This window comes from Paenibacillus sp. HWE-109 (assembly GCF_022163125.1).
Lineage (GTDB): Bacteria > Bacillota > Bacilli > Paenibacillales > NBRC-103111 > Paenibacillus_E.
The window spans coordinates 5,706,129-5,763,799 of the sequence record NZ_CP091881.1 but is presented as its reverse complement, the minus strand read 5'-3'; the positions used below and the strand labels follow the sequence as shown (position 1 = coordinate 5,763,799).

At 49.1% G+C, this 57,671-nt stretch carries 42 protein-coding genes and 2 riboswitches (2 of these 44 cut by a window edge); of the genes, 31 read left to right on the top strand and 11 right to left on the bottom strand.

Annotated elements, in window-relative coordinates:
• The 3 genes from LOZ80_RS24515 to LOZ80_RS24505 all read left to right on the top strand — a co-directional run.
• On the top strand, positions 1-632 hold the 3' portion of the coding sequence (locus tag LOZ80_RS24515; RefSeq protein WP_238167137.1) for a helix-turn-helix transcriptional regulator. 343 nt of this gene lie to the left of the window's left edge; 632 of the gene's 975 nt are visible here — the last part of the coding sequence; its start codon lies beyond the left edge, outside the window; it ends in the stop codon at positions 630-632.
• 61 nt (positions 633-693) lie between these two features.
• Positions 694-1,101, top strand: coding sequence for a VOC family protein (locus tag LOZ80_RS24510; protein WP_238167136.1), 408 nt, complete (start codon positions 694-696; stop codon positions 1,099-1,101).
• Positions 1,094-1,603 carry a DinB family protein gene (locus LOZ80_RS24505; protein ID WP_238167135.1) on the top strand — a complete coding sequence of 170 codons (510 nt, stop codon included), beginning with the start codon at positions 1,094-1,096 and terminating at the stop codon, positions 1,601-1,603. The genes LOZ80_RS24510 and LOZ80_RS24505 overlap by 8 nt, the downstream gene beginning before the upstream one ends.
• 64 nt (positions 1,604-1,667) lie before the next feature.
• Here LOZ80_RS24505 and LOZ80_RS24500 read toward each other — a convergent pair whose 3' ends face one another.
• From LOZ80_RS24500 to gcvT, 8 genes are all read right to left on the bottom strand, one after another.
• The gene (locus tag LOZ80_RS24500) at positions 1,668-6,725 is read right to left on the bottom strand and encodes an OmpL47-type beta-barrel domain-containing protein (RefSeq protein ID WP_238167134.1); all 5,058 of its coding nucleotides are present in this window, start codon (positions 6,723-6,725) and stop codon (positions 1,668-1,670) included.
• A 56-nt stretch (positions 6,726-6,781) separates the two neighbouring features.
• The gene (locus tag LOZ80_RS24495) at positions 6,782-8,455 is read right to left on the bottom strand and encodes an extracellular solute-binding protein (protein WP_238167133.1); all 1,674 of its coding nucleotides are present in this window, start codon (positions 8,453-8,455) and stop codon (positions 6,782-6,784) included.
• Between the two features lie 28 nt (positions 8,456-8,483).
• A complete protein-coding gene (locus LOZ80_RS24490; RefSeq protein ID WP_238167132.1) occupies positions 8,484-9,359 on the bottom strand; it encodes a carbohydrate ABC transporter permease in 876 nt (291 codons plus the stop codon).
• 19 nt (positions 9,360-9,378) lie between these two features.
• Positions 9,379-10,299, bottom strand: a complete 921-nt coding sequence (locus LOZ80_RS24485) for an ABC transporter permease (RefSeq protein ID WP_238167131.1) — start codon at positions 10,297-10,299, stop codon at positions 9,379-9,381.
• Between the two features lie 503 nt (positions 10,300-10,802).
• Positions 10,803-13,046 (bottom strand): helix-turn-helix domain-containing protein, encoded by a 2,244-nt coding sequence (locus tag LOZ80_RS24480; protein ID WP_238167130.1) that lies wholly within the window; start codon positions 13,044-13,046, stop codon positions 10,803-10,805.
• Between the two features lie 167 nt (positions 13,047-13,213).
• Entirely contained in the window at positions 13,214-14,695 is a 1,482-nt protein-coding gene (gene gcvPB / locus LOZ80_RS24475) for an aminomethyl-transferring glycine dehydrogenase subunit GcvPB (protein WP_283214699.1), read from the bottom strand.
• Positions 14,692-16,050 (bottom strand): aminomethyl-transferring glycine dehydrogenase subunit GcvPA, encoded by a 1,359-nt coding sequence (gene gcvPA, locus LOZ80_RS24470; protein ID WP_238167129.1) that lies wholly within the window; start codon positions 16,048-16,050, stop codon positions 14,692-14,694. The genes gcvPB and gcvPA overlap by 4 nt, the downstream gene beginning before the upstream one ends.
• 36 nt (positions 16,051-16,086) lie before the next feature.
• Positions 16,087-17,178, bottom strand: a complete 1,092-nt coding sequence (gcvT, locus tag LOZ80_RS24465; RefSeq protein WP_238167128.1) for a glycine cleavage system aminomethyltransferase GcvT — start codon at positions 17,176-17,178, stop codon at positions 16,087-16,089.
• 111 nt (positions 17,179-17,289) lie between these two features.
• Positions 17,290-17,395, bottom strand: a riboswitch (glycine riboswitch).
• 3 nt (positions 17,396-17,398) lie between these two features.
• A riboswitch (glycine riboswitch) is annotated at positions 17,399-17,495 on the bottom strand.
• Between the two features lie 153 nt (positions 17,496-17,648).
• On the opposite strand from gcvT, the gene gcvH reads away from it, so the two are divergent.
• From gcvH to LOZ80_RS24440, 5 genes are all read left to right on the top strand, one after another.
• Complete coding sequence (gene gcvH / locus LOZ80_RS24460; protein WP_189016543.1) at positions 17,649-18,038, top strand: glycine cleavage system protein GcvH; 390 nt, start codon at positions 17,649-17,651, stop codon at positions 18,036-18,038.
• A gap of 245 nt (positions 18,039-18,283) precedes the next feature.
• Positions 18,284-20,206 (top strand): serine hydrolase domain-containing protein, encoded by a 1,923-nt coding sequence (locus tag LOZ80_RS24455; protein ID WP_238167127.1) that lies wholly within the window; start codon positions 18,284-18,286, stop codon positions 20,204-20,206.
• A gap of 57 nt (positions 20,207-20,263) precedes the next feature.
• Entirely contained in the window at positions 20,264-20,938 is a 675-nt protein-coding gene (locus LOZ80_RS24450) for a response regulator transcription factor (RefSeq protein ID WP_238167126.1), read from the top strand.
• Positions 20,935-22,290 (top strand): sensor histidine kinase, encoded by a 1,356-nt coding sequence (locus tag LOZ80_RS24445; RefSeq protein ID WP_238167125.1) that lies wholly within the window; start codon positions 20,935-20,937, stop codon positions 22,288-22,290. The genes LOZ80_RS24450 and LOZ80_RS24445 overlap by 4 nt, the downstream gene beginning before the upstream one ends.
• A gap of 15 nt (positions 22,291-22,305) precedes the next feature.
• Complete coding sequence (locus LOZ80_RS24440) at positions 22,306-23,493, top strand: DUF418 domain-containing protein (RefSeq protein WP_238167124.1); 1,188 nt, start codon at positions 22,306-22,308, stop codon at positions 23,491-23,493.
• A 474-nt stretch (positions 23,494-23,967) separates the two neighbouring features.
• On the opposite strand, the gene LOZ80_RS24435 is transcribed toward LOZ80_RS24440, so the two are convergent.
• On the bottom strand, positions 23,968-24,222 hold the full coding sequence (locus LOZ80_RS24435; protein ID WP_238167123.1) for a hypothetical protein: 255 nt from the start codon (positions 24,220-24,222) through the stop codon (positions 23,968-23,970).
• 627 nt (positions 24,223-24,849) lie between these two features.
• Between LOZ80_RS24435 and LOZ80_RS24430 the strand changes: the two genes are divergently transcribed.
• Positions 24,850-25,521, top strand: coding sequence for a DUF2238 domain-containing protein (locus LOZ80_RS24430; protein WP_238167122.1), 672 nt, complete (start codon positions 24,850-24,852; stop codon positions 25,519-25,521).
• Here LOZ80_RS24430 and LOZ80_RS24425 read toward each other — a convergent pair.
• The gene (locus LOZ80_RS24425) at positions 25,518-26,651 is read right to left on the bottom strand and encodes a PepSY-associated TM helix domain-containing protein (protein ID WP_238167121.1); all 1,134 of its coding nucleotides are present in this window, start codon (positions 26,649-26,651) and stop codon (positions 25,518-25,520) included. The two genes, LOZ80_RS24430 and LOZ80_RS24425, sit on opposite strands and share 4 nt — an antisense overlap.
• 363 nt (positions 26,652-27,014) lie before the next feature.
• Between LOZ80_RS24425 and LOZ80_RS24420 the strand changes: the two genes are divergently transcribed.
• Together LOZ80_RS24420 and LOZ80_RS24415 are read left to right on the top strand one after the other, a co-directional pair.
• On the top strand, positions 27,015-29,180 hold the full coding sequence (locus LOZ80_RS24420) for a CBM96 family carbohydrate-binding protein (protein WP_238167120.1): 2,166 nt from the start codon (positions 27,015-27,017) through the stop codon (positions 29,178-29,180).
• An 88-nt stretch (positions 29,181-29,268) separates the two neighbouring features.
• Positions 29,269-30,219: a peptidyl-prolyl cis-trans isomerase gene (locus LOZ80_RS24415; protein WP_238167119.1), complete on the top strand. Its 951-nt coding sequence runs from the start codon at positions 29,269-29,271 to the stop codon at positions 30,217-30,219.
• Here the strand turns inward: LOZ80_RS24415 and LOZ80_RS24410 are convergent.
• Complete coding sequence (locus tag LOZ80_RS24410) at positions 30,206-30,943, bottom strand: spermidine synthase (RefSeq protein ID WP_238167118.1); 738 nt, start codon at positions 30,941-30,943, stop codon at positions 30,206-30,208. The genes LOZ80_RS24415 and LOZ80_RS24410 overlap by 14 nt on opposite strands.
• A gap of 236 nt (positions 30,944-31,179) precedes the next feature.
• On the opposite strand from LOZ80_RS24410, the gene LOZ80_RS24405 reads away from it, so the two are divergent.
• The 20 genes from LOZ80_RS24405 to cysK form a co-directional block, all read left to right on the top strand.
• Complete coding sequence (locus LOZ80_RS24405; protein ID WP_238167117.1) at positions 31,180-33,000, top strand: sensor histidine kinase; 1,821 nt, start codon at positions 31,180-31,182, stop codon at positions 32,998-33,000.
• A complete protein-coding gene (locus tag LOZ80_RS24400; RefSeq protein ID WP_238167116.1) occupies positions 32,984-34,609 on the top strand; it encodes a response regulator in 1,626 nt (541 codons plus the stop codon). Before LOZ80_RS24405 ends, LOZ80_RS24400 begins: the two co-directional genes overlap by 17 nt.
• A gap of 175 nt (positions 34,610-34,784) precedes the next feature.
• Positions 34,785-36,179, top strand: coding sequence for an ABC transporter substrate-binding protein (locus tag LOZ80_RS24395; protein ID WP_238167115.1), 1,395 nt, complete (start codon positions 34,785-34,787; stop codon positions 36,177-36,179).
• An 84-nt stretch (positions 36,180-36,263) separates the two neighbouring features.
• On the top strand, positions 36,264-37,160 hold the full coding sequence (locus LOZ80_RS24390; RefSeq protein ID WP_238167114.1) for a carbohydrate ABC transporter permease: 897 nt from the start codon (positions 36,264-36,266) through the stop codon (positions 37,158-37,160).
• Positions 37,161-37,176: 16 nt separating this feature from the next.
• Positions 37,177-38,070, top strand: a complete 894-nt coding sequence (locus LOZ80_RS24385) for a carbohydrate ABC transporter permease (RefSeq protein WP_238167113.1) — start codon at positions 37,177-37,179, stop codon at positions 38,068-38,070.
• Between the two features lie 15 nt (positions 38,071-38,085).
• The gene (locus LOZ80_RS24380; protein ID WP_238167112.1) at positions 38,086-40,203 is read left to right on the top strand and encodes a heparinase II/III domain-containing protein; all 2,118 of its coding nucleotides are present in this window, start codon (positions 38,086-38,088) and stop codon (positions 40,201-40,203) included.
• Positions 40,204-40,243: 40 nt separating this feature from the next.
• A complete protein-coding gene (locus LOZ80_RS24375; RefSeq protein WP_238167111.1) occupies positions 40,244-42,784 on the top strand; it encodes a hypothetical protein in 2,541 nt (846 codons plus the stop codon).
• Positions 42,785-42,962: 178 nt separating this feature from the next.
• On the top strand, positions 42,963-43,190 hold the full coding sequence (locus tag LOZ80_RS24370) for an SGNH/GDSL hydrolase family protein (RefSeq protein ID WP_238167110.1): 228 nt from the start codon (positions 42,963-42,965) through the stop codon (positions 43,188-43,190).
• 537 nt (positions 43,191-43,727) lie between these two features.
• Positions 43,728-45,062 (top strand): redoxin domain-containing protein, encoded by a 1,335-nt coding sequence (locus tag LOZ80_RS24365; protein ID WP_238167109.1) that lies wholly within the window; start codon positions 43,728-43,730, stop codon positions 45,060-45,062.
• Between the two features lie 211 nt (positions 45,063-45,273).
• The gene (sdaAB, locus tag LOZ80_RS24360; protein ID WP_238167108.1) at positions 45,274-45,951 is read left to right on the top strand and encodes an L-serine ammonia-lyase, iron-sulfur-dependent subunit beta; all 678 of its coding nucleotides are present in this window, start codon (positions 45,274-45,276) and stop codon (positions 45,949-45,951) included.
• A complete protein-coding gene (sdaAA, locus tag LOZ80_RS24355; protein ID WP_238167107.1) occupies positions 45,952-46,836 on the top strand; it encodes an L-serine ammonia-lyase, iron-sulfur-dependent, subunit alpha in 885 nt (294 codons plus the stop codon).
• 345 nt (positions 46,837-47,181) lie between these two features.
• Positions 47,182-47,949 (top strand): C40 family peptidase, encoded by a 768-nt coding sequence (locus LOZ80_RS24350; protein WP_238167106.1) that lies wholly within the window; start codon positions 47,182-47,184, stop codon positions 47,947-47,949.
• A gap of 386 nt (positions 47,950-48,335) precedes the next feature.
• Positions 48,336-50,378, top strand: a complete 2,043-nt coding sequence (locus LOZ80_RS24345; protein WP_238173105.1) for a molybdopterin-containing oxidoreductase family protein — start codon at positions 48,336-48,338, stop codon at positions 50,376-50,378.
• A 271-nt stretch (positions 50,379-50,649) separates the two neighbouring features.
• On the top strand, positions 50,650-51,606 hold the full coding sequence (locus LOZ80_RS24340; RefSeq protein ID WP_238167105.1) for an ABC transporter permease: 957 nt from the start codon (positions 50,650-50,652) through the stop codon (positions 51,604-51,606).
• A 12-nt stretch (positions 51,607-51,618) separates the two neighbouring features.
• A complete protein-coding gene (locus LOZ80_RS24335; RefSeq protein ID WP_238167104.1) occupies positions 51,619-52,548 on the top strand; it encodes an ABC transporter permease in 930 nt (309 codons plus the stop codon).
• Positions 52,549-52,553: 5 nt separating this feature from the next.
• Entirely contained in the window at positions 52,554-53,558 is a 1,005-nt protein-coding gene (locus tag LOZ80_RS24330; protein ID WP_238167103.1) for an ABC transporter ATP-binding protein, read from the top strand.
• Positions 53,533-54,498 (top strand): ABC transporter ATP-binding protein, encoded by a 966-nt coding sequence (locus tag LOZ80_RS24325; RefSeq protein WP_238167102.1) that lies wholly within the window; start codon positions 53,533-53,535, stop codon positions 54,496-54,498. Before LOZ80_RS24330 ends, LOZ80_RS24325 begins: the two co-directional genes overlap by 26 nt.
• A gap of 37 nt (positions 54,499-54,535) precedes the next feature.
• Positions 54,536-56,269, top strand: coding sequence for an ABC transporter substrate-binding protein (locus LOZ80_RS24320; RefSeq protein ID WP_238167101.1), 1,734 nt, complete (start codon positions 54,536-54,538; stop codon positions 56,267-56,269).
• A gap of 36 nt (positions 56,270-56,305) precedes the next feature.
• A complete protein-coding gene (locus LOZ80_RS24315; RefSeq protein WP_238167100.1) occupies positions 56,306-57,637 on the top strand; it encodes an LLM class flavin-dependent oxidoreductase in 1,332 nt (443 codons plus the stop codon).
• A 19-nt stretch (positions 57,638-57,656) separates the two neighbouring features.
• Positions 57,657-57,671: the beginning of a cysteine synthase A gene (cysK, locus tag LOZ80_RS24310; RefSeq protein ID WP_238167099.1), read on the top strand. 981 nt of this gene lie beyond the right edge of the window; 15 of the gene's 996 nt are visible here — the first part of the coding sequence; it begins with the start codon at positions 57,657-57,659; its stop codon lies beyond the right edge, outside the window.

Sequence of the window (57,671 nt, the reverse complement as noted above, 5' to 3'; positions counted from 1 at the left end):
TTCGTCAGATCCACCTGCATGAACAAGGATTGGATGTCATTCACCCTCAAGCGGATGCTTCGCAAGCCCATCTTTTACAGGACGTAGAGGTTGCTGTAGCTAAGAGTCAAACAATTCTTATGCATTACCAGAAAGGGTATGGCACTGTCACTGAGTCTCGCGATCTGGATCCCTATGGAATTGTTAGTTGGAAAAGCAAATGGTACGTGGTTGGTCATTGCCATCTTCGCAGCACGATTCGCAGCTTTCGCATCGATCGTATTCGCTTGTTGGAGACAACGGATCGATCATTTGAGCGGCCTGCCGATTTCTCTGCGCGCAAATTTCTTCTTTCCGGTGTAATGCCAGATACGGAGAAACCGGATGAGATGATCTCTGTCAAAATAACGGGGAAGGAACAAGCCTTGGATGACTTGTGCGGTCATTGGTTTCTAGTTCATACACTCGTAGAACGAACGCAGTTTGAGGCGCATTTTCGCATGGAGGAGCGTTCTATCAAATTACATTTCCCTTATTTCCTTCTGACTTATGGAGGCACACTCCAAATCAAGGAACCGCAGTTGCTCAAAAGATTAATGATTGAGGTAACCAGAAATTTACATCAATTTTATGCGGCAGCTGAACTTGACTGACCATTTCTGTCAGTGAAGATGTTCTACAATGGGTTTAAGAGAAGCCCAAGGAGGAAATACAATGAATTTATTGCAAGTTCGCATTTTGGTGGAAGATTTTCAGAAGAGTGTTGCTTTCTATAGAGATCAATTGGAACTCAAGGTCGATTGGTATGAAGAATCAATGGAGTATGCCCTGTTTCACACGGGTGCTGCTCGCGTAGAACTGTTGTCACGCAAAGCAATGAGTCAGTCACTAGGAGAAGTGTTGGAGTCCAGCAACCCGTATGCCACGAACTTTTTACTGAATATTGAAGTAGAAGATCTAGATGCTACCTATGCGCGGCTGCGTGCAAAAGACGTTCAATTTGTGAAAGAACCTCATTATAATGCGCAATGGAAGGGGCAATTTGCGTACTTCCGAGATTTGGATGGCACGTTGATCGAGCTGTATCAAGCTGCCAAGACAGAGGATGGAGTTAATGTCTAATTCAACTGTGAAGAGCTACGAATACCATGCATGGGCAAATGGGCGGGTTTTTGCGCGATTAGCGGAGCTGTCGGAGGAGACTCTGCATCAGGAGCTAAAGGATGTGTTTCCTAGCCTTTATGCAGGACTGGTACATATTTATCAGATAGATATGGTTTGGCTCGCAGCCATGCAAGGACGCAGTTATGAAGAAGCCAGAGAATTGCGAGCTAAGGTCCAAGAAAAGACGACGGGGAAAAGTATTAAGGAGCTAGAAGCTTTGTTTGTGGAGCTTGCTGAGTCCTATCGAAATTTTTTGAATGAAGATGGTGTTCTCCAGTTGGTAAGGGATCTTCCCCATCCGACTTTAGGGGTTCTGCAAGCCAGCATCAGTGAGTTAATTCAGCATGTGGTGAATCATGGCACGTATCACCGCGGCAATATCACGTCCATGCTGCGCCAGCTTGGGCACGCGGGTGTTCCAACTGATTACGTGTTTTACTTGTATGAGGTGAATAAATAGAGAGATGAGGCTGCCCGCAAGGTTGATAACCTTGCGGGCAGCCTCATTTGTTTATAGGGCAAGCTTATTTGTGCGCGTTTATTTTTTGCTGCAGCTGCTGGATGGCATTTCGCAGCACATTGGCAGAGGCATCATCAAGCAATTTGCCATCCTGCACCCATACTTCGAAGATTTTCGGGTCTTTGAGTTGATTTTGATTCAGCAGCTTCTGGAGCTGCGTGACTTTATTTTGCAAGCTGTTGTAAGTGTCTTGATGTTGGAAATAACCGAGTTGCCATAATAATCGCAGCAAATCATCCAGATGATCCAGATCCATGATGACTTTAATGACAAAGGTACGAACGATCTGGTTGCCGGCTAGATCCGTTGCTGTGACTTCAAGCGTATGCTGACCTAACCAGAGGCTGAGCGGCGGGAGGTTCAGATTCGTCGGAACAACGGCGCCGTCTAATTTGACGATGGTTGAAGCTACACCGCTTAATGGATCAGAAACAATGAGATTTGGCACAATCGGATCAGTCAGATAGACAGTGAGCGGGCCGCTCATAGTAAGGAGAGGCGGCTCGGGATCATAACGAACTTGAACAGAGTGCGGGATCTCTTGATTGCCAGCAGCATCCACACTGTAATAATTGACGGTGTTCACTCCATAAGTGGCGATAGTGACGGAATTTCCAACCGCCGGGAGGCCGCCGTTTAAACTGTAAAACGTGTTCTGCACACCGCTTAGCGCATCATAGACGGCAAATGTAACGGTTTGCGGTGTTCGCTGCCATCCGCTTGCTGCGGATGAGGTTGTCGCGGGTGCCGTTTTATCAATGCCAATCAGAAGCACTTTGGGTTCTTCTTCATTGTTCAGCATATCGATGGAGCGATATTCGAGCTGATGGACGCCTTCTGAACTTAAAGTAATCGGTTGAGCCGTTGTTACAGTCTGCCAAATTCCTCCTGCGGTTCGGTAGTCTGTCTGTTTGATCCCAACCCCGGCTGTCGGATGCACTGCGGTGAAGACCACATGCACATCCTGTTTGTTGAATGTACCTGCCCCGGTGAGTCCGTCTGCTGTCGCAGTGGTGACGGGAGGTGCAACGCTGCGTTTCTTCACTTCGAAGGCAATCTCTTTGGTATTGTTGGTGCGGTCCATTTCTGCGAATCGGCCGATGTCGTTAATATTAACGCTCAATTGGTAAATGGCTTCCCCATTGGGTACTTCCCAGTACCCGTTTTCCCCGCCTGCATTCGTATAAAGCGTCGCTGTACCGCCCACAGGAATCGATAGATTGTAAGTATCTGTGTATCCGAACGAGCCCCCGTTCAAGCCGAATAAGGCCCCGGTGATTTTGCCGGCGGGTGTCGGAAGGAGACCGACATTCTTCACGGTGACGAAGAAGCGAACACCTTGTTGTCCCGCATAAGGCGCATCAGGGTCTGTTCCGAGTCCCGTCACGATCAGATCTGGCCCTGGTGTGAACGGCTGACGCTCGAGGCTCAGAAATTCGAAGGAACGATGAAGAACCCGCCCGTCCTTAACGACCACCTTGATGATATGATTCGCAAGCGGCATGCCTGTTCGTTCGAATACGACCTTCTTAGCACCTTGCGTGTTCGCGGTGGTTAGGTCCACGGTGTCCACCAGCATATCGTCGATGTAGACATCAGCCTTGCCAAGTGTGGATTCGATATCGGAATACCAGCGGACTCCTGTGCCTTTAAAACCTAACGCCACGTAGTCACCGGGTGTTGAGGATTCATGGAGATCTGCTCCACTTGCCCCAGCGGCGAAGCTGGCAGAAGAGTAGTACATGTTGGTGCTGGTATGCGCGACATTCGTCCATAGCGGCTGCGGCGTTTCGTCAATGGTGCCTTCCCTAAGCTCGAACCAGTCGAAGTAAGCGAACACGTTGTCACTGCTTTTGACGACGGACATAACGAGATTGGCGATGTCAGCCGGCATCATCACGTTATATTCAACCGTCGTATACACGTTCGGTTCCGTGCCTGGAAGTTCGAGCACGCGATGCTGCGCATTGTTGATGACCAGGTTCACCTTCTTATTGCCGGCAGCACTGTACTTGATTTTCAGTACATAATTCGTGTTGGCTTTGACTGCAGGTTTCAGCCAGTTCAAACGCCCCTGAGTGTAGTACATGCCGACGAAAGTGCCATGATTGGTTACGCCTTCCAGCTCTGTAAGCTCCGACTCTGCATGCATGGCGCCTCCGGTCACCGTAGTAAATGGCGAGGTGGGGAGCGTCAAGGAAGAGAGGGAGACGGGATCACTCGGCTGGGATTCATTGCCCGAATTATCATAAGCAATAAGCGTATATTGGTGGCTGCTCTCCGGCCTTACATCCTGGTGCGTGTAGCGCGTGATTGCTTTAGGCAGCTTAGCAAGCAGGCTGCCATGATCGTATAGCGCATAGCCAGCAACTTCTTGATTGTCTGAGGCTGGCTGCCAGCTCAATTTGATCGTCTTGTAGGACACGGCCCGTGCGTCCAAAACAGGCTTGCTGGGAGCAATGTGCTCCTGCGGGGTCAAGATATATTGCACGGCTTCGCCAGGTTGCAGTGTCTCCGACAATTGCGCGCCGGACGTTCCGTCGACGGTTACAGCACGGTGTGCAGAGGCATAGGTGTTCCCGCCGCCAAAGCGTTCGCCTGCGTACGGAACAGGACTGGGCAGCGTTACGTTAACGTTCATTGTGACCGGTGTCGTCTCAAAGTTAACGAAATTCAACAGAATTTTATCGGACTTTGCACCGGTTTGGCTTACCCCGAGCGCGGATGTGTCGACGGCGCGGAAATAGGCTCTTTTCCCGGCAAGCTCGTTCTGATTCGTATACACATAAGGCAGCGGTTTGCCATGTGTACTGTAAGCCAGCGCTAAGCGGCGGAAGATGTTCAGCCTCGTTTCACCCGGGTCGCTGGGGTTGATCCAGGCTGCCGCATCGTCGGCGGATTTCATTTCGATATCCTCCTGCAGCAAGCTGTACTCGCGGAAGTAAGCGGCATGCTGCATAATGTAATCCAGATAGCCAATGGTGCTGCGAGTCTCCCTGTCGAAGACAGCAGCAAAGCGGTGATCGAACGTATCGTAGCGATTGTTGTCGGTATGGAAATCGTTGGCGCCAGTCTCGCTCATCATCATAGGCTTAGCGAATCCGTCTCCCTGATACTCGGGGTAGGTTTTGAGCGTTTCGACAGCGACGCTGCCATTGCCAATGGTGATGCCGCTTAAGTTATAGCTATGACCGTTGGAGAAGTCGGCATAGTCTTCAATTTGTCTGCGATAAGCGGGGTTACGCTCCCAGCCATCGGGAATCCCTTTGGAAGGCCAATAAGCCCATCCGGGTGAAACCGCTTTCAACCAAGGGTTTAACAAAGGTTTCTGAGCATGGACGTACTGGGCGAGTGCAAGATCGGCTGCGAAAGCATTGTCGAAGACACCTGGTTCATTATCCAGTTCCAAGTACTCGAACAAATCGCCATTATCCGCAATTAGATTATTGTAATAATCTTTCACCTTCTGCGGCACGACACCCGTCGCAAGTTCGGGATCTTTGATATACGTACCGAAAGGCAGCAGAACAGGCGATAAATTCAAATCACGCAAAGCGGTCAACCATTCCCGGGAAAACTGGCCGGAACGAATGACGTTCCCGCTGTAAGCGAGTCCGAGCCATTTGGTTACATCCATCGTTTGCAAATCCCGGTCCTTGAGCACATGAGACACAAGGGCAGTGCCCAAGCGGATATAACGACCGTGAATGGGTTCGACGGCCTCGGTGTCTAGCGCCTCCAATTTGGCGTAATCCCATTCAAACCATTGGAATTCATCTCCTCCTGTACCCGCATACAAACCGCGATCCATGGATAGTTTCAGCTCATTGGCACCTGTCCGCAGCATTTCTTTGGGAATATAAAGCTCATACGTTTCTTTGAATTTCTTCGTCGTATTGCCGCCGCTTAAGCCCACAATTTGGATCAAGCCAGCCATCGTATCATTGGAGAAAACGGCCAACTGCGGTACGGAAACATAAGCATCCAAACTTCTGAAGCTGAATTGCACGCCATGCTCAGGAATGGCGTCGAGCTGATAAGAGATCATCATGGTGCCGTTGGAGCTGAGTTTCAGCCCTTTGGGAACGGTATGCCAATCGGTGCGAGCAGCCCAATCCGCTGGCAGGTTGAATGTTTCAACGGATGATGCGGAGAAATTCGCAAACTCGCTGGATGACTGATTATCCAGTCCAATGCGCCAAAGCAGGGTCTTCGTCTGAGGAGGCTGCTGTGGTTGGGTCATTGTGTAGAGTGCAGGGGAAGAAAGGGTTTTGCCGGCTGGTTCGGCTGACGTTTCTTTCAATCTCACTTGGATTTGTCCTGCTGTATAGTTCAGGTTATCCAGTTGAATCGGATTCATCGTTGCAGTTTGCCAAGTGCGCCCGCGATCCTTGCTGTATTCATAGTCCGCAGCGTCTTCATAGCTTGGTACAAATGTCCAACCGAACGTATTGGCGGTATCGTCCTGAACAGGGTTTGTAGGTGCGTCTGGTATGACAAAAGGGGTAAGGTATGTGCCGGGGATAACCTGCCTTGCGATGCCGGGACCTTGCCAGGCGACAGCCAAGTTGTCGTTAGAGGTATTTTCTTTATGCAGGGCCTCGATGTAATAGCGTTTGCCTGCAGTAAGGGTAACGATGACGGATTTCTGAGTGGGCGCCTTTTCCCATTCTCTTGGTTTGGCATAAATCGTGTTATAGGCGATTTTCTCTTTGTGTGAAGGATCGCCGTCGGGACTGAGCCAAAGTTCAGAGCTGTCGTCGGCGGCGATCCAGAATGTGTACCCCCCGCTGACGGGTGGCGTCAGAAAGCCGTAAATGCGGGAGCCGTAAAGATCTCCCACATTGTTCGGCGTCTCCAAAGAAGAGAGCACTCTAGACCCTGTGGGAGGCGTGTTCAATGGAATCTGTTCAACTTTCCCTCCGGGAACGTTATTCCAATAGTCTTGTGTAATCCCAGGTGAAGCTGCATAAGCATGAGGCTGATAGCAGGGAAGCAATGAGAGAATGATCGCCATCAGAAGGACTGCAACAAAGCACGTCTTCATGTATCGGGATCTCATAATGACCTCCATAAGAGAATATCAATACGATTCCCTAATCCCTATCCGGGGTTCTGCTATTTTAGTTCTTTTTGTGACTGTTCAGCAAACTTGTAGAGATCATCGATGCTGAAGGTATTCGCTTTATTTTTCTCATACCACGCAGCGTAATAATCATCGACTTGTTTGCCGCCTGCTTTGTCCCACACCTCCTTGGCATCTTTGATGGCTTGCTCGGCCGTGTAGTTTTTGCCGCCTACTAGAGCTTTCAACCAGATATCGCCTTTGTCGATACTGTTTGATTTCGTTGTGGTCTTCACGATGGCTTGCAAATCGTCTGGAAGCACAGGGAGGAAGTCAGCACCGAGAGAAGGAACAGGACGATCTTTGCTAATGTAAATATCTTTGGATTTCAGGTTGATATCCAGCAGTTCTTTTTGTGTAGGTACTTCAGGACGCAGGTTGACCAAGTACACTTCCGCACATTTGCCCAGCAGCAAATCGGATCTCATCATGTTCAAATCATCCGTGTAGAGCTCTTTCTTATTTTTCTCGGTATCGATAGGCTGCGGACATCCATTGGACCCTACTTTGGAGTGTACGCCGTCAATTCCGTTTTTCAGCAAAGTAGCGTTCTTAGGTTCGACCATCCAGTCGATGTATTGCATGATCGCTTTGGGATCTTTGGCTTTCGCGTTAACGACACCGACCATTTGGACAGGAGTGGCGATAATTGGGGAGAATTGCCCGAACTGGCTTTTCGGCAACGCGATTGGGATGACTTTGGCATCGGGATTATTTTTCTTAAACGTCTCATAATTAGGAATTGTAAACCACGCACTATCGATAGCGAAAATACCTAATTTGCCATTCATGAAATCCTGTATGCCCTTCTGTCCGTTTTTATCTGTGAGAAAATCTTTATCGACCAAGCCATCGTCAAACAATCGCTTCTGGAATTCCACAGACGCTTGAAGCCGTTCCCAATCGTGCACGAACTTATCGTTCTGCACAGCCCAGTCGATGGAACGACCGAAGATATGGCTGATGACGGAGAAGCCGACACCGCTGAGATTGATCCCGAATGTATCTTTTTTACCGTTGCCGTCAGGATCCTGATTCACGAATGCTTGAGCTACCTTATATAATTCCTCCGTCGTTGTCGGCACAGGCAGGTTCAGCTTCTGCAGCCAATCTTCGCGGATCAGCAGCCGATGATGTGGAGCAACGACATTCAAACGTCCGATCTCATAGAGTTTGCCATCTTCTTTCGTGCCAATTTTGCGCAGCAGCGGGTATTTCTCCAAAATTGACTTATAGGTTGTGCTGTATTTAGCGATCATGTCATCAATTGGCATTATCAGCTTCTGAGAATACCAGCTATTCCGATAGTTGGCATCATACTCGAGAATCAAATCGGGAGCAGTGCCGGATGCCAGGAGAGCATTGAATTTAGGGAATGATTCCCAGCGGGGGACAGGCGTGTACTTGACATCGACAGGACCGTTTTGATTAATCCAATCGATCCAGCGGTTTTTATCCCAATTGCCTTCCTCGGGCGCTACGTTGCCGCGGTCATAAACGGATACATTGATCGCTCCACGCTTGGCAGCTTCCGTAGGTTTCGGAGCATTTGGGCTGGCCGAAGCGCCTGGATCGGTTTGTTTTGGCGTTGTGCAGCCAGCAAGCAAAGTAAGACAAGCTAGGGAAATAAACAAGGTATTACGTTGATTTTTGGTCATTCTGGACATGGTGGGACCCCCTTCAATGCATGCGTTGTTAACCTTTAATGGCGCCGATCATAACCCCTTTGACAAAATACTTCTGCAAGAAAGGGTAGATCAGCAGCATGGGAACAATTAAAACGATGACCCCTGCCGATTTGATGGATTCCGGTGTCATTTGCTGCAGATCATCCTGTTTGATGGCATTCAGCTCCTGAAGCACGGATTGACTGGCAACCATCTGCTGGATCATCACAGCCAGATTCATTCGTGTGCTGTCATTTAGAAACATAAGTACGTGTAGAAATGAGTTCCAGTAACCGACCCCATAGAACAAAGTTAAAGTGGCTATCACGGGCATCGATAAAGGCAAAATAATCGTGGCGAGCAGTTTCCATTCCCCGCATCCGTCCAGTCGCGCAGCCTCTTCCAACTCCTCAGGCACATTCATAATAAAGGTGCGCAGCACGAGCATATTAAAGGCGCTGATTAGACCTGGCATCCAGATCGCCCCGTAGGTATTGAGCAAGCCTAAACTTTTCACGATCAGGAAAAGCGGGATCAGCGGTGTGCCGAAGAGCATCGTGAAGACAATGAACAGTGTGAAAAAGCGGCGCGCGTAGAAAAACTTTTTGGCCAGCGGATAAGCTGCCAGGATGGTAAATACCATGCTCAGCACAACACCAACAACGGTAATAATGACACTATTGCGAAAAGCTTTGACCAAATTCGTGCCGTCATACAACGCTTTGTAGGCTTCCCACGTCCAGCCCTTTGGCCATAAGGTGACTTGCCCCGATACAATAGCCTGATAGCTGCTGAGCGACAGGGAAACAATATGAAGGAGCGGCAGGACACAACTTAAAGCGACGAGCCCCAGGAAGATATAATTGACGATATAAAAGATTTTTTCATCCCATGTTGGTTTCATGAGGAGAGAGGCTCCTTTCTTACCACAGCCCTTGATCGAATTTTCTGGCTAGCTGGTTCGAAAGGACGACAAGAAAGAAACCAACCAGAGATTCGAATAAGCCGACGGCTGTCGTTAAACTAAACTGGCCGCCTTGGACCCCGACAATGAAGATGTACGTGCTGATCACACTGGAGATGTCAGAGACAGCCGCGTTTTGCAGCGTGTACACATGATCGAAGCCGACTTCCATGACATTGCCCATGCCTAGGATGAGCATCAGCACAATCGTGCTGCGGATGCCTGGCAAGGTTATATGCCACATCTGCCGCCACTTGGATGCGCCGTCTATGCTGGCTGCTTCGTACAGATGCGAATCGATAGATGCCAGGGCTGCCAGATAGATGATGGCTCCCCAACCGGCTTCTTTCCATATGCCAGAACCGAGGAAGATGGCCAGCCAACTATGTTCTTGATACAAGAAAGCGATGGAGTGCCCCGTCCACAGCTCCAGCAATTTGTTCACGATGCCGGATTGTTGAGAGAAGATGGTGACGACAATCCCTCCGATGATAACCCAGGAGAAGAAGTGAGGGAGGTAGATCAAAGTCTGAACCATACGTTTGAAGCGGATTGCCCTGAGTTCATTGAGCAAGACCGCAATCAGGATGGGAAACGGAAAGCCGACAACAATGCTGAGGAGGCTTAGCGTAAACGTATTGCGGATGATGGTGAGGGTCTGAGGCTGGGTAAACAAGACCTTGAAGTGCTTTAAGCCAACCCAGGGGCTGCCCCAGATGCCTTCCATCAAATTGTAGTTCTTAAAGGCGATGATATTCCCCGCTATCGGGAAGTACTTGAAAATAATAAAGTACAAAAGAACGGGGACAAACATGATAAGCAGCGGAATATTTTGCTGGAAGCGACGACGGGGCGAAGAAGAGTTGGCTTTGGATATCATTGGTTTCACCTCCTTGGGCTGTAACATGAAGCCATCTGTTGTTCCTGTCGTCGATGGAATCAATGTAACCCAGCGGGAAGCTGCTCTCAATATACAAGATTCAGTGCATAAACTCTTTTAATAAACCCGCGCCGCATAAGGGATTGGGGGATTTTCGGAGCTGAGCAATGAGCAATAATTAACGATAAGCTTTTCTTGGAATATAAGAATTTATATGTTCTGGAGTGAATGAGCAGTTGCCCGGGCTGCTCGCGCGGAGGGAACTACAGTGCGCTATTCTAGCAAAAAGCGTGATTATTGTGAGGTTGAGGGAACTACAGTCCGCTATTTTGCTGTTTTCTGGGAAATTCAGCTCTTTTGGTGGAAATAAGACCCTATAGTTCCGCTATTGCCCTAGCAACCCTGCTATTTGCCAAAATAGCGACCTCTAGTTCCCTTAACAGATTTTGTCGCTACTTAGAGGCTGATCTCTCAGGGCGGCAAAGCCGTTTTTCTCAGAAGTGTCACTCATCTCTGCGATATTCGCCGGGCGTCATGCCGGTATATTTTTTGAAAGCGCGAATAAAGGAGATCGCATGTGTGTAGCCAACCTGAATACCGATGTCCTGAACGGAGATCCGGCTGACCTCCAACAGTTTTTTGGCATGCTCCATGCGAATTTTGATGAGGTGATCGACGAATTTTTCCCCGAACTCCTCTTTGAAGGCACGGCTTACTTGTGAAGCATGCAGCTGGAATCGTTCGCTTAATGAATTAAGCGATAACCCAGGATCTGAGAGGTGGGCTTCCATGTAGGACCGGACTTGCTTCATCAAGGCATGGGTGCTGCGGACTTCCCGCAAAGCAGCCATTTTCTCAGCTGCTCCTTCCAGCAAAGTCAGCCATACAGCGTACACTTCTTCAAGCGTATCGAACTGCTCGATGGCGTCGTTTAATGGAGGCAGTGTTTCTGCCTTCCACATACTTTGCAGCTCAGCCGATAGCTCAGCGATTTCGCGGTGCAGGTGATACACCATGTAGTTCATCAAGTTGCGAATCTCGTCGTAGGAGAATAAACCGATTTTGAGTTCGGTAAAGATCTGCTCAAGCAGCGTTTTCCATTCCTTCTCTCCCAGGCGAAAGGCTTGGGCCAGCGATTTGACGAGGGGCAAATGCGCATACATCTCTCTGTCCCGGGAGCTTTCAGTTTCCCAATAGAAGCTGACTCGATTGGTGCCTAACGAGGACTTGAATCGCAGGACGTGGACTGCCGCATCATAGGATTGCGCGAGTTCTTGCAGATCTTCAACCACCTGACCAACGCCGATCGTGACGCGAAAGATCAGATGCTGTTCAACCCACGAGCGCACGTCTTCACTCAGATCGGCAACGAGTTTCTCGCTCTTTCTCAGCTCCATTCGGGTAAACACAATGACACTCAGCCGATGAGCTGCGGTCCATTCCGCCCATAGGGTGAGGCCCAACAGTTCGGCGGTCTCATAGACGACGCGAATCAAAACAAATTTAAGCAAATCTTGATCCTTCTGTGAGAACATGCGGCATACTTCCATATATTTATCGAGCTCAATAACGACGGTTGTCATCCGTTCATAAGTGGATGGCAGCTGCAATCGGGCCATTTCGGCCTGCCATTCCTCGGTTTGAATAACGCGATTGCCCTCGAGCCATTCTTTGAAAAAGTGACGCCGCCGGAAAATGACATCCTCCTCATGCTGTTTCTCATAGCGGCTCGATTGTTCCATTAAATTGCCGAGGGCCCAATCGATATACTGGAACTCATCCTGCTTCTTGTTTTCTTGACCTATGGAATTGAACTCGGAGTGCGTCTGGATGCGGGCCATAATCAGCTCCATCGGTTTGTAATTGCGGTTCGTCACATAGGTGATCCACACACCTCCAACGACAACCATAAACAGGCCTAAGCCAATCCAAATATAGGAAAATACCGAAGTGAAGGTATATAAATGCTCATCATTTAATCCGCTGCGATATTCCCAGTTCGTATAATCCGACTGAATCCGCGTTAGCTCAGAGCCTCTTTTCTTGAAGTCAGTTTGGCCAATATAGTTTCCGGAGGCCATTAATTGCTTGCCTTCAGCGTCATAAATATCGATAAAGCTCACATTGGAGGCGGACATGTCTCCAACCATGCGGACAATCGCGTCCATGCTGATATTGACGGTAACGAGACCTTTTTTCCCGGATAAGAGCGGATATTTGCGGACTAGTGAAATGACAGCTTTGCGCTGATCCATTTCGGCAAATTCTTTGTAGATGCGCTGATTCGTCAGCTGGTAAAGCGAAGGACTTTGCATCATGGCTTCAATAAATGGTTTGTCCCCGAAACGTTCAGCTTTCATCATGGTGTTAGGGCTAAGAACGACTTGATCGGAAGCGCGGTAGAAATAAACAGAGTCAATAAATTTGTTGTAATTCATCATTCCCACGATCATCTCAGTCACTTCATAAGCAGAGAAATACGGATTTCCCGCAAAGGTATTGCCGAAAAACTGTTCGATCCGCTCATCGGTCTGAATTTCCTTAATTACATATTCATCCACGGTCTTCAAGGCGTAATCGATGGATTGCATGACGTGCAGCGCATAGGTATGATTGGCTTTCTCGGCTTCTTTTCTGGACAACTGACTGATGGACAGAATGATTAGCACAATCAGCAGGGACGTAATCATAAAAAAAACGGGCAAATAAGAGAATAGAAGACGGTAATACCATCGTCGTTTGGTCATTTCATCGCTCCTTAGTGGCCAGGCAACTGCTTAATGAATGGTCTTGTCCAAGGTTTGTTCCCCGTCGTACGTTATATGCGGGCGATCCAAGGATCATGTCGCAGGAATGAGAAAGCCCGCCTCATCGCTGAATAAGCGGAAGAGGCGGGCAAGTGTGAAGTAAGGGACTATCCGCAAGTACAGTTAAGAACGGGTTTGCGCGCGGCGAGTGCTTCGTCCATTCGGCTGACTACGGTGGTGTATGGGGCATTTTTGACCAATTCCGGATTTTCTTCGGCTTCTTTGGAGATGGCAATCATCGTATCGATAAATTCATCCAACGTCTGTTTGCTTTCCGTTTCTGTTGGCTCAATCATGATGCATTCTTCCACGCTGAGCGGGAAATAAATGGTTGGCGGGTGATAGCCAAAGTCGAGCAAGCGCTTGGCAATATCAAGCGTGCGGACACCCAGTTTCTTCTGCCTGTTGCCGGAAAGCACGAATTCATGCTTGCAGAAACGGGGATGAGGCACATCGAAATACGGTGTTAACCGGGCAAGCATGTAGTTGGCATTGAGCACGGCGTATTCGGAAACTTTGCGCAAGCCTTCAGGACCAAGTGTGCGGATGTACGTATACGCTCGGACAAGAATGCCGAAGTTGCCGTAATAACCTTTGACGCGTCCGATCGTTTGCGGATAATTGTAATCGAAATAGAAGCTGCCATCTTCGCGTTTGGCGACCAGCGGCGTTGGAAGGAAAGGGATCAGCTTTTCTTTGACACCGACGGGGCCAGCGCCAGGACCGCCTCCCCCGTGCGGTGTGCTCATCGTTTTGTGCAAGTTGAGATGCACCACATCGAAGCCCATGTCGCCTGGTCGCGTGATGCCCATAATCGCGTTGGCATTGGCTCCGTCGTAATAGAGGAGTCCGCCGGCGGCGTGGACGATCTCAGCAATTTCGACGATTTGTTCTTCGAACAAGCCGAGTGTGTTCGGATTCGTGAGCATGAGCGCTGCGGTATCTGGGCCAACTGCACGACGCAGCTCATCGAGGTTGACGAGGCCGCGGTCGTTCGACTTGATCGTGACCGTTTCGAAGCCGGCGACTGTAGCGCTGGCCGGATTGGTGCCATGGGCAGAGTCAGGGCAGATGACTTTGGTTCTTTGCTCGCCGCGGCTTTCATGGTAGGAACGAATCATCATGAGTCCAGTCCACTCGCCATGAGCGCCAGCCGCAGGCTGAAGGGTTACGCGATCCATGCCGGTGAGGGCTTCAAGATCATGTTGGAGATTGTAGAGCAGCTCCAGTGCGCCTTGCAGTGACTCTTCGGGCTGGTACGGATGTATTTTGGCGAAGCCTGGGAAGCGGGCGACGTCCTCATTAATTTTGGGGTTGTATTTCATCGTACACGAGCCGAGCGGATAGAAACCGTTATCGACACCGAAGTTGCGGCGGGAAAGGGCGGTGTAGTGACGGATTACGTCTACTTCGTACACTTCCGGAAGGTCTGGAGCCAGCTTGCGCATGAATTTCGCAGGCAGCGCTTCATCGAAGTTCAGCTCTGGCACGTCAGATTCCGGCAAGGCATAGGCGACACGGCCGGGATGGCTCATTTCGAAAATGAGCGCTTTGCCGTCGGCTTTCACATTCACGTTGTTTTCGCTCATACGAGTTCCTCCAATACGGTGGCGAAGGCGTCGATATCTTCGCGCGTTCTTTGCTCGGTAACGGCAATCAACATATGGCCGGCCAGTTCGGGATAGTCGCGGCCGAGGTCGTAGCCGCCGATGATGTTATGCTGCAGGAGCTTGCTGTTCAGCTCCTGGACGTTCGTGCCGTCCGGCAATTGGACGGCGAATTCATTGAAGTAGCTGCCGGTGAATGGCAGCTTGAATTTGCTTGACGCGGTGAGGCGATTCGCCGCGTAATGGGCTTTCTGGACGTTGAGCTTGCCGACGTCCTGAATGCCCTGCTTGCCCATCGTGGACAAGTACACAGATGCGCAGAGCGCGAGAAGCGCTTGGTTGGAGCAGATATTCGACGTGGCTTTCTCACGTCGGATGTGCTGCTCCCGCGCTTGCAGCGTGAGCACGAAGCCGCGCTTGCCGGCGCGGTCCACGGTTTGGCCCACGATGCGCCCCGGCATGCGGCGCATCAAGGCTTCGGCGACGGCGAAGTAGCCGCACGTCGGCCCGCCCAGCGAAGCTGGGATGCCGAGCGGCTGGCAGTCGCCGACGACGATGTCAGCGCCGAGCTTGCCCGGCGCTTCCAGCAGCCCGAGCGTGAGCGGATTCGCGCTCACGACGAGCAGCGCGCCCGCGCCGTGCGCGAGGGGCTCCACGGCCGCGATATCCTCCAAGCAGCCGAAGAAATTCGGCGATTGGAGGATGACCGCGGCGGCCTTGTCGCCCTTGAGCTTGGAAGTGAGGTCATCGAGGTCCGTCACGCCCTCCGGCGTGAGTGAGATCTCGACCACTTCCAGGTTCAGCCCGCGGGCGGTCGTGCTAAGAATCGCGCGCGCCTCCGGGTGTACAGCGCGGGAGACAAGCAGCCGGCTTCGCTTCGTTGCGCCGCTGGCAAGAGCGCCGGCTTCGGCCAGCGCCGTCGCACCGTCGTACATCGAGGCGTTCGCCACGGCCATGCCGGTAAGCTCGCAGATGTACGACTGAAATTCGAAAATCGCCTGCAGCTCGCCCTGGCTGATTTCCGGTTGGTAAGGCGTATACGCGGTGTAGAACTCCGAGCGTGAGATGACGTGATTGATCACCACCGGAAGGTGATGATCGTAGATGCCAGCGCCGAGGAAGCTGGCATAGCGGTCAAAGTCGGCGTTGCGACCCGCCAAGCCGCGCATGTAGCGCAGCAGGCCTTGCTCATCGAGCGCCTTGGAGACGTTCAGTTCACCCTGAAAGCGAACCTGTTGAGGAATATCCTGAAACATCTCTTCCAGGGAGGAGATGCCGATGGTGTCCAGCATTTCTTTCTGATCCTGCTCAGTAATCGGTAAGTAACGGTGTTTCATGACGTGAAGGCTCCTCTCGCATGTCGTTTGGTCTGCCTATGATTTTCTTTTATAAAAAGGGGTGGCAACGACGTTGGCCTTCACCTGAACCCCTCTGATTTCAACTGTTAGCTCGCTGCCCAAAGCGCTGTAAGCGGAGTCGATTAACGCCAGCCCCACATTCGTTTTGAACGTTGGGGATTGTGTGCCAGTCGTGATTTCGCCGATCTGCTTGCCATCCGCATAAACGGGATAATGAGGACGCGGAATACCGCGTTCGATCATTTCGATGCCGACTAGCTTGCGGGGAGTTCCGTTTGCCTTTTGTCCTGCGATCACCTCACGGCCGATGAAATCACCTTTATCCAGCTTGACGAAAAAAGAGAGTCCGGCTTCCAGCGGCGTAATGTCCTGTGACAACTCTTGCCCATAAAGCGGCAGCCGCGCCTCAAAACGCAGCGTGTCACGCGCTCCTAAACCTGCTGGGACAAGGCTATGTTCCTGCCCTGCTGCAAGAAGGAGCTTCCATAGCGCCACAGCATCCTTTTGATCAATATAAAGCTCAAATCCATCCTCGCCCGTATAGCCTGTGCGCGATATGAGCGCCTTAATTCCCTTGACGTCTGCCTCAGGCAGGAAGCGGAACGTTTTCAAGGTTTGAATAGGGGCATCTGTCACTTTGGCCAAAATGTGCTCGGCATGGGGTCCTTGCAGTGCGAGCATGGCGGTTTCGTCCGAGATATTGGCTAGTTCTACCTGGCCACTGAGATTCTGCTGCATCCAAGCGAGATCCTTGTCGATGTTGGACGCATTGATGACAAGCATGTAGTCGTTATCACTCACCTTGTATACGAGCAGATCGTCTACAACACCGCCGCTGGGATAGCACATGAGGCTGTATTGGCACTGGCCTGCTTCAAGCTTCGAGGCGTCGTTCGTCGTAATGCGTTGTATAAAAGCAAGGGCGTCCTCCCCGCTCACGTTGACTTCGCCCATATGGGACACATCAAAAAGTCCGGCTTGCTGCCTGACGGCATCGTGCTCTTTTTGAATCCCGGCGAACTGCACAGGCAGCTCCCAGCCGCCGAAATCAATGACTCTCGCTCCATGCTCCGCATAAATCGGGAAGAGCGGTGTTCGTTTTAGCATGCTCGCAACCTCACCTTCGTTCCACATTTTGTATACTGTTTATGTTGCCCGAAACATTGTCATGGGCATGCAAAAAAGAGCAAAAAGTATGCAACACAAACATACCTTTTGCCCTGTCCTTTTTACCTGAGAGTTGCCTCGAGCGAACTAACGTTCGTCAAGTTTCCCCTTGGGTGTCCGATTCCCCGCCAATTGCGGTGACCGAAGCTCTCCAGAGTTGCGTCCGATACAGGTCCTTTTGCCTGAGAGATTCACCACTTCGGGCTTACTCCTTCGGCGCCGCGTACTTGCGTTGCGGTCTCTCCCTATACCATCATTCGCCAATATTTAATTACTTTATTATTTGCCCAAGTTGGTGGGAATTGTCAACTGCAACTTTTAAGAACATATTTTGGAATCCCGCCTTGACTTTGATGTTCCGCTTAGATTAAGCTAAAAGCAAAATTTGCGGGTAAGCGAGGCGTTAATCGATGAGTGAAGTACAAGCCAATTTGTTATACACCAAAGACCATGAGTGGGTAGAGAAGCTGTCGGATACGGTTGTACGTGTGGGCATTACCGATTTTGCCCAAGATCAATTGGGTGATATTGTGTTTGTGGAACTTCCTAAAGTCGGAACAGCTATTACCGCGAACGAAAGCATCGGGAGTGTGGAATCCGTCAAAACGGTTTCAGATATTTTTTCTCCCATTTCAGGCAAAGTGACGGCTGTGAACAGTGCGTTGGAAGGTTCACCTGAACTCGTGAACAGTGCGTCTTTCAGCGAAGGTTGGATGGTTGAAGTGGAAGTATCGGGCGCTGATGCCTTGGAAGGGTTGCTTACAGCAGACGAATACGCGTCGTACATTGGCAATGACTAGAATCTTCCAACTGGAAAATCTCCTGTTAAATTGAGTATTTCAGCGTGGAAAGTGGTTTTCCTGTTATTCGTCACACATAGATACAAAACAATAGCGAGGCTGCTCACCAGGTGTTCAACTGGTGAAGCAGCCTCTTGTTCTTTTTAAAGAACAATGGGTTCACTCTGCGTTCACATAAATTTGATATGATTTCTCCAGAAAGTCATGACTTCGTTATCAAAAATAGGAAAAATGTTGGAGGTTCTATGAACTCATTGTCGATGAAGAAGATCTCTCGCAAAATGCTGATATGGATGCTGCTGATTGTTGGGGTAGGGACTAGTTTTATGGGGACTCAGGCATCGACGGCGGCAGATTTGAACGATGATGTCCAGTTAACGGCATTTATTGACGGTATTATGAAAGCGAATATGGATAATTTCAAAATCCCAGGCACGGTCGTCTCGATCGTCAAGGATGGGAAGATCATGCTGGCTAAGGGGTACGGACACGCTAACCTGGAAGAAGGCACGCAGGTTAACCCTGAGACCAGCCTGTTTCGGATTGCTTCAACAACGAAGCTGTTTACATGGACCGCGGTCATGCAACTGGTCGAGCAGGGGAAGATCGATCTTAATACCGATGTCAATACGTATTTAAAAACTGTGAAATTACCATCCACCTATTCGCAGCCAGTTACCATGCATCATCTCATGACCCATACGGCCGGATTTGAAGAAGGGGGCGTTGGTTATCAAATCACGACCGATCCTGGGAAACTGCCGGTATCGATTTCGGAAACGCTTGCCAAGCATATGCCAGCGCTTGTTCGGCCACCGGGCGAGATGATGTCCTATTCCAACTATGGAGCCGCGCTGGCAGGACTCATTGTCGAGGAAGTTAGCGGTATGCCTTACAATGATTACATTCAGACCCATATCTTTGATCTGCTCCAAATGAAATATGCTACTGTGCAGGAGCCTATCCCAGTGTCTTTAGAGCCCTATGCCATGCTCGGCTATGCGCGAGAAAACGGCAAATTCGTAACCAAGCCGCCTACTTTCGAAGGGGGTTTCCGACCTGCAGGATCAGCGGCTGTTTCGGCGATCGATATGGCCCATTTCATGATTGCCCATCTACAGGATGGACGTTATGCAGGCAAACAAATGCTAAAGCCCGAAACGCTCAGATTGATGCAATCACCTGCCTTTCAGTTTGATGAGCGCTTGCCAGGTATGGACCTTGGCTTCATTGAACGGAGAATGAATGGATTGCGGGTTATTTCTCACGGAGGCGCCGACACACTGTTCACGACGGAGTTTTATCTTGTCCCTGATCAGAAAATCGGGATTTTCGTATCCTCTAGCGGGGGCGATGGCGGAGCGTCAGCATCAGGGTTGGCGAAAGCTTTTTTTGATCGCTATTATCCAGCTCAAGCTGTCAAACTGCCGCCAGTGTCAGCCGAACTTGAGAAGGATGTGCAGAAGTATGCCGGTTCCTATCAATTCACGCGTCGAAACCATAGTGATATCGATAAGATTTTCAGCTTCATGTCGCAGATTAGCATTGGAGTGACAGATAACCGACTCTCCATTGGGAGCGGAACAGAGCAGCAAGTATTCGCTCCGATTGGACCGAATTTATTCCAGGATGTCGAAAGCGCACACCAAATCGGATTCCGTACAGATGCTTCTGGCAAAGTCACCCATCTGCTGCTTGATATTCTTCCTGAAATGCCGCTCGAACCGACGCCACTGCTCGATCGTTCGAAGTTCTGGTTTCTCTTGCTCGGCATCTCGGTTGTTCTGTTCATCAGCGTATTACTGGGGTCAGCCTACCGCAGGCGTGACATTAAAGCGATGCCGAAATGGCAAAAATGGGCGATTCGCTTGTCTATGGCTACCGCCGTTTGGGCGCTGGCGACTTTAATAGCCACCTTCCTTGTGGTGTTGAATATGGATTTGCTGGACCGGCTTAGCCGCATTACGCAGCAGTTAAATCTGTATTTATTCATGCCCATCATCCTGGTCGGATTGACGGTGGCGATGGTAGCTTTTGCAGTCATGGCATGGAAAGGCAGCTACTGGACGGCGCTCAAGCGCGTGCATTACACGCTCGTTGCATTAGCATCAGTGGTTATGAGTTTATTTTACTATCATTGGAATCTACTCGGGTGGCAGTTTGGTTGATGCCGCCTTCCGCCCATAAGGGACTAATTCGAAAGAAATTGGAGATGTGAAGGCGCCATGGCCAAAATTTTAATCGCCGATGACGATGTTTATATTCGCGAGCTGATGACTTTATTCTTGCAGAATGAAGGATTTGAAATCTTGGAGGCAAAAGACGGTGTTGAAGCATTGGCGATTATGGAGGAAACTCGGATAGATCTGGTGATCCTCGACATCATGATGCCTCAATTAGACGGTTGGGAGCTGTGCAGGGAGATTAGGCGCATTGATGTGAACATTCCGCTCTTGATGGTTACGGTCAAGGGCGAGTCAGGGCAGAAAGTAAAAGGATTTCAGCTTGGCACCGACGATTATTTAACGAAGCCGTTCGATCCGCTGGAGCTTGTGATGAGAGTAAAAGCGCTGCTGAAAAGATATATGATTGTGTCTTCACAAACGGCACAATTAGGCGGCATTACGCTGAATCGCCGCAATTTCCAAGTGATTCGGGGCGACGAGATTTTTACCCTGCCGTTAAAAGAATTCGAGCTGCTGTTCAAGCTGGCTAATCAACCTGGGCAAATTTTTACCCGGGAGCAGTTGATCACTCAGATCTGGGGAATGAATTATGAAGGCGATGACCGCACCGTGGATGTTCACATTAAACGGCTCAGGGAACGATTTGCCAACGATTCGCATCATTTTCAAATTGAAACTGCCCGCAGTCTGGGGTATCGGCTAGTAATAACATGATGATTAAAACTTTATATGTCCGGGTCATTTGCACCTTTTTGGCCGTCATTATTTTCAGCTTGCTGTCTGCTTCCTATATTGGCTATTTTCTATTCAAAAAAGAAATCAACCATGCCGGACAAGAGGATATGATTGCGGTAGGCGAAGAAATTATACGTCTCTATGAGCAGACTAAACCCGATGACCGGGAAGCATTCCTGCAGCGTATGGTCAAAGTATCTTCTTATCCAATCCATATGTATGAAGATACCGACAAAGTTACGTACTATGACTTAAACCATACGAATAGCGTTGAAATAGCGCCGGAAGCGGTGCGTTATGTGCTGAATGGAGAGGTGTATCGTTCTCCTGGCAACGTTAGTCAGACGTTCATCGGGCTTCCTTTCTCATTCGCAGGGAAGTCGCACGCCATGTTCATGCAGTTTTCTCCACAGAACGAAAATATGATCAATCGGATGGTCTTTTTCGTCCTCATTCTCGTTTTACTGATTGGGAGTCTATGCATCTTGGTAGCAGCCAGATATTTGGTGAAACCTCTCCAAGTCTTGACGCAAGCGACCAAACGTCTAGCGAGAGGCGATTTCGACGTTGAAATAAAAACGAAACGCATGGACGAAATGGGCGCTCTGACGCAAAGCTTTAACGAGATGGCAAGTGCGCTTAAAAAGGTGGAGCAGATGAGGCAGGATTTCGTTTCGAACGTTTCTCACGAAATTCAAACACCGTTAACGTCGATTTCCGGATTCGCTACGGCTATGAAGAACAGCAGCTTGGTAGCGGAAAGTCATCGCAATCATTATCTGGACATCATTATCGCGGAGAGCGGGCGGCTATCCAGACTTAGCGATAATTTGCTGAAACTTGCATCCCTGGATTCGGAGCATCATCCATTCGACGCAACTACGTATCATCTCGACGAGCAAATCAGGCAAATCGTGGTCACTTGCGAGCCCCAATGGTTGGCCAAAGATATGATCATCGATTTAGACATGGACGTTGCTCTCAAAATAAAAGCAGACCGCGATCAACTGAATCAAGTATGGATGAATATACTCGGCAACAGTATCAAATTTACGCCTGCAGGCGGGCATATCCAAGTTTGTATTACCCATGCTGCGGATGAAATTGTCGTGGCCATTTCCGATTCGGGGATTGGCATAGCGCGGGAGCAACTCGAGCATGTCTTCGAGCGCTTCTATAAAACAGATCCATCGCGAAACCGCAGCATTGGCGGCAATGGTCTGGGGCTTGCGATTGCGAAGAAAATTGTAACTCTTCATCATGGCACTATCACAATGAACAGCCAGGTTGGCCAAGGGACGACGGTAGTTGTTCAACTGCCTTTAAGGTAAATGGGGGGGATTGAAATGGCTGGACAACCGAATAGATTGTCTATCATTGACAGTATGCGGGGTTTTAGCTTGCTGGGAATTTTGCTGGCGAATATGCTTATTTTTCAATATGGCATATGGGGTAAAGATGAGATGGCGGTCTATTCCTTATCGCAAGTGGACTCGATTACGAAAACGCTTTTACATATTTTTGTAGAGGGCAGTTTTATGCCGATTTTCACATTTTTATTTGGTTTTGGCATGATCAACATGCAGGAAAGCCTTGCAGCCAAAGGATTAAAGCCAAAAAGATATTTGGGGCGGCGGTTTCTGCTGTTGCTTGCATTTGGTATTGCACATGGCACTTATTTATGGGAAGGCGATATACTGGTGTTCTATGGTGGTATGGGACTCTTTCTGCTGCTTTTTATGAACCGTAAAGCCAAGACGCTGCTGATTGTGGGAGCCTTGCTGCTGGGGTTATTCGGCCTGCTTGGGTTAGCTCCTGAAAGCACGAATCATTTGTCTACGATGGAAGACAAAATCCGCATGGAAACTTATGTCAAGGATACGTTCACCATTTATGGAACAGGCACCTATGAAGAAATTAAACATCACCGAAATACCGCGGATCCGCTCGGATTAAATGAATACTTGATTATTACCATGATGCTGTTCGCTCCTCTTATGACAGCGCCACTGTTTATATTCGGTATGTATGCGGCCAAGAAACAATGGTTCCGAGAGCCGGATAACGTACGTGCCGTTTATTTGAAAAGAATGCTGATTTTTCTGCCCATTGGCGTGTTGCTGAAAGTAGCGAAAACTGTGTTTCCTGACTATGGCTGGAGCGAAATGGGCGAGATGATTGGATCGAATCTGTTGTCGCTTGGCTATATTTTCGCTTTTGCGCTATGTTATGTGTCAGCTAAATCTTCCCCTTGGCTGTTGCGCTTCGAAGCGGTCGGCAAGTTGTCGCTGACGAATTATCTGCTGCAATCTGTGATAGGAACAACGATTTTTTATGGCTATGGTCTTGGCTGGTTCGGTAAAATGGGTGTGGTTGCAGGTTGCGGACTTGCTTTGATTATTTATCTCGGTCAACTTTTTATCAGTCGGTGGTACCTGACACATTTTACTTTTGGACCGGTGGAACGCGTGCTCCGGATGTGGACTTATTTATCTTTCAACGGGAAGGCAAATGGGGTTCGTTACGAAAAATAAGACACCTAAAAGTGCTTATTTGTCCCCCATTTATCCCCGTGCGCAAAAATGCAGGAAACCTAGCCGCAGGCTAGGTTTTTTGCATTGGTGTCCACCACAGATTTCTTGGCTTTGGAGGTTTTCGCTCCAAAAGGTGATCATTTGCCGATCCGCTGATTAGGCGTGCTTTTCTCATGCGGTAAGGTTGTTTTTCAACCTTACGGGGTTGGATCTGGCTGATGCCGCAGCTTTAACGCTGTATTTCAGCGTTAACTGCACCGATTCGCTGATTAGGCATGTTTTTCTCATGCGGTAAGGTTGTTTTTCAACCTTACGGGGTTGGATCTGGCTGATGCCGCAGCTTTAACGCTGTATTTCAGCGTTAACTGCACCGGTTCGCTGATTAGGCATGCTTTTCACATGCGGTAAGGTTGTTTTTCAACCTTACCGGGTTGGAGCTGGCTGATGCCGCAGCTTTAACGCTGTATTTCAGCGTTAACTGCGCCGCTTCACTGATTTGGCATGCTTTTCACATGCGGTAAGGTTGTTTTTCAACCTTACGGGGTTGGATCTGGCTGATGCCGCAGCTTTAACCCTGTATTTCAGCATTAACTGCACCGCTTCACTGATTAGGCATGCTTTTCTCATGCGGTAAGGTTGTTTTTCAACCTTACGGGGTTGGAACTGGCTGATGCCGCAGCTGTAACGCTGTATTTCAGCGTTAACTGCACCGGTTCGCTGATTAGGCATGCTTTTCTCATGCGGTAAGGTTGTTTTTCAACCTTACGGGGTTGGAACTGGCGGATGCCGCAGCTTTAAAGCTGTATTTCAGCGTTAACTGCGCCGCTTCGCTGATTTGGCATGTTCTTCTCATACGGTAAGGTTGTTTTTCAACCTTACGGGGTTGTAGCTGGCTGATACCGCAGGGGCTTGTTTCTCCTCAAGGTACCTTGACTAGGTAGCCTAGCCGCTTTGTTTTGGAGGTCTTCGCTCGCAAAGAACATCTAATGAACTGTCTAATGCTTATAGACGAGAAATTGGCTACTTTGGAGATTTAATGAACGGAGTTGGCGCTACCTGCCACTTTATTGGCTGAATGGTAATCATTTGGTTGAAATAGAGCATCTGGCATTCATTAGATTTTCAGAATGAGCGATTATGATCGAATAGAGGGTATGGAGTTCGTTAGGAGGCTTTGTATTCCGCAGGTATTCCTCTTGGTATTCCTCTTGGTATTCCTCTTGGTATTCCGCTGGTACTCCCGCTTGCTACTCCTCAAGGTACCTTGACTAACCCGACTGGCTTTGCCTATCCGCAGGCTAGTTTTTTTATTGAGTAAGCGATAATATACTGTTTAAAGAGGAAACATAATGTGTAATGTCCAGTATTAATCCAACACTTCTGGAGTTAAGGCAGGTGAGTGTCATGCAAATAAAGAAACGCACAGATAGAGGGAATGATCTTTTCGAGCTGGCTATGTATGTAGTTGCAGCCATATGCTTGGTTTTCTTTTTAATAAAAGGCGAGACTGCCAAAGTTATGGAAGCGGCACTGATTATCGGGGTACTGCTGTTAATAAGAATCGTGGTCAAAATTACGAAGACCCCTATGTTCGCGGCGCTAAGATTCTCGATATTGCTATTTATTTGTATTACGATGATTCTAGCAAATGAACTGGGGTTCTATGGTGTTATACCTTACCTGGATAAATTCGAGCATCTGTTCTCAGGTGTTATTTTATGCTTTGTTGGTTTGCTGATTTACAAGAAGGCGAATGACAGAGAAACAAAGAAGACGCATAATGCCCATGTGGCTATATGGTTGAGTTTGTTTTTTTCCATAGCGATGGCCGGAGTATGGGAGATTTATGAATTTACAACGGATCATTTATTAGGACTCAATTCGCAAAATGGCAGCTTGATCGATACGATGACGGATATCATTTGCGGAACGTCGGGGGCTATAGCAACAAGCTTATACTTGGCTGTGAAAGCCAAGCATAAGAAAATGCCGCTATTGGATGATTCGCGGAGCCAAGATAACAACTAAGCGGCAGCAGCGGATCCAGCTGCCGATTTGTTGCGGCTGCGTTTGCGCGCGTTGGCTTTGATGCGCCAGATGAAAAGTCCAGTAATCATCAGCGCAAGCGGGGTCATTCCGAAGAAAAAGCTGATGATTCGCAGCGGTTCGCCGCCCCAAGTAGCGAAGTGGAGGCCTTTCCTCCAGCTATTATACAAATTAATTGCCAGATTGGGGTCAGTTTTGTACAAAACTGAACCTGTGGATGCGTCCATATAAAGGGTACTATTGCTGCTGCCGTTGCCGCTAAGGCCTTCTTTTAAACCGATTTGATAAGATTGACCGGCTTTCTGAGGAAGTTGAATTTTGATGACTTCACTTTTGGGATAAGTGTCTTTCACAATTTTCTCAACTTGGTCCAATGGAAGTACTGCGGCATCTTTTGATTTGCTTTGCAAGGCAGTCGCAGGGATTTCTTCTTTGGCTTTGAAACCTACCCAGTTCGGGATGGATTTCTCGAAGGCATTGACGGTGCCGGTTAAAGCTAACACAAGTAAAAAGGGAATGGAAATGATACCTACCGTCTTATGTAAGCTCATATTCTTTATCAATTTCCCTCGATGGAGCACGACTTTAAAGCCTGTAGCCAGTTTGCGAAGACCTGGCCACCATAAGTAAATCCCGCTTACCAACATCAGAATCAGGGCAATTCCCAAGATTCCAACAAGGGAGGCTGCTGGCACTTTGCCAATCACAGAGGTAAGCAGGAAATAACGATGAAGCTGATAGATCGTAGCGAATGGTTCAAGGCGATCAATCTGTACCTTGCCAAAAGTATCTCCAGTGCCTGGATCTGCATAGACTGTGAAGTTTTCTTTGCCGTTATTTGCTTGTGTCAAATGTACGTGATAGAACGGATCATTTTTCGGATATTCAATACGGTCGGCCACAAACCCAGGATTGGCTGCATCGGCATGCTGTTTAATCACTGCGGCACTCACTTGACCAGGTGTTTGTTCATGGTGGACAGGATGCATCCAGCTCTCGACTTCAGGCTCAATCATCAACAAGCTGCCTGTCGTACAGGTAAGGACTACAAAAAGACCTAGTGTAAGGCTAAGCAAGAGATGGATGGTTAGTACGAATTTTCTCATTCTCATTACATGGTTCCCCCAATGTTCTATATGGAATAAATCCTAGGCTATTCTCTTATTTATGATAATCATTATCACTGAGAAAGAAGCAATGATAATGATAATCATTATGAGTATCGATGTCAAGGAAGTTTACATAAGAACTTGCAACAGGTTGGCATTTGGGAAGGATGAAAGGGAATAAAAGGTTAAAAAATTCACCGAAGAGGTCAAAAAACTGCCTAGCTATCTGCTTCCTTTTCCAGCAAAATTGAATTTATCAACTAGACCGAACATAAATGTAAGCGTTTTATTATAAGTGGGAAAGGAGTCTATAAGAACTTTTTCATCTCTTGAATCATGGATGTACACAAAAGGAGGAATTGAATTATGGTTTTACGGTCAGATGTGAAACGCCCGCTATCCGTTGTACTTATTATGTTGCTGCTGCTAAGTCTGATGATGGCTTGGCTGCCGAGTCACGTCAGTGCTGCGGGCACGAGCTACTATGTTGATTCTATCAACGGAAGCGACAGCAACAGCGGAACAAGCACGAGTGCGGCTTGGCAGAGCCTAGCAAAAGTTAACAGCACAACGTTCCAACCGGGCGATCAAGTATTATTTAAGGCGGGAGGGATCTGGAACGGCCAATTGTGGCCAAAAGGTTCCGGTTCAGCAGGGCAGCCCATTGTCATTAATCAATATGGCACAGGCAGCAAGCCGATTATCAATGGGGGCGGTTCGACCTTCGCGCAAACCATTGCAAACTCCACGACGGCTTATAATACAGGCACTGTTTTTTTGCGCAACCAGCAATATTGGGAAATTAACAATTTGGAAGTGACCAACTACAATCCATCCGTGGATAATAGCTCGAATGCGAATGCGCTTTATGCAGGGATCTTCTTCGTCATTGACGCGAATGAAAGCGACCAGGTTTACAATCATATTTATATCCAAAATTGTTACATTCACGACGTCAATGGCTACAAAAATGCTGGAGCAAAGGAAAATGGAGGCATCATCGGTACGATCGTGGGTACATATACGACATCACAAGCTACGATTTCCCGGTTCAACGACGTACACATTGTGGGCAATACGATACGCAAAGTAGATCGTGTCGCGATTCGCGCAGCAGCGCACAAAACGTACACGAATGATAATTCGTTCGGAACTACGGCAACGTCTACGTATGGCGCTTGGAATACGAATTTTTACATTGCCAATAACACGATGACGGACATTGGCGGAGACGGCATTATTTTGCGGGACACCGACGCTGCGGTTGTAGAGTATAACGTGGCAACGAGCTTCGGAACGAGAATTGCCTCCTCCAATGCGATCGCCGCTATTTGGCTGGCGGTGGCCAAAAATTCTGTTTTACAGTACAACGAAGCCTACGGCGGACCTATCTCGAATCAAGATGGATGCGCTTACGATTTTGATTACTATTTGGAAAATACGACGTACCAGTACAACTACAGTCATGATAATCCGATGGGCTTCATGCTTTTAATGGGCGGCAACAAAAACGATGTGATGAGGTATAACGTCAGCCAAAATGACGGACTTATTTTCAGACATTTTGCTTCAAATGAAACGAATCCCGCCTATATGTATAACAATGTCTTTTACTACGATGGGCAATCCAATAAAATTAGCGCGGACACGACGGTGAAAACAGGATATACCTTTTATAATAATATTTTCTATAATGCAAGTGAAACGAATACGACGAACTGGAACAGCAATCTTGGCGTGAATACGTTCAGCAACAATCTGTTCTACGAAGCGAGCGGCACGCATTCGGCGAGCGAGCCTGCGGATGCCTTTAAACTGACAGCTGATCCTAAATTCCAGAATCCAGGCGGTGCCGGTATTGGTTTGGCAACGGCTGCAGCTTACCAATTGCAGACCGGATCTCCGGCTATTGCGGCAGGCAAGCTTGTCGCGAATAATGGAGGTAAGGATTACTTTGGCAATCCAGTCTCAAGCACGCTTGCACCAAATATGGGCATCTACGAAGGAACGGGCGTTGCAGGAGTTAATCCAACGGCATTCACAGCAGTGGACGACTCATTCGTTAGGGACGGCAGCTATGCGGGCACGAACCAAGCGGGTACGTCAGCGGCCACGGTTGAGGTGAAGGCCGATGCTTCTTCCTATGCGCGCGAAGGTTATTTTAAATTTAATTTTAGCGCTTATTCAGGTACGATAGGCAATGCGGTCATTACCCTGACGCCGACAGCTGCCGGCGCTGCAGGCATTCAGAATAGAGTGGAGCTGGTCGCTAACAACACGTGGACCGAGGGTGCTCTTACTTGGAATAACAAACCAACATCAACGACGGTACTAGGCAATTATACGATTACGGCAGGAACGCCGATCCAAATCAATGTTACCTCACAAGTGCAAGCTGCCATGGCAAGCGGGAAAAAAGTCTCCATTCGCGTGTACAACACGAACGCTGCGGCAAGCACGAATTTGGTCTCTTACGCTTCAAGTGAGAACAGCAATGCGGCCTTGCGTCCGACTCTGAAGATCACGCCTTAAAATGATAGGGTTGAAGTTCAGATCATTCGAACAAGGGTGTGCTCTTGACCAGCATGCCCTTGTTTGTCCATAGAAAGCAGGTGATTGTGTGAAAGTGAAGAAGCGAATCGTGCTGGTGACAAGCATCGTTCTGATTATTGGGATTGGGGGTGCTGCCTTCGGTTATGCGAGCAACAGCATGCAGGACGAAACCGCAGTTGCCCAAATCAATGGCATTCCCCTTGAATCCCGCGAATTTAAGCTTGTTAGGCAAGAACTGAGAAGTACGACGCCTCCAGAGAAGCTGCAGGAACAGACACTTCAAACGCTGGCTGCCATCAAAGTGGAACAAAGCTGGGCCAAAGAGAAAGGGCTGGTAGATGATTTGAGCTATCGGCAGGTGTTGAAGCGTTGGAACGCAGAGAATGCACGCAGGAAACAAGCGGTTCAGGAGAAGAAACCGATTTATGGGCCGATGCAATACGATGAACGCGGTTTTTATGAATATGAGCTGTCTAATCTGCGAATTCGCTTGAAGGAGGCTTTGTCCAAGGATGAGTTTAAGCTATCTGAGGAAGCGCTGAAACAGAAATATGAGGAGATCAAGGAGCAGCAATTTAAGAAGCCTGACGCTATCCGTATTCAGAAGATTGCGATATCAGATCAGGGGGGGCAAGGAAAGTCCCAAATGGCCCCGGTTATGGACAAACTGGCGAAGGGGGAAAGCTTCGCTGAGCTGGCCAGAAACTTGGCGGGGGAAGGAGGCGGTTGGGAACTTACCCTTGATGCGAGCAATCAAAAACAGGCATCAGAGGCAGCGCCAATTTTGTTGGAACATGCGCTGAAGCTCTCGCAGGGACAGCAAAGTCCGGTTTTCGAAGAAAATGGCACAATATTTGTGATTAAATGCGTGCAGCGCACCGACAACGGATTCGAGCCGTTCGATCAAGTGAAGCGGCTGGTCCAGTCCTTTTATGTAGAAGAATCTTATAAGCAAGAGTTGGAACGAAGACTGCAATCGGCAGCGATGGAAGTGATGAAGGCGCTCATTCCTGAATAACATAGCCTTGCTCAAGCGTCGTCTCTATGAAACCAGCCAGATGGCGAGCTGAATAGTCGATGGGGTTGTCTTGACCTATGAAGATCATATTGGTGACGTCTCTACCTCCATCGGTGCGCAGCAAGAACACTTTGGTATAGGCAAAAGCTTCGCGAAGCGTCGTATGAATGGCTTGTATGTACCGGTCTTGAACCCCTGTGCCGAACAAGTTCATGATGAGGGCTCCACCAGGATGAAGCTTGTCATGAGCAAGTTGGAAGAACTCCAGTGAGGTCAGATGACGCGGCGTGCCACTGGAAGTGAAGGCATCCACAATGATGCAATCATACGTGCTTGGTTGTTCACTGGCAAGCAAGTGGCGACCATCGCCAACCCGCACGTTGTCCCGGCTGTAGCCGAAGAAACGCCTGCTTAATTCCACGACCTTCTCATCAAGCTCCGCGATCACAAATCGCTTGTCCGAGAAATGGCTTGCGATGGTCCCGATGCCATGTCCAATGACAAAAATATCCTCGAAAGAGGGATGATTGACTTCCATCAGGTGAATAATAGCCCTTGGATATTCAAATAGAATACGCGCTGGATTCGTTACATCGATAGCCCCTTGAATGGCCTCATTGGAAAATTGCAGGACGCGAAAGTGCCCTTTGTCCCCATAAAGCTCGGAGGTCTCATAAACAGAAATAACATGGTTATTGCTGATTTCTTTAGCCAATAGTTGCAAGTGAATGATCTCCCGTTGTGAATGTTGTTTCTCAAGTATAGTCAATTAGGCTCGTAATTTCTATGAGAACGGATGTAATGAGGCGTGCAGCCCGGGCTGCTTGCCTCTTTGCAGTTGCAATCTTCAAAAACCTGCCCTCAGCCTGTACTTTTCCTCATGTTGAAGATGAACGTCCTGTACTATAATAAATTAGAGAAAGTCTGAGTTCCGAGAAGAGGAAAGGTCCCCACCCACCTATGAATAGACAAGCTATCTGGTCGCTAATTCCGCGCGTATTTCATTCTTTTTCTTTAAAACAAAGGATTTGGTTGACGTTTGTTGTCTTAATTACCTTAGGTCTGATGGCCACGGGAAGCATTGCTTACTTCATCGCTTCCAAAGAGATTCAGCGCAATGCGCTCCAATCCAGCCAGGATACAGTGAACCAATCCGCACAAATCGTAAATGAGCGATTGAAAAATATCGGAATCGCAGTCCGGGCGTTGATGTTCAGCGATGCCTTCAAGCAGTTGATGAAGGATGTACAGAGCAATGACAGATCGAGTTATTATAAGTCTTTGACTTCGCTGCAGTATGTCTTCTCGCAGGTGAAATTTAACGATTCGATGATTGATAGTATTCTGATTGCCACCCCGATCGGGGACTTCTACCCGACATCCAGTGTGCGGAACACGAGTAATTCCTTTTATAAATCCGAGATGTATACTCACTTCCAGTTATTGAAGCGCGGGTTCTGGAGCAAAGGCCATGTAGATACTTTTTTTACAGGCAAGCAGCGAGTCCTTTCCCTTGTGACTGAAGGTGCGGGGGAAGACTCTTTTTTGGCTTACGAATCGACGAATGTCTACGTAGTTGTTAACGTTAAGGAAGATGATCTAAGAGATCTATTCATGCAGAATCTATCCCAATCCAATAAAAAGTATTATTTCATCGACTCCCTGGGAGAAGATGTGAATTACGCTGATCGGAATAGCGAGGGGGATCGGATTCAACGTCCTGCCTTCCCGGAGCAGTTGACGGAGGAGATGAAGGGCTCGTTTTTCTATAGTAGCGCTAAGAAGGACTACTTAGTTAACTATTCGCGCCTGGAGGTCAAGGATGATTGGATGATCGTCGGCGTTCAAGCGAAGGACGAGCTGCTCTCCAAACTGAATGGAATTAAACGGGCGACGACTTACGTAATTATCGGATTTATTATTTTATCGCTGTTTATCACGAATAATTTGACCTATTTGTTGTTGAAGCCGCTATTTAGACTGCAAAAACTAATGAAGCGGGTTGAAGAGAATGATCTTTCCGTGCGTTTCGAAAGTGCCTATAAAGATGAAGTTTCCCAGGTTGGGTTCCGTTTTAATCGGATGCTGGATGAAATCAAGCAATTGATTGAGGATGTGAAGAACCGCGAGAGGGATAAGCGGAAGGCGGAAATCAAGGCTTTATCGGCGCAGATGGATCCGCATTTCTTTTATAATACGTTGAACACGATCTATTGCAAGTCTGTTTTGGGTGAGAATGAAGATGTGAATGAAATGATTTTGGCTTTATCGCAAATGTTTCAGATCAGCCTAAGCGGCGGGCGGGATTTGATTACACTTGGCGATGAACTCGATCATGTTCGTCAATATTTAGCGATTCAGCAAAGATCGTATGAGAATTTATTCGTATGCCACTTCGAAATTGAAGAGCCGCTGCTGCAGTGTTTGGTACCCAAGATTATGATTCAGCCGCTGATCGAAAATTGCATTTTACACGGATTCAAAAATATGTCTTCAGGCGGGGAAATTCGCCTAACAGCACGAAACGACGGAGAATGGCTCCATATAACCGTTGAGGATAACGGACAGGGACTCATTCCAGAGAAGCTGCTGCATGGCCTTGTACAACCAACCACATCCAAGCATGGGTATGCGCTGCGGAATATTTATACGCGGTTGCACCTTTACTATGGTGAGCGCGGGCGAATGGAGATTAGGAATAATGACTGCGGAGGCGCCTATATTGCCTTATGGCTGCCCTGTTATGAAAGTGAGGAAGATTTCCATGAATCGACTGGTTAAACTATGCGTCGTTGATGATATTCGCAGTGTTGTGGAAATGATTACATCGAAGATTCCCTGGCAGGACCACGGCATTGAAATTGTGGGCAGCGCGACGAATGGAGAGGAAGGCTTGGCGGTCATTCTCGCGAGTCAGCCAGATCTTATTTTGACCGATATTCGGATGCCAAAAATGGATGGACTTGAGATGACGCGAAGCATTCTGGAAGTGCTGCCTCATAGTAAAGTTATTATTTTGAGCGCCTATACTGATTTCGACTATGCTCAGAAGGCCATTCAATACGGGGCTTTGGATTATGTGAAAAAGCCGTTTTCCATCGATCAAATTGTGAAGGCTGTTGTGAAAGCCAAAGAAGTCTGGGAGCAAGAAAACGTAAACCGTTCTCACGTGATTGGTTTGGAAAAGAAGATCAAAGAAAGCATGCCAGCCTTGCGGCAGGAGTACTTGTCACTGCTTGTCCACCATCAAACGAATGAGGCAGAATTGACGAAATTATCGAGCTTCCTCGATATTCATGCGATGGCGCCGCCGTTTGTGGTGATGACGATCCAAATCGATCAGTTTACGGATAAATATGGTGAAGTTCCTGTGAAAGAACTGGAGCTGGCCCGGTTTTCATTGCAAAATATTGTCGAAGAAACGATCGCCTTCTATACCACGGCTGTTGTATTCCGCGAGGCTTTCAATCGCTACATTTGCATTCTGAACAGGCAGATGGATGAGTCGCCGATCACGATTGCCGATCAGTGCTGCGCCAATATTGCCAGGCATACGAAGTTCACTATATCCATCGGAATCGGATTGACCGCAGATACGGTTCAAGGTCTGCCGAAGAGCTATCAGCAGTCGCTCAGCGCACTGTCCTATCATTTCTACACAGGCGGCAATGGCGCCTTCAGCTATAATACGGATGCACAGGATCAGCCAGTGGAGTGGATTTATACGGAGGACAGCGAGAATGAGTTCCTTTTCGCGTTCCGCTCCGGCAACCGCGAGAAATGCGTGGAATGGGCGATGGACATTTTCGCGGAGATGGGCAAGACCTCCGTTCTTCCTGAACCGGGTGTTGTTGAACGACTGCTGCAAGGCCTTGTCCTGCGCATGCTGCGGGTCCTGCTGGAGAAGTTCCCGCGTGCCAGCCTAGCTGAATTCGAGTCCAAAGTGCAAGCTATCAAGAGCGACAGCGGGGCGGATTTGCACGAGTATCGCGCCTGGTTTATCGATTTGTGCGATGTCGGCTGCCGGCATATCAATCAGGAGCGGGCGAGTGAATCGCAGAAAATTATTTACCGTTCCGCGGAATATATCAAGTCGCATCTTCACGAGGATTTGACCTTGGAACACTGCGCCAAGCAGGTGAACCTGAGTTGGGGCTATTATTCCAACTTGTTCAAGAAGGTGACAGGGACTGCTTTTCAGCAGTTCGTCACGCAGGCCAAGATGGAGCGGGCCAAATCGATGCTCATTGAGGATTATCAAGTGCAGGAAATCGCGCAGCAGCTCGGTTACGAGCACAGGCGCTATTTCAGCGAGGTCTTCAAGAAACAAACCGGTCTCACGCCAACCGAATTCAAAGAAATGTCTCTGGGCAAGTCCTCACCATCATGAGGGCTTGCCTATTTTCTGCCCTCATAGGGTAGAATGTAGAAAAACCTGCCCTTGTTCATGAGTTGACCTCATTATCAGAAGGAACGAATTCTTTTACTATAAAAGTGTAGACAACAGCAGTTCCAACACACTCACATCATTTCATATCGGCGTACACAAAAAGGGAGGATTACAAATGGTAAAAAAAATCGGGACGGTCACATTAAGTGTTTTACTAGCAGGCAGTTTGGCAGCTTGCAGCAGCGGCAAAGACAATGCGGCAACAAGCCCGGCTGCATCCGCAAAGCCAACGGACGCAGCTAGTGCAGCTCCTGTTAAGAAAGATAAGACGAAGCTTGTTTACTGGACGGGTGATCGTCATGATATGGATTATATTAAAAGCGTTGTGCAGAAATTCAATGATACAAACAAAGACAACATTGAAGTTGAGATGGTCGTGAAGACCGAAGATTTCAATCAAGCGATTGACTTGGCTTTCGCTTCCGGACAAGCGCCTGATGTCCTGCGCGTGAAGGAAAATACGATTCAACCTTTTCAAGCCAAAGGATACCTCAAACCAATCGACAGCTACCTAGACGATGCGATCAAGAAGAAATTCCCAATCATTGACGACTTCAACCGTCTGGATGGGAAAATCTACAGCCTTCCGAACTATGGTTCCACGTTGCGCCTTGTTTATAATAAAGAGCTTTTCGCCAAAGCAGGTATTGCCGCTCCTCCGAAATCGTTGAAAGAAATGGTTGAGGATGCGAAGAAAATCACAGCTGTAGGCAAAGCTTCCGGCGCTTATGGATTCGCTCAAAACTTCAAAAGTCCAGAGAGTGCGCTAGGTCGTTCGGCAAGAGTGATCGCGGAAGCAAGCGGCTACGGCGGACTTGGCTTTGACTTCAAAACAGCGAAGTTTGATTTCAGCAGCTACAAAGATATTATTCAATCCTTCAAACAGATGGTGGATGACGGCAGTACCTTGCCAGGTATGGAGTCCTTGGATATTGACCCGCTGCGCGCTCAGTTTGCGGAAGGCAAAATCGGCATGTATATTTCCTTCTCCTCCGAGCCTGGTGTATACGCGAATCAGTTCCCTGCCAAAATTGAGTGGGCCGCTGCACCTGTACCGTCCATTGATGGCACTGTCAAAGGCGCTACCTCCTTCTTGGGCGGTCAATGGTTAGCGATCAGCAACACATCCAAAAATGCTGACCAAGCTTGGAAATTCATGAAGTTCATGTATGAAGATGAAGTGCTCAAAACGTATCACGAAAAAGGTTTCGGTCTTTCCATGGTGCCATCGATCTCCGCGGTTGCCAAAAAACCGGAAATCAAAGGCATTGACGGCTTCTTGCCTGCAGGCAACGACGGCACATGGCCGTTGCAGCCAACCGTAACGGTGGAAGGCATTAAATTCAATGACGCTTTCTTTAAATACATGATTAGCGGTGGGAACCTGGATCAAACGATTCAAGATTTGAATAAGCGCTACAATGATGCGCTGGACAAAGCGATTGCCAAAGGCACCGTTAAAATTCAGCCGAACCCTAACTTTGATCCAATGAAATTAATGGCCAAATAATTAGATAACGTGATGTTCACAGCGAGAGTGGAGGAATAGCTCCACTCTCGCTCTCTACTTACACGAGAAACAGGAGGGAATGGGATGAACCGGACTCGTCAGATTGGGTTTTCATATTTATTTTTATTTCCGAGCTTTCTGCTGACAATGGTGCTAGGCGTCTATCCGATTGCTTGGGCAATCCGCTATATGTTTTATGAATACAAAGGGTTCGGTGCTGCCTCTTTTGTGGGCTTTGATAATTTCCGCAGGTTGCTGGAAGATTCAGAGTATTGGCATTCGGTCATTAATACATTTGTTTACGCAGGCGGCAAGCTGCTGATTACGCTGCCTTTGAGCTTAATCCTTGCTGTTATTCTTAATCAAAAGCTGCGGGGCCGCAATTGGCTTAGAGCGATCTATTTTATGCCCACCATCATCAGTTCTGCTGTTATGGCTGTTGTCTTCTTTATCATTTTCAATTCGTACAACGGAATTCTCAACCAATATTTAATCAAGTTTCACATCATCTCGGAAAGAATCGATTGGCTCGGACCTAAACATGCCATGCTCACAACGATCATTATTGCGGCATGGGGAGCGGTGGGCAACTACATGCTCTTATTCTTAGCCGGTCTTCAAAATATTCCAAACGATGTATATGAAAGCTCATCGCTGGATGGGGCAAATAAATGGCAGCAGTTCTGGTACTTAACGATTCCAATGCTCGGACCTGTGCTCCAAATCGTCATTATGCTGGCGATTATTAACTCGCTCAAAGGCTATGAAAGCATCATGGTCTTAACAGAAGGCGGACCTGTTGGCAAAACAGAAGTCATGTATTTATATGTGTATAAATTGTTCTTCCCAACCGCATCAGGTTCGTTGACAGAGCAACAATTTGGCTATGGAAGCGCGGTTGGATTCGTTACGGCGGTCATCGTCGGTATCATCACTTTAGCGTACCATGCGATGTCCAGGCGTCTGAACAAACTTCAATAAGGAAGGAGCAAGCAGGATGGAAGTCGTTACAGAATCTTTCAGAGGAAATAGTGTCAAAAAGCAAGTCCGGCAGGTCTCATTCGGAAAAATTAGCGGTAAAGTGCTGCTCTGGATCTTCTTACTCGTCACGGCGCTGGTCATCATCTTTCCCGTTGTTGTGACTTTTCTGGGCTCACTGATGTCCAATATTGAAATCACCAAAGGCGGAACCATCTTCCCCTCCTCGCTGCATTTCGAGAATTACTCGGAAGCATGGGTTCAAGCGAATTTTGCCAGATTTACTTGGAACAGCTTGTTTCTGAGCGGTGCGACGACGATCGGCACCTTGATCGTCGCTTCCATGGCTGCTTATGTCGTAGAGCGAATTGCCTTTCCGGGGAAGGCGCTGTTCGTAGGCATTCAAGCTGCAACGATGTTTATTTCAATTGGGGCTGTTGTTATCAGGCCGCAATTTGAACTGATGGTTAAGCTTCATCTGCATACGAATTTATGGGGTGTAGTCCTCATTTTGATTAGTGGTCATGCCTATATTTTCTTCATTCTGCTTAGCTTTTTACAAGGAATTTCCCGGGAATTAGATGAAGCCGCGCGGATAGACGGCTGCACCAATGCGGGGATCTTCTGGCGAATTATTTTACCGTTAATGCGTCCAGGCTTAGGGGTTGGGGCCCTGTTTACATTTTGTGGCGCGTGGAATGAATACTTGCGCCCTTTGGTGTTCACGATGACGAATCCCAAGCTGCAAACGCTGACGGTTGGATTGTCATACCTGCGTTATGGCGCATCGGCAGCGGTTCAAACACACTATATGCTGGCAGGCGCTTGTTTATCGATTCTGCCGCTTTTGGTCGTCTACATGATAGCTAACAAATCGTTCATGCAAATGACCGCTGGATCACTCAAGGGCTAGGAGGTCAGACATCAGATGGACACGAAACGTCTAAAACAGCTTCAAACAAATGCGAGCAAAGCCGAGTTTGCGGAGGCAATGGCACTGCTCAGGCAGGAGGCCGAAGAGGCTGAGAAGATTACCTATCAGATCCGGTCCCAAGAACAGGGGCAATGGACGCATTATTATCATTGCGATGTGGATGGCTCAAGGCTGACTTTTGCCTGGGACCAGCCGTTCCTGCATCGCTGCCCGTCTTGCGGCAAGGAGCGCAGCGGCGAACCTTTCAACGCTGCGTGGATATCGATTGCGCATAGTCTTATCGGCCGCGCAATTTATCACATTGCGCTGCTGTATGCGATCGAGCCTGACGTGCAGCGATTGGCGATCGTGAAGTCTTATCTAATGGCTTATGCAAGCCATTATGAAACCTACCAGACCCATGGGGATATTCCTTATAATGGGCCTGGCAAGTTGTTCGCGCAAACGCTCGATGAGGCGCACTGGATGATTGATCTTGCGATGGGATTCGATGTCATTCAAGAGCATCTAACGCTGGAAGAGGAAACGCATATTCGCAGCGGTTTGCTCGTGCCCTGCGCGCGGTTTCTGATTGCGCACAAAGAGAAGCAGATCCATAATCACTCGGTGCTGATTACATCTGCGATAGCCGCCATCGGGCTGCTGCTGAATGATGATGAAATCGTTCAGGCTGGGCTCGAGGGCGAATATGGCTTGCACGATCAACTGGAACGCGGCATTTATGAAGACGGTCTGTGGTACGAAGGCAATATGCAGTATCACTTCTACGCCTTCAAATCGCTGCTGCATTATGCTTTGATTGCCGAGGGTACTCAATGGGACATCTGGAACCGCGATGGGTTAAAAGCAATGTTCGATTATCCGCTGCACTTTGTGCTGCCGGATGGGGCGATGCCGACGCTTAATGATGCCGGTTTAGGGGACAGCATTGGCTCTTACACGCCCTATTACGAAATTGCTTTAGATATATATGGCGATGCGATTTATCGCTCTTTACTCAATACGGCTTACGGTACGGAATGGGCTGACAAGCATTATGCAAATGTGAAAACCGTCCGTCGAAACTCTGTTTATGGTTTGATGTTCGGGCAGCCGTTGGAACCAACGGCAGAAAGTAGAAGCGTAGTTCTGAGCGACGCGTCTCATCGAACAAGTTCATTCCCAGCCAGCGGTTTGAGCAAGCTGGTTCATTCTAATGGCTGGCAAGCGATTGTGAAGCACAGCCGGTTTGGCGGCGAACATGATCATATGGATCGCCTAGGGTTATCGGTCATATGCGGCAGCGTGCCCTTGCTGGTAGACCCTGGGACTACCGCTTACGGCATTCCGGCGCATTATGGCTGGTTCAAACACACGTATTCTCATAATACGGTGAGCATTAACGGAGCTGATCAGCCGCCGCGGGACGGGCGCATCGTACAGCTCGAAGAGCAGCCATGGGGGACATGGATCGAGACGGCTGTTGATTGGTTAAGCGATGATTTTCAGATGAAAAATCAGATTATTTTGCCCCCCGAGCTAAGTCCTTGGGATGTGGAAGCCTACGGGGGAACACAAATTCGGCGGATCAACGTATTGGCCGATAACCATCTGCTCGATATCGTGCAGGTCAGCGTGCCGCAGCTGCGTGATGTCCATTGGATGAATCATGTTAGTGGTCTTTTGCGGGAGCACGCCGATACGATTTGGGAGATTACGGACGAGCCGTTAGGCCGCTTGGAGCAAAAGTGGTTGAAGGACAAGCGCAAGCTGGCAGCTGGACCACATCGCTTCTCTTACCAAATGCGAGAAGGAGTCTTGGAGCAGGCGAGCTGGTGCTCGCTGCCAGTGGATATATATATGGCTTTGACACCGGACAATCCACCGAGCTCCGACCGGACTTCATTGATCCAACGGGTCGCTGTGCAGGGGACTGTATTGTTCATTCAGGCTGTTTTTTATGAGGCGCATAGGGAGTTTGCAGATGAGCAGACAACCCGTGTCGGGCAAGTGTCAGTCACCGCTTGCGAGGATGAGACATACCAGATTGAGTGGGTTCAAGGCGGGAACCAGCAGTGCTATGAGTTAACATTAAAGGATGCTAAAGCGAAATTGCGTAAATTTGTGAAATAATTAAATTTATATATCCCTAAGGGCAAAGGTGTGAATCCGTGTGCATAATCGGCTATCTTTTCTAAGCCTTTGGTCCATCAATGATGCTCTAAACTTGGAAGCACTCAAAACTCAACTCGACGAACTCCGCCTGGCTGGCTTGGAGGGCGTCATTTTTCATCCCAGATTTTATCCGAATGCCCCTGTTTATATGAGCCAGCCGTATCTGGAAGTGGTTTCTGACTTGATTCTTTATGCCAAATCCACCGGAATGATTTTCTGGATCTATGATGAGAATGGGTGGCCCTCTGGCACAGCAAGCGGGGAAGTGATGCGCCGATTGCCGCAATCCACCTGCAATTGGGTGCAGTGGGAGCCGGACGAGGCTCATGGGGGCCGAATCACTTTTGGCTCGAAACTGGCCGTCTCTTCACTCAACCCTGCAACTACCCAAATGTTTATCAGCATTACGTATGAGGGCTACCGTACTGGCTTAAAAGCGGAAGCGTTCGACTACGTGACTGGCTTTTTTTCCGATGAGGTGGCTTTTCTGGACGGCCATGGGATTACCGTGAAGACGGGTGGTATCCCTTGGGACGAACGATTTGAGCAGCAATATGAAGCGAAGTACGGCGAGGCGCTGCTGCCACAATTGCCGCTTTTATTTACGCAGGGGGAAGGCTTCGAGCAGTTCCGCGTACGTTATTGGGAGCTGTTAACCGATGCTATCGTGGACGGCTTCTATCGACCCGTAGCTGCATGGTGCGAGTCCTATGGCAAAAAGTTCACCGCGCATTTGAAGGCGGAAGAAAGCCCGTTCTTTCAGCTCTCCTACAGCGGCTCTTCCTTTCAGGTGTTGAAAGAAGTCGAAACACCAGCTATCGACGCCTTGGAGCGCTACCCTGGAAATAACTACTACCCGCGTATTGCACACTCCATTGCGATGCAGCAAGGACGCAGCGGTTCGCTCGTGGAAGCGATGGGCGGAAGCGGTTGGGGCGTATCGCCTGAATCTTTCACAAACTATGTCATGTGGCTGGCGAGCCATGGGATTTCGTGTTTTGTTCTTCACTTGAACCAGTTGAAGCTGAATACCCAAGCGATTCAAGACTGGCCGCCATCCATGCCCAGTCATTTGACATGGAAGGCGGCATTCCCGGCGCTGCTTGCTTCCTTGCAAGCGAAGGCGGCTTTGCTTCCGGATCTGACAAGGAAGCCGGATGTTTTGATCGTTTCGCCGACGCGCGGCATCATGGCGGCCTTCGATCCCCAAGATGCGATGCTAATGAATGAGCACGATGGCTCGAACATACCGCTCACGGCAGCAGGCCGGATCAATGAGAACTTGCTTGCGCTCGTCGAGGCTTGTTATGCAGGTGGACTGCATTACGAGTTCTCGGAGGAGCGGGTTATCGAGGAAGAAGGCGTCATCCTTGGCGAAGGCTTCCTGCGTATCGGGCAGCGCGACTATGATTGCGTGCTTGTGGCCGATGGCTGCAGATGGCATGACGCAGCGATGGAAGAGAAGCTGCGCGCAGCAGGCGTCACGGTCTGCGGACCGGACGACTGGCAGAGCAAGCTGCCTGTGAGGAAGCGGCGGGCCGCGGTGAGGACGGAGGCTGCGCCAGCCGTCAAGCAAACTCCGTGGACGATAACGCCGCCACTGAGGAATCAGATTTATGTGGAGTTACGGGATGGGCGGGAAAGACAGGATTGGCAGGACTGGCAGGACGAGAAGGGGGAGAAGCTAACCGCTGAAATTCTCCTCGACGATGCGATAATAGAAGGGCTCAGCTTGTTTATTCATGATCCGGTCAAGGAGATTCGGGTTAATGGCGCGCTGCTTTCTGTTGTCCCGAGTGGCGATGGCTATGAGGGGTTGATAGGGCCGACGATGAGGCCAATTGCTGCCGCAGGCCGATTGCTCATCGAGGTGACTCCGCTGCCTGGGGGCGAAGCTTGTCCGGTTGCCTTCATCCGGGGGCAATTCTCGGTCGTCAGCGAAGCTCCGCTCTTGGAGAAGGACGAGCATCAGTGGATGCTGGAGAGACCGTTCCGGCTTGCTGCGATGCCAACCATGATGGATGGCAGGAATCTGATTGCAGCCGGATTTCCGTTCGCGGCGGAGCCTTTTAAAGCGAAGAAGACGCTTGAACTGGAGCTGGAATCGAAAGCTGGGGCGGAGGTGGAACCGGAAGCAGGAGTAGGAGTAGGAGTAGAATTAGAATCGAAAAGCGGCTCCTATGCAAGCCTTGCGTTTAGGGGGATGCAGGCTGCTGCAGCTCATGTTTGGATGGATGGCAGTGATCTCGGATGGTGTTGGGGGCCAGATTGGTCCGTGCATCTGCCCGCGAAGCTGCTGCCTGGACCGCACCAGCTTGAAGTCTGGATTTACCCGAGCACCTTCAACCTATACGGTCCGCATTATCATCTTGACGGAGATCGCTATTTGACGAGCCCTGATCAATATAAAGGCATCAAGAACTTCGCCGATCGCCCGAGCACGTCCGAACGAACAAGAGGCAAGCATGCCCATTTCGTCAAATGGGGTATCTCCGGCGATGTGCAGCTGATCCTATCGGAAAAAAGGGATCCATCATAACGATAGCTGATGCAAGCGTATATCTGGCTGATATCGTGGAGGCGTCCAAGCGCCATTGGTCCGAAAACCAAATCATCAACATCGTCTGTCATGATCACAGTGTGTCCGCTGAGCAGGCGTTGGACATCACTGCCAGGGTTATCTCCTCCTAACGCCAAGCTGGGAGTACACCAGTCAGTTGTCGGACAAGCAGGAGGAATGGCGCCAACTGGAGCAGCATGCAGGCATGATCCGTGCTTTGGCGGTGGAATATGGTGTCGGCCTAGCCGATTCCTTCGAGGCTTTCCATGAGTTTGAAACGCAAGAAGGCAGCCTGACGGATGTTTTGTCGTCGACCAATCACCCTAGTGGGCTGGGGCATGTGCTTATCGCGAAGCGGATCTTTAATTGGTTTAATTGCTACTAGGGAGCAGCGTGCAGGCAAGGGGAGCGAGGGAGAAGTTGTTTCATTGGATTTATCCAATGAAACACATGGATATAGAACAAATGAACATCGTACATTGGAAAAATCCAATGAAATAGGTAGTTACAGGTCTATTCCTGGACTTTCCATTGGATATTTCCAATGAAACAGTGATTTCAGCCATATATATGGTGATTCTATTGGATTTGTCCAATGAAATAACCTCCAAGTCCCTTATCTGGCTGGCCGAGCCTCCGAGCATAAGCCGCACTCTGCATCTCCATTCCGCATAAAGTTGTTTGAAAAGCTGCTGGGCCCGAATCCGAGTGATGCTAACCGATACCGGCTGGCCTTTGCCGAAGATGAGGTTTATTCATCCACAAGCATGAGAAATGACCCGCTAAGGCTATTGGCCTAAGTTTGGGTCATTTTTTGTCGGATTTGCAATTAATTTATACAAAATTAAGTGGATATAAGTCCCATTTTCAGCTACACTGAAGAATGAAATGACCGAATATCAAGCAAAATTGGGGTGGCAATATGGCTAAGAAAGGTTTATCGATCGGCAAGAAAGCAGCACCGTTTCGACTAGATTCTACACAAGGCATGAAAGGCCTGGAAGATTTCAAGGGCAAACCGCTGGTGATTATTTTCTTGCGCGGAACCTGGTGTCACAACTGCCAGAAACAGATGCCGGAGTTAAATGACTATTATCAACGCTTTTTGGATAAAGGCGTTAATCTCATTGCGATTGCAGGCCAAAAGCTGATCAATATTAAACCTTACGTGGATGCCAATCGCATCAAATTTCCGATCCTTTCTGATGAAACCAGAGAAGTCATTAAATCCTATGAAGTGTTTACGCCGATCAAATGGGATTCCTTCCGTATTGCCATTCCAAGTACGTATATTATTGATGAAAACCAAATGATCCGCTATTCCTATATTGGTGAGAATCAAGCTGACCGTCCATCGGCAAAGGAAATATTGGAAGTGATCGACACCCTTGCGATCGTCTCTCAGGAAGATGCATCGATTCAAGAGGAGCTTCCTGTTTTCCTCGCGAATATGAAGTCCACGCTTGAGCACGTGAATACGTCTGCAGGTTATGTAACGAAAAGCATCGAGGGCAATCTTCATAATATTGAGGGATTAAAGGGAGCTTCTCAGCGGAATTTCGAACACTTGGAAGGCGCAGTCGATAACTATCAAAAGAAATCTGGCGAGTTAACGGAATTCAGCCAGCAGTTGAACACGACGTCTCATGAATTCACCGATATTCAGCAAATGAATGAGCAGTTGAGCCTTAATATTCAAACGACTCGCGGATTGATGGATGAACTCATCAGCATGACGAATGTCGTCAACGAGATGAGCACGGTGATTTCCCAAATTTCCCGGCAAACGAAAATTCTTGCCTTGAATGCGTCGATTGAAGCAGCCCGCGCAGGTGAGCATGGCAAAGGCTTCGCCGTAGTTGCGCAAGAAGTGAGCAAACTGGCGCATGGCACGGAAGAATCAGCGGGTAATATTACGGCGCAGCTGCAAGCAATTGATGAGAAAATCAATCAAAGCTTTTCATCGTTTGCCACATTTGAGGATACTATGAATACGGTAAGAGAACGGATTTCCGATAATTCGTCGCAGATTCTGGCCATTTCTGAGGGCATTAAGAGCATCGCAGATGACTCTCTGCTGTTAGGCGATGCGCTGAACCAGATCAAGGAGAGCCAGCATGACGCGCAGATTGATTTGAGTAAAATTCAAGAAGTGGAAACAACGATTAATTCCGAAGTGAATGATATTTTGCATGATATGCACTATCATGTGGATCAGTTGAATGCTTTGGATGAGAGAGCTAGAAAGAAGAAATAAACATAGCGCACTCAGTTAGATGAGGCTGTCCTAAAGGTTGCAATCCTTGGGGGCAGCCTCTTGTGCTTCTCACAGGAATATAAAGGCTAACTGGCAGGGAATATGGTAATATGAAGAGGCTTGCCTTTGGAGAATAAAGTCATAGCACAACGAGGGAAAATAAGGATATGCTGGAGAAGCGTCAAACATCATAGGAATGGAGCGCTGCTTGATGCGTTTTAAAGATGTATTTTCAATAATCGGACCCTCCATGATAGGTCCTTCCAGTTCTCATACGGCAGGTGCAGTTCGCTTGGGACGCGTTGCTCGTCAGCTGTTAGGCGAGCTGCCGTCCAAAGCTGAAATTACGTTATATGGTTCTTTCGCTGATACATATAAAGGGCATGGTACCGACTTGGCGCTCATTGGCGGACTGTTGGATTTCGAAACCGATGATCCGCGCATTCCAACGGCTGCGGAAGAGGCGGAGTCGCTGGGTGTCGAGATTGCCTTCCGTACGAGCAAGGATAAAGCAGACCACCCTAATACCGTTCGATTCCGGATATCCTCAGCAGGAGCAGAAGTGGTGATGACGGGCGCGTCGATCGGAGGCGGCAATGTGGAGATTGTGAACGTCAATGATTTTGATGTGAAATTTACTGCGGTCTACCCGACACTCGTCATTTCCCATCATGATCGGCCTGGGATGATTGCTGACATCACCACCTTGCTGGGCCGTAATCAGATTAATATCGGGTTCATGGATTTAGACCGCAAAGGCCGCGATCGTGAGGCCATGACTGTCATAGAAACGGATGCAGCCCTGCCGGATACGATAGTTCAAGAACTGCTGCAATTAAGCATGATTACTACTATTCGCAAAGTGGATCTTGCAGAAAGAGGCGATTAAATGAGGTTCCGTACCTTGAAGCAGCTAGCTGAGCTATGTAACGCAGAAGGAAAAACGATTGCCGAAATCATGCTGGCCGATCAAAGTCAGGAATCAGGTAAATCGGCGGACTATGTATTTGAGAAAATGCGGGCTTACTATCAGATTATGAAAGACGCTGTGGCCAAAGGGCTCACGGAAGATACGACATCCCGAAGCGGACTAACGGGGAAGGATGCGCAGCGTGTGGCCAGTTATTTAACCACCACAGAAGCATCGCTGGGAGAAGAAGCTTGCAAAGCCATGGCATATGCGCTGGCCGTATCCGAAGTGAACGCTTCGATGGGGCGCATTATTGCTACGCCAACGGCCGGTTCATGCGGGATTATTCCGGGCGTATTCATCAGCAGTCAGCAGCGATTCGGTTGGGATGACGATCATATGGTGAACGGCTTGTTAAGCGCGGGCGCTATCGGCTACGTCATTGCCAATAATTCCTTTGTATCAGGGGCCGAAGGCGGCTGCCAAGCAGAGGTCGGTTCTGCCATTGGCATGGCAGCGGGAGCGCTCGTGGAGCTGCGCGGCGGCACGCCGGAACAAGCGATGCATGCGGTTGGACTGGCGCTCAAGAACACACTGGGCCTCATCTGCGACCCGGTCGGCGGGTTGGTTGAGATTCCTTGCATCGTGCGCAACGGATTCGGGGCGGTGAATGCGATGGCTGCGGCTGATATGGCTTTGGCCGGCGTTAGGTCGGTCATCCCGTCGGACGAAGTCGTCCAAGTGATGTACGAAGTAGGCACGGCGATGCCGGAGAAGCACCGGGAGACCGCGAAGGGCGGTCTTGCGCAGACGCCAACCGGCCAACAGATTATGAAGGAACTTAATCTGGGGAAGAAGCGATAAAGAGTCTGCCCTTTGGAGTGATCGCGGAATTACCCGGGCTGCCTCGTGCGGAGGGAACTACAGGGCGCTATTCTAGCCAAAACTGGCATTATCGGGGCTAAAGGGAACTACAGTACGTTATTTTGCTTTTTGTTGGGAAAATTCAGCGCTTTTCGAGGAAATAAGACCCTGTAGTTCCGCTATGACCCTTGCATCCCTGCTATTTGCCTGAATAGCGTATTCTAGTTCCCTTAATCGGTTTTGCCGCTAAGAAGAGGCTCGTCTCTCAGGCGGCGAAGCCGTTTTTTGTGTTAGTTATCCGAGAAATTGGCATCCTAAGCGTATCACATGTGAAGGAGAGTTTAGATGCCAAAAATAATGATATGTGTAGGGTTATCCTGCCTACTCGCGATTGTTGCCGGATGTTCAAATCCGTCAAGAGTTCATCAGCAAAGCGTGCAAGAGCCGGCCAAACTTACAACAGAACGTCAAACCGACAATAGAATGTCCAATTGGAATCTAACAAGTAAGGATGCTGAACTCTACACAGGCGATTTGGGGATCGGCTTGCCCGCTAAGGCCACTCAGACGAAAAGCCGGGAGGTCGGAGGCCAGCCTTCATCAATCACTTCCAATAGCGCAACAATGCAGCAGGTGTTTCCGGATACTTCCGTTGTCCCCAAATCCGGAGGTATAGTGGAGAACGTGATTGATACGGCGATGACTTATTTGGGAACAGCGTATGAGTATGGTTCGAATCGGGCTGATCCAAGCACGTTCGATTGTTCGGACTTCACGCACTGGGCGTATCTATATGCCCTTGGCATGGATTTACCGACAGATTCAAGAGGCCAAGCAGCTTATGTAGAAACCTTTTCCGGGCGGAAGTATACGGATGTTCATCTTGCACAGCGGGGGGATTTATTGTTTTTTATAAGCTACAGAGGTAATACTGCCGCTGATTATGAAGGCTTAGATGCCTCACAGAAAGTCATTACCCATACAGGTATTTATTTGGGGGACGGTAAAATCATTCATACGGCTTCGCAGAAAACAGGCGGGGTACGGATCGATCAGATTTTTGACAATCATCTGCAATACCGCTTTGTTGTCGGGGGGAGCGTACTGGAATAGCCAAACAAATGGAGGCTGACTCAAAGGGTTGTAAACCTAGCGAGCAGTCTTTTTAATTTGCTTGTAATGGCGAGAAGCCTAACAGGAATTGCTCCTGCTAATTTTGCTCGGAATAGCTCTAAACCGCCTTCTAGCGGGAAAACCTCCATCTATTTCGAGGGGAAGTCGCTATTTACGGAAAAAGTATCAGAAATAAAGGGATATTTTCCATCTAATCTCACTATTTCTGCAGAAATAGCCCAATTAACGGTAGGTTTTCCAGTTAACGTGTCTGGAGGAGCAAATCTACGGTTTATTATTACATCAAGCTTAATTCGGGTTATAATCGGAACATGGCAGCAGAGTTAAGCGTGTGAAAAGGAGTGACTGAAGTGACAATAACGACAATGCGCGATGAACCTAATGGTGTTTTTCCGGCAGTATGCTCGCTGGATTGTCCGGATCAATGCGGTTTGCTGCTTCACAAAGAAGCAGGGAAGATCGTTAAAATAGAGGGTGACCCCGATCACCCGGTTACCAAAGGGGCTATTTGCAATAAAGTTCGCCATATGGCAGCAAGAATTTATGATGAAAAGAGACTGCAATATCCGATGAAACGGATAGGTCCCAAAGGGGAAGGCAGTCAATTTGAGCGAATTACGTGGGAAGAGGCGCTGGAGACGATTACGAGCCGCTGGAAAGGCTTAATTGCGGACAAAGGCCCTGAGTCCATACTGCCCTACAGCTTTTATGGCAATATGGGCCGTATCGGGACCGAAGGGATGGATCGCCGTTTCTTCAACCGAATGGGAGCCAGCCGGCTGCTGTATGCCATTTGTGAATCTGCCGGATCGGAAGGCTACAAGTATACGATGGGCGGCAGCTTCGGAACAGATCCGGAGGAGACGGTTCACGCTAAACTGATCATCATGTGGGGGATCAATGCGGTCAGCACGAACATGCATCAGGTCATGCTGGCTGAGCAAGCACGCAAAAATGGCGCCACAATCATCGTGATCGACGCTCACAAGAACCAAACAGGCCGCTGGGCGGACTGGTTTATTCCCGTCTTGCCTGGGACAGATGCCTTGCTCGCGCTAGGGATTATGCATATTTTATTCGCTGAAAATAAAGTCGATGAAGCGTTCCTGCAGCAATATACGATTGGGCATGAAGAGCTCAGGGAGCATGTGAAGTCCTATAATCCTTCTATGGTTTCAGCTGAGACAGGTGTACCTGTCTCAGATATTTATCGGTTGGCCCGCATGTACGGGGACACATCGCCTTCTTTTATTCGAATCGGCAATGGGATTCAGCATCATGACAATGGCGGGATGTGTGTGCGCACAATCGCTTGTTTGCCAGCGTTAACAGGCCAGTGGCTGCATCAAGGCGGCGGTGCAATCAAAGGAAACGGGGGATATCTGGAACACAATATTCCTGCCTTGCAGAGACCTGATCTGCGCAAAGAACCTGCGCGGCAAATTAATATGAACCTGCTCGGAAGCGCCCTATTGGAATTGGATCAGCCGATCTATTCGCTCTATGTGTACAATTCCAATCCGGCGTTGGTGGCACCCCATGCCAACAAAGTAAGGGAGGGTCTGGAACGGGAAGATTTGTTCACGGTTGTCCATGATCTCTTTCTAACGGAAACGGCGAAGTATGCAGATATTGTTCTTCCGGCGACGTCATCCTTCGAGAATACGGATTTTTATCGTTCATACTGGCATCGATATGTGCACTTGCAGCTCCCTGTAATCACGCCATATGGCGAAAGCAAAGCGAATGTTGATGTGTTCCGCTTGTTGGCCGCAGGGATGGGCTACGAAGAAGAAGCGCTGCAGGATACAGATGAAGAGCTAGTGCGTCAAGCGTTGGATCATCCGGGCAATCCTGCTCTGGCGAACATCACCTACGAGTCCTTGCTGGACCAAAGGTTCCTGAAAGCGGAGGTCAGGCCGCTGTTTCCCGGTGAACTCAAGACACCAAGCGGGAAAATCGAGCTGTATTCGCAGGAAATGGGAGTCAAGGGCTTCCCGCCGCTGCCGACGTATACGCCACTTGTGGATGAAGGCGAGGATCTGCCGTTTCTGTTCATTCCAGCGCCGAATCATAACTTCCTAAACTCCACATTTGCTCACAATGAGAAGCATACACGCATGGAAAAAGCGCCAAAGCTGCATATGAATGAAGCCGATGCGGCCTCCCTGGGACTAGTGAGCGGTGATTATGCGCGTGTCTGGAATCACCGTGGCGAGTGCGAATTGCTGGTAGCCGCGGGTACGGATGTCCTGCCGGGCGTCGTTGTCAGCCAAGGACTCTGGGCGGATGGGCCAGGGAACAAAGCGCTGGTTAACGCGCTTACGCCGGACCGTGTGGCGGATATGGGCGGCGGCGCAACCTTTTTCTCCGGACGTGTCCGTATTGAGAAAAGCAAACTGAACTGAACCTTTGGGCTGGCTGCCGCACTCGGTCGTTCAGAACTTGAAGGTGAATAGAATTATTGAATGCTAGAATAGAAAAGATTAATTAGACGTCATGTTCTGGACATGATAAATTAGTAAAAACAAAATTAACCAATAAATCCGATATGTATTGTCAGAATTTAATTTAAATACTGTCAAATAATGTCGACTGAATACTCAGAGATATAGAAATCCGCTAAGGAGATCTATGTCTTTTTTTATTATAAAGGAGCAAAAGGGGAGGTGAATTGAAATGCGCGCCTATATGACTAAACGTATGTTGTTTGCCATTCCCACTTTGCTGGGGGCTACGGTGCTTATTTTTTTTATTTTTGCTTTGACACCGGGTGATTTCGTGGACAGCGATGTTTCTTTGCCGGTTGATCGCGCAGCGGAGCTAAAGGCGATTTATGGGTTGGATCAGCCTATTATCGAAAGATACTGGCATTGGATGGTGAATGCGCTGCAAGGGAATTTGGGTTATTCGCTTAAATATCAAATGCCTGTTGTATCGCTTTTGAAGACTTATATGCTGAATTCCCTCGTCATTTCCGGGGCTTCGCTCCTGCTGACATGGGTACTGTCCATCGGGCTGGGTGTCCTGTCTGCGGTTCGCCGCTATTCCTGGTATGACGGCGTGCTGACATTGCTCGTGTTTGCCACGATGTCGTTTCCAACGTTTTTTCTCGGTTTGCTGCTGATCAAATATTTTGCGGTAGATCTGGGCTGGCTTCCTGTCAGCGGCATGCAGACAACGAACTCCAATGCCATCGGCTGGGCGCATTTGTGGGATGTATCGAAACATGCGTTTCTCCCCGTTGCTGTATTAACCATTGCCAGCATTGGCTCGGTAACGCGAATTGTGCGAGCAGATGTGATCAACGTGATTAAGCAGGATTTCATCCGCACGGCTCGTGCCAAGGGGCTTAAAGAGAAGACAGTTGTCTACAAGCATGCTTTGCGCAACGCCATTTTGCCGGCAATCACCTTGCTGGGACTGGAAATTCCCTTTTTATTCTCGGGAGCGATTATTACGGAGCAAATTTTTACATGGCCAGGTATCGGATTCGTCCATATGCAGGCGATCTCTGTCCGGGACTACCCGCTTTTGATGGGTTTTACCTTGTTTGTGACGGTGGTGACCGTCGCTGGCAATCTAATGGCTGAATGGCTGTATGCGGTTGCTGATCCCCGAATTCGATTAAAGTAAAGGAGCGCTCCAATGTCAATCGACAGGAATCACCTCACAATTTCGCCACTGCTGCCGAAGAAAGCGATTGTCCGTTCCTCGCCGTGGCGGCAGTCGATACAGCGTTTAAGAAAAAATAAACTTGCTGTCTGGGGACTTTTCATTCTACTAGTTACCATATTGCTTTGTTTAGCGGGACCGTTGTTCGCTAGCAGCACAGCCAATCGGGTAACAGCCTCGCTGATCAATAAGCCGCCTTCACTAGCCCATTGGCTGGGTACGGACAACGTCGGCCGCGATGTATTCGTGAGGCTGCTCCAGGGCGGACGCATCTCGATCATGGTCGGTGTTCTTTCCATGCTGTCAACGATTCTGGTCGGGACCGTCATTGGCCTTCTGGCTGGTTTCTACGGCGGTTGGGTCGATCAGCTGATTACCCGGTTGGCGGACGTGTTCCTTGCGCTTCCTGGAATCCCCATCCTGATTATTTTTGGAGCGATTTTCTCAGATTTGAAGGTCCCGGCTGGTTTGCGTATCTATTTCATCATCCTGCTGATCAGCTTGATGGCTTGGCCGACGCTGGCGCTGCTGATCAGGGGGCAGATCCTCTCCTTCAAGGAGCGGGCTTTCATGCTTGCAACAGAGACACTTGGCTTGCGAAACCGCAGGAAACTGTATCATTTGGTGCTGAATGTGACTCCGACCATCGTTGTTATTGCGACATTGACGGTCGCCAAAGCGATTCTGAGCGAAACGGTGCTCAGCTTTCTTGGACTAGGTGTCATCCCACCTACGCCATCCTGGGGAAATATGCTGACATCAGCCAATTCGCTGATTGATTTCCGTTTGCGACCTTGGCTGTGGATTCCGCCGGGCGCGGCTATTTTCATAACCGTACTGTCGATAAATTTCTTGGGCGAAGGCTTGCGAGATATATTGGACCCCAAGTTGAAGGGAAGGTGAGCCAGTTGGCCAATGTTGTGGCGGAACTGAAAGATCTGCATACATATTTCAATACGGAGGAAGGCGTAGTCAAATCAGTGAACGGTGTCAGCTTAGTTATTCATGAAGGGCAGACGGTCGCTATTGTGGGCGAGTCCGGGTGCGGCAAGAGCGTTACGGCGTTATCGATCATGGGGTTGATAGATGAGCCGGCAGGCCAAATTGTCAGCGGCGAGATCTTGTTTGACGGCCGTAATTTGGTCAAAACGGGGCGCAAAGAGCTGGAGCGGATTCGCGGCAAAGAGATTGCGATGATTTTTCAAGAGCCCATGTCGGCGCTGAATCCGGTGCTGTCGATTGGAGATCAAGTCTCCGAAGCTCTGATTGAGCATCTGCATCTTTCGAAGAAAGCAGCATGGCAGAAAGCGGAGGAACTAATTGCGAGCGTAGGCATCCCAAGAGCGAAGGAGATTCTCAAAGCTTATCCGCATGAACTGAGCGGAGGCATGCTGCAGCGCGTAGTTATCGCGATTGCGGTTAGCTGCAACCCCCGGCTGCTGATTGCGGATGAACCGACAACGGCGCTGGATGTGACGATTCAGGCGCAAATTCTTGATCTTCTGATGGAGATGAAGAGACAGCTTGATATGTCCATTCTGCTCATTACGCATGATTTGGGCGTTGTTGCGGAAGTCGCTGATTATGTTGTCGTCATGTATGGGGGCAAAGTGATCGAGCAAGCTTCGGTGCTTTCTTTATTCCAGAATCCCCAGCATCCCTATACGATAAGTTTATTAAAAGCCAAGCCTGATCTCGGTCAGCGGAAAAAAAGGCTGTATGCCATTCCGGGGCAAGTGCCGAATCCACTTCATCTGGGCAAAGCCTGCCACTTCATGGACCGCTGCGCGTACAGTAAGGACATTTGCCGGGAAGGCCAGCCGGAGCTTGAAGAGATCAGGCCCGGTCATTTGGCTGCATGCTGGCTGTACGAGGAGGAAAAAGCTGATGTCAGAACCGCTCGTTCAGGTTAGCCAGCTTAAGAAATATTTTCCCGTCAGGAGCAATCTGTTCGGCAAAAAGACCGGCGATGTGAAGGCTGTTGACGGCGTCGATTTCACCATCCGCAGAGGCGAGACATTCGGACTGGTCGGAGAATCCGGCAGTGGCAAAAGCACGATCGGCCGCATGCTGCTCAGACTGGGCGAGAAGACCGAAGGCGAGATTCTTTACAAAGGCATTGATTTGTATGCCCTGACGCGAGAAGAACTGCGGAAGGTGCGGCCGCAGATGCAAATGGTGTTCCAGGATCCGTATTCCTCGCTCAATCCCCGAATTCGCATCGGGGAAGCGATTGGGGAAGCCCTGATCGAACACGGCTTCGCCGGCAAGGGGGAGGTCCGGGAGCGGGTGCTTGAAGTGCTCCAGCTATGCGGGCTTGCCGCCCATCATATCGATCGCTTCCCGCATGAATTCTCCGGTGGCCAGCGCCAGCGTATCGGCATCGCCCGGGCGATTGCGCTCGATCCCGACTTTATTGTGGCTGACGAGCCGGTATCGGCGCTGGACGTGTCGATTCAGGCGCAAATAATTAATCTGCTGCAGGATTTGCAAGAATCGAGACAGTTGACTTATTTATTCATCTCTCATGATTTAAGCGTTGTGGAGCATCTCTGTTCAACGGTTGGTGTTCTGTATTTAGGCTCATTCGTAGAAGTCGCTTCGAGAGATGAATTGTTTGATCACCCGCAGCATCCGTATACACGCGCTTTGTTGTCGGCAGTACCGATAGCGGACCCGACATTCAAGCGCGAGAAAATCATTCTGAAGGGTGATATCCCAAGCCCACTCCATCCGCCAAGCGGCTGTAAGTTCCATACGCGTTGCCCGCTTGCGCAAGAAGTTTGCCAGGCGGAGCGGCCAGCCCTTCGCGATCTTGGAGCCGGACATCTGGTTGCTTGCCACTTGGTCTGACGATTCATCATTATACCTATACAATGGAGGTTTATTCATGGCGAAATCTATATTCAGATCTTTATCCGTTTTGCTGCTTGCCACGGTTGTGACAGCCTGCGCCAGCAATGCTGAACCTTCGGGCACAAGCAATGCCGGCACGAGCGGAGCGCCGGCAGCTATCAGTTCTAATATCAAGGACGGCACTATTCCTGCCTCCGATAAGTCCAAGAATCCGAAGGCGGCGCTGAGCCGCACAGATACGTTCATCGTAGGGCTTACCTCCGCCCCGGATGGCAAGTATAATCCGCTCCTCGGTGCATACTGGAATCAGAACGTTAATGAACTGGTATTTTCCTCGCTCGTTGCGATAGATAAAGCTGGCCTTCCGGTACCCGCACTGGCAGATAAATGGGAAATAGCAAACGACGGTTTGCAGTACACGTTTCACCTGCGGCCTGATTTGACATTCAGCGATGGTTCGCCGCTTACCGCAGAAGACGCCGCCTTCTCCCTGATGGTGCTGCACGATCCAACCTATGACGGACCAACGGACATTACGCAAGCCTACATTAAAGGCGGAACCGAGTACAAGAAAGGGGCGGCGACGTCCATCGAAGGAATTAAGGTTATAGATCCGCTCACGCTGCAGGTTCAGACCACACAATCCAGCGCGCTGGCTTTGAGGCTGATCGGCGGCTACGTCATTCCCAAAGTTTATTACGGACCCAAGTACAAGAAGGGCGACTTGTTGGCGTTCAAAGAATTGAATGCCAAACCGCTCGGCGCAGGACTGTACACATTTGACAAAGAGGTCAAAGGTCAGGAGATCCGTCTGGTTGCCAATCAGCTGTACTATAAAGGCAAACCGCAAATTCAGAATTGGATCTATAAAATTGTCAATGAAGCAACGGCCTTGCAAAATTTGGCCGCAGGAGAAATTGATTATATTGCTTTTACGACGTCGAATACAGATATTGCAGAGCAACTCAAACTGCTTAGTTTTGTGGATGTCAATACGTATACAACGAACCAGTTCGCCTACCTTGATTTCAATACCAAGAGCCCAGTTCTGCAGGATAAAAACGTTCGCATTGCTTTGCAATACGGTCTGGATCGCCAGAAATTCGTAGACATTCTGTATCAAGGCTATGGGGAAGTGGGCAACCATCCGGTCGCCCCGACTTCTTGGGCATATCCGAAAGATGTGAAGGGTGCAACGTTCGACGCGAAGAAAGCGAAAGAACTGCTGGATCAAGCCGGCTGGAAAGTCGGTGCAGGCGGTATTCGCGAGAAAGACGGCAAGAAATTAACGGTCCGTTACTTGAGCCGAGATAGTAATTTCGATAAGGTGCTGATCCCGATTCTCAAAGAAAATTACACGGATATTGGCGTTGACGTGCAATTCGAAACGCTCGATTATAATGCCGTCGTAGCAAAGCGGAATAAAGGGGACTTCGAGCTTGCCTACTTCTTTTATTCGACGAACGATCCCTACGATCAATTAAGAACTTATTACAGCAAGAGTCCCGAAGTTCCGGAGGCCAGGAAATACACGAATGAAAAGGTCGATCAATTGATTGTTCAAAGCACGAGCATTCTCGATCAAAACAAGCGGCTTCCGCTGCTGAAGGATCTGTATCAGGAGTTGACCAATGATCCGCCAACGTTTATTTTGGCTTATTACAAAGTGTTGTCAGCAACGAATTCGCGGATCAAAGGCATCGTCCCGAATACGTACCAAGGTATCGTCAACCAAATCGACTCTTTGAACTATAAGATTGACAAATAAGACTGTGAAAATGAATGGAAAGGCGGGCGAGCCGCAATGAGCCACCAGCATAAGCAGATGATTCTTAACTTCTTTTTAAACAATACAGGCGTTCATGAAATGGGCTGGAAACATCCGGAGGCGCAGCCGGAGCGGGTGTCGGATCTCTCGCACTATATTGAGCTTGTGCAAATTGCCGAGGCAGCGAAATTCCACGCCGTTTTCCTCGCTGACAACTTGTCGCTTGGCCCGCTGGTGGCCACCAACGGTTTGAGCACAGGCTTCGAGCCTGTGACTTTGCTGGCGGCTCTGGCGGCGGTCACAAGCCGGATCGGATTGATCGCGACGGTATCTTCCACATACACGGAACCTTTCAATACAGCCCGTTTGTTTGCCTCACTCGATCATCTCAGCGGCGGTCGCGCTGGCTGGAATGTCGTCACATCCGCCAACAGTCTGAGCACGCAGTTAAATTTCCAACAGGAAGAGTCGATTACACATGAAGTGTATTACAATCGTGCCGAAGAGTTCGTCCAACTGGCCAAAAAGTTCTGGGATAGCTGGGAAGATGATGCGCTAGTGCTGGATCGTGAGAAGGGGATTTACGCGGATCAAGACAAAATCCATACCTTTGATCATCATGGACCCTATTATGATGCCAAGGGACCGCTGAATCTGCCCCGATCACCGCAAGGTTATCCGGTGCTCGTGCAAGCCGGAGCCTCGGAGACGGGCAAGAACTTTGCCGCTAGAACCGCGGAGGTGGTCTATACGATGCAGCCAGCCTGGGAAACAGCGCAAGCTTTCTACCGGGATATCAAGTCCCGCGTCGAGAAGTTTGGCCGAAACCCGGACGAATTGAAAATCATTCCCGGTATTTGCCCGGTTATTGGCGAAACGGAAGAGGAAGCCAAAGAGAAGGCTGCGAAGATTCATAAGCTGCTCGATGTGCGTGTGGGGGTGAAGCGGATCTCCTTGGCTATTGACTATGATTTGTCGGCATTTCCGCTGGATGAGCCTGTGCCGGATTTATCGGGTATCCCCAATCAGAAAACGTATTCCAAGCTGATTCAGACTATTGCCCGCAACGAGCAGCTAACGATCAGGCAGTTGGTGCATCGAGTTGCCAGCGGCAACGGTCACTTGACGTTTGTTGGGACGCCGGTGCAAATCGCTGATGAATTGGAGGCGTGGTTTCTGAAAGCTGCTGACGGCTTCGCCATCAGACCTCAACTTTCACCAGGGGGATTGGCGGATTTTGCGAAATGGGTAGTTCCGGAACTACAGCGCAGAGGCTTATTTCACAAGGAGTACACCGGACGAACGCTGCGTGAGAATTTGGGCCTTAAGCGGCCGGTTAATTCATTCATCAAACAGTTTAGCGGGTAGTTCGAAGGAGGGATTCCGTGTGGGAAACAGAAAT

Bases quoted from the DNA above. Each gene is read 5' to 3' on its own strand.
- LOZ80_RS24425 (WP_238167121.1), bottom strand. From the start codon at position 26,651: ATGAGAATGAGAAAATTCGTACTAACCATCCATCTCTTGCTTAGCCTT.
- LOZ80_RS24430 (WP_238167122.1), top strand. From the start codon at position 24,850: ATGTCCAGTATTAATCCAACACTTCTGGAGTTAAGGCAGGTGAGTGTC.
- LOZ80_RS24345 (WP_238173105.1), top strand. From the start codon at position 48,336: ATGCGCGATGAACCTAATGGTGTTTTTCCGGCAGTATGCTCGCTGGAT.
- LOZ80_RS24405 (WP_238167117.1), top strand. From the start codon at position 31,180: ATGAATAGACAAGCTATCTGGTCGCTAATTCCGCGCGTATTTCATTCT.
- gcvH (WP_189016543.1), top strand. From the start codon at position 17,649: ATGAGTGAAGTACAAGCCAATTTGTTATACACCAAAGACCATGAGTGG.
- gcvT (WP_238167128.1), bottom strand. From the start codon at position 17,178: ATGCTAAAACGAACACCGCTCTTCCCGATTTATGCGGAGCATGGAGCG.
- LOZ80_RS24500 (WP_238167134.1), bottom strand. From the start codon at position 6,725: ATGAGATCCCGATACATGAAGACGTGCTTTGTTGCAGTCCTTCTGATG.
- LOZ80_RS24380 (WP_238167112.1), top strand. From the start codon at position 38,086: ATGGACACGAAACGTCTAAAACAGCTTCAAACAAATGCGAGCAAAGCC.
- LOZ80_RS24435 (WP_238167123.1), bottom strand. From the start codon at position 24,222: ATGCCTAATCAGCGAACCGGTGCAGTTAACGCTGAAATACAGCGTTAC.
- sdaAB (WP_238167108.1), top strand. From the start codon at position 45,274: ATGCGTTTTAAAGATGTATTTTCAATAATCGGACCCTCCATGATAGGT.
- LOZ80_RS24455 (WP_238167127.1), top strand. From the start codon at position 18,284: ATGAACTCATTGTCGATGAAGAAGATCTCTCGCAAAATGCTGATATGG.
- LOZ80_RS24490 (WP_238167132.1), bottom strand. From the start codon at position 9,359: ATGAAACCAACATGGGATGAAAAAATCTTTTATATCGTCAATTATATC.
- LOZ80_RS24440 (WP_238167124.1), top strand. From the start codon at position 22,306: ATGGCTGGACAACCGAATAGATTGTCTATCATTGACAGTATGCGGGGT.
- LOZ80_RS24445 (WP_238167125.1), top strand. From the start codon at position 20,935: ATGATGATTAAAACTTTATATGTCCGGGTCATTTGCACCTTTTTGGCC.
- gcvPB (WP_283214699.1), bottom strand. From the start codon at position 14,695: ATGAGCGAAAACAACGTGAATGTGAAAGCCGACGGCAAAGCGCTCATT.
- gcvPA (WP_238167129.1), bottom strand. From the start codon at position 16,050: ATGAAACACCGTTACTTACCGATTACTGAGCAGGATCAGAAAGAAATG.
- LOZ80_RS24315 (WP_238167100.1), top strand. From the start codon at position 56,306: ATGAGCCACCAGCATAAGCAGATGATTCTTAACTTCTTTTTAAACAAT.
- LOZ80_RS24320 (WP_238167101.1), top strand. From the start codon at position 54,536: ATGGCGAAATCTATATTCAGATCTTTATCCGTTTTGCTGCTTGCCACG.
- LOZ80_RS24400 (WP_238167116.1), top strand. From the start codon at position 32,984: ATGAATCGACTGGTTAAACTATGCGTCGTTGATGATATTCGCAGTGTT.
- LOZ80_RS24395 (WP_238167115.1), top strand. From the start codon at position 34,785: ATGGTAAAAAAAATCGGGACGGTCACATTAAGTGTTTTACTAGCAGGC.
- LOZ80_RS24365 (WP_238167109.1), top strand. From the start codon at position 43,728: ATGGCTAAGAAAGGTTTATCGATCGGCAAGAAAGCAGCACCGTTTCGA.
- LOZ80_RS24480 (WP_238167130.1), bottom strand. From the start codon at position 13,046: ATGACCAAACGACGATGGTATTACCGTCTTCTATTCTCTTATTTGCCC.
- LOZ80_RS24350 (WP_238167106.1), top strand. From the start codon at position 47,182: ATGCCAAAAATAATGATATGTGTAGGGTTATCCTGCCTACTCGCGATT.
- LOZ80_RS24390 (WP_238167114.1), top strand. From the start codon at position 36,264: ATGAACCGGACTCGTCAGATTGGGTTTTCATATTTATTTTTATTTCCG.
- LOZ80_RS24335 (WP_238167104.1), top strand. From the start codon at position 51,619: ATGTCAATCGACAGGAATCACCTCACAATTTCGCCACTGCTGCCGAAG.
- LOZ80_RS24495 (WP_238167133.1), bottom strand. From the start codon at position 8,455: ATGTCCAGAATGACCAAAAATCAACGTAATACCTTGTTTATTTCCCTA.
- LOZ80_RS24385 (WP_238167113.1), top strand. From the start codon at position 37,177: ATGGAAGTCGTTACAGAATCTTTCAGAGGAAATAGTGTCAAAAAGCAA.
- sdaAA (WP_238167107.1), top strand. From the start codon at position 45,952: ATGAGGTTCCGTACCTTGAAGCAGCTAGCTGAGCTATGTAACGCAGAA.
- LOZ80_RS24325 (WP_238167102.1), top strand. From the start codon at position 53,533: ATGTCAGAACCGCTCGTTCAGGTTAGCCAGCTTAAGAAATATTTTCCC.
- LOZ80_RS24485 (WP_238167131.1), bottom strand. From the start codon at position 10,299: ATGATATCCAAAGCCAACTCTTCTTCGCCCCGTCGTCGCTTCCAGCAA.
- LOZ80_RS24340 (WP_238167105.1), top strand. From the start codon at position 50,650: ATGCGCGCCTATATGACTAAACGTATGTTGTTTGCCATTCCCACTTTG.
- LOZ80_RS24505 (WP_238167135.1), top strand. From the start codon at position 1,094: ATGTCTAATTCAACTGTGAAGAGCTACGAATACCATGCATGGGCAAAT.
- LOZ80_RS24510 (WP_238167136.1), top strand. From the start codon at position 694: ATGAATTTATTGCAAGTTCGCATTTTGGTGGAAGATTTTCAGAAGAGT.
- LOZ80_RS24450 (WP_238167126.1), top strand. From the start codon at position 20,264: ATGGCCAAAATTTTAATCGCCGATGACGATGTTTATATTCGCGAGCTG.
- LOZ80_RS24420 (WP_238167120.1), top strand. From the start codon at position 27,015: ATGGTTTTACGGTCAGATGTGAAACGCCCGCTATCCGTTGTACTTATT.